Annotated in this window: 54 protein-coding genes and 1 pseudogene (2 of these 55 cut by a window edge); 20 read left to right on the top strand and 35 right to left on the bottom strand. The window is 69.8% G+C overall.

All coding sequences use genetic code 11. From position 1 onward, the window contains the following. The 3 genes in view from ABGB18_RS24480 to ABGB18_RS24470 are tightly spaced (each overlapping or abutting the next) and all read left to right on the top strand, a layout consistent with a single transcriptional unit that may run on beyond the window. A protein-coding gene (locus ABGB18_RS24480) for an ABC transporter substrate-binding protein (RefSeq protein WP_347697905.1) crosses the window boundary here: on the top strand, positions 1-639 show its 3' portion. 342 nt of this gene lie to the left of the window's left edge; only the last 639 of its 981 coding nucleotides appear in the window; its start codon lies beyond the left edge, outside the window; the stop codon is at positions 637-639. Further along, a complete protein-coding gene (locus tag ABGB18_RS24475) occupies positions 636-1,412 on the top strand; it encodes an ABC transporter permease (RefSeq protein WP_347697904.1) in 777 nt (258 codons plus the stop codon). The genes ABGB18_RS24480 and ABGB18_RS24475 overlap by 4 nt, the downstream gene beginning before the upstream one ends. Further along, positions 1,409-2,275 carry an ABC transporter permease gene (locus tag ABGB18_RS24470; protein ID WP_347697903.1) on the top strand — a complete coding sequence of 289 codons (867 nt, stop codon included), beginning with the start codon at positions 1,409-1,411 and terminating at the stop codon, positions 2,273-2,275. Before ABGB18_RS24475 ends, ABGB18_RS24470 begins: the two co-directional genes overlap by 4 nt. 68 nt (positions 2,276-2,343) lie before the next feature. Here the strand turns inward: ABGB18_RS24470 and ABGB18_RS24465 are convergent, their stop codons facing one another. The 5 genes from ABGB18_RS24465 to ABGB18_RS24445 all read right to left on the bottom strand — a co-directional run bounded on the left by ABGB18_RS24465 (position 2,344) and on the right by ABGB18_RS24445 (position 8,018). Further along, positions 2,344-3,711: an aldehyde dehydrogenase family protein gene (locus ABGB18_RS24465; RefSeq protein ID WP_347697902.1), complete on the bottom strand. Its 1,368-nt coding sequence runs from the start codon at positions 3,709-3,711 to the stop codon at positions 2,344-2,346. A 147-nt stretch (positions 3,712-3,858) separates the two neighbouring features. Next, positions 3,859-4,446, bottom strand: coding sequence for an ATP/GTP-binding protein (locus ABGB18_RS24460; protein WP_347697901.1), 588 nt, complete (start codon positions 4,444-4,446; stop codon positions 3,859-3,861). Then, complete coding sequence (locus tag ABGB18_RS24455; RefSeq protein ID WP_111179488.1) at positions 4,427-4,774, bottom strand: DUF742 domain-containing protein; 348 nt, start codon at positions 4,772-4,774, stop codon at positions 4,427-4,429. The genes ABGB18_RS24460 and ABGB18_RS24455 overlap by 20 nt, the downstream gene beginning before the upstream one ends. A 71-nt stretch (positions 4,775-4,845) precedes the next feature. After that, positions 4,846-5,268: a roadblock/LC7 domain-containing protein gene (locus ABGB18_RS24450; protein WP_347697900.1), complete on the bottom strand. Its 423-nt coding sequence runs from the start codon at positions 5,266-5,268 to the stop codon at positions 4,846-4,848. Continuing rightward, on the bottom strand, positions 5,265-8,018 hold the full coding sequence (locus ABGB18_RS24445; RefSeq protein ID WP_347697899.1) for a nitrate- and nitrite sensing domain-containing protein: 2,754 nt from the start codon (positions 8,016-8,018) through the stop codon (positions 5,265-5,267). The genes ABGB18_RS24450 and ABGB18_RS24445 overlap by 4 nt, the downstream gene beginning before the upstream one ends. Positions 8,019-8,642: 624 nt before the next feature. On the opposite strand from ABGB18_RS24445, the gene ABGB18_RS24440 reads away from it, so the two are divergent. The 4 genes from ABGB18_RS24440 to ABGB18_RS24425 all read left to right on the top strand — a co-directional run bounded on the left by ABGB18_RS24440 (position 8,643) and on the right by ABGB18_RS24425 (position 12,224). Further along, positions 8,643-9,641, top strand: a complete 999-nt coding sequence (locus ABGB18_RS24440) for an ABC transporter substrate-binding protein (RefSeq protein WP_347697898.1) — start codon at positions 8,643-8,645, stop codon at positions 9,639-9,641. Continuing rightward, positions 9,638-10,453 carry an ABC transporter permease gene (locus ABGB18_RS24435; RefSeq protein WP_347697897.1) on the top strand — a complete coding sequence of 272 codons (816 nt, stop codon included), beginning with the start codon at positions 9,638-9,640 and terminating at the stop codon, positions 10,451-10,453. Before ABGB18_RS24440 ends, ABGB18_RS24435 begins: the two co-directional genes overlap by 4 nt. A gap of 46 nt (positions 10,454-10,499) precedes the next feature. Next, on the top strand, positions 10,500-11,288 hold the full coding sequence (locus ABGB18_RS24430; RefSeq protein ID WP_347697896.1) for an ABC transporter permease: 789 nt from the start codon (positions 10,500-10,502) through the stop codon (positions 11,286-11,288). Positions 11,289-11,453: 165 nt separating this feature from the next. Beyond that, positions 11,454-12,224, top strand: a complete 771-nt coding sequence (locus ABGB18_RS24425; protein WP_347697895.1) for an ABC transporter ATP-binding protein — start codon at positions 11,454-11,456, stop codon at positions 12,222-12,224. Between the two features lie 326 nt (positions 12,225-12,550). On the opposite strand, the gene ABGB18_RS24420 is transcribed toward ABGB18_RS24425, so the two are convergent. The 6 genes from ABGB18_RS24420 to ABGB18_RS24395 all read right to left on the bottom strand — a co-directional run bounded on the left by ABGB18_RS24420 (position 12,551) and on the right by ABGB18_RS24395 (position 20,150). Then, positions 12,551-13,081: an ATP/GTP-binding protein gene (locus ABGB18_RS24420; RefSeq protein ID WP_347697894.1), complete on the bottom strand. Its 531-nt coding sequence runs from the start codon at positions 13,079-13,081 to the stop codon at positions 12,551-12,553. A gap of 28 nt (positions 13,082-13,109) precedes the next feature. Next, positions 13,110-13,514 (bottom strand): DUF742 domain-containing protein, encoded by a 405-nt coding sequence (locus tag ABGB18_RS24415; RefSeq protein ID WP_245765260.1) that lies wholly within the window; start codon positions 13,512-13,514, stop codon positions 13,110-13,112. Between the two features lie 19 nt (positions 13,515-13,533). Beyond that, positions 13,534-13,947, bottom strand: coding sequence for a roadblock/LC7 domain-containing protein (locus ABGB18_RS24410; protein WP_205304681.1), 414 nt, complete (start codon positions 13,945-13,947; stop codon positions 13,534-13,536). A 5-nt stretch (positions 13,948-13,952) separates the two neighbouring features. Beyond that, on the bottom strand, positions 13,953-17,177 hold the full coding sequence (locus ABGB18_RS24405; protein ID WP_347697893.1) for a nitrate- and nitrite sensing domain-containing protein: 3,225 nt from the start codon (positions 17,175-17,177) through the stop codon (positions 13,953-13,955). A gap of 252 nt (positions 17,178-17,429) precedes the next feature. Beyond that, the gene (locus ABGB18_RS24400; RefSeq protein WP_347697892.1) at positions 17,430-18,827 is read right to left on the bottom strand and encodes an aminobutyraldehyde dehydrogenase; all 1,398 of its coding nucleotides are present in this window, start codon (positions 18,825-18,827) and stop codon (positions 17,430-17,432) included. Positions 18,828-18,875: 48 nt separating this feature from the next. Continuing rightward, positions 18,876-20,150 carry a glycosyltransferase gene (locus ABGB18_RS24395; RefSeq protein ID WP_347697891.1) on the bottom strand — a complete coding sequence of 425 codons (1,275 nt, stop codon included), beginning with the start codon at positions 20,148-20,150 and terminating at the stop codon, positions 18,876-18,878. 125 nt (positions 20,151-20,275) lie between these two features. Between ABGB18_RS24395 and ABGB18_RS24390 the strand changes: the two genes are divergently transcribed. Further along, a complete protein-coding gene (locus ABGB18_RS24390; RefSeq protein ID WP_347697890.1) occupies positions 20,276-20,881 on the top strand; it encodes a TetR family transcriptional regulator in 606 nt (201 codons plus the stop codon). A 149-nt stretch (positions 20,882-21,030) separates the two neighbouring features. Here the strand turns inward: ABGB18_RS24390 and ABGB18_RS24385 are convergent, their stop codons facing one another. Genes ABGB18_RS24385 through ABGB18_RS24370 form a run of 4 tightly spaced genes read right to left on the bottom strand, consistent with a single transcriptional unit; the run spans position 21,031 to position 24,981 of the window. Then, complete coding sequence (locus ABGB18_RS24385; protein WP_347697889.1) at positions 21,031-22,143, bottom strand: ABC transporter ATP-binding protein; 1,113 nt, start codon at positions 22,141-22,143, stop codon at positions 21,031-21,033. Continuing rightward, positions 22,130-22,990 carry an ABC transporter permease gene (locus tag ABGB18_RS24380; RefSeq protein ID WP_347697888.1) on the bottom strand — a complete coding sequence of 287 codons (861 nt, stop codon included), beginning with the start codon at positions 22,988-22,990 and terminating at the stop codon, positions 22,130-22,132. Before ABGB18_RS24380 ends, ABGB18_RS24385 begins: the two co-directional genes overlap by 14 nt. Continuing rightward, positions 22,983-23,822 (bottom strand): ABC transporter permease, encoded by an 840-nt coding sequence (locus tag ABGB18_RS24375; protein WP_347697887.1) that lies wholly within the window; start codon positions 23,820-23,822, stop codon positions 22,983-22,985. Before ABGB18_RS24375 ends, ABGB18_RS24380 begins: the two co-directional genes overlap by 8 nt. 37 nt (positions 23,823-23,859) lie before the next feature. Further along, on the bottom strand, positions 23,860-24,981 hold the full coding sequence (locus ABGB18_RS24370) for a spermidine/putrescine ABC transporter substrate-binding protein (protein ID WP_347697886.1): 1,122 nt from the start codon (positions 24,979-24,981) through the stop codon (positions 23,860-23,862). A 170-nt stretch (positions 24,982-25,151) separates the two neighbouring features. On the opposite strand from ABGB18_RS24370, the gene ABGB18_RS24365 reads away from it, so the two are divergent. Together ABGB18_RS24365 and ABGB18_RS24360 are read left to right on the top strand one after the other, a co-directional pair. Next, a complete protein-coding gene (locus ABGB18_RS24365) occupies positions 25,152-26,270 on the top strand; it encodes a hypothetical protein (RefSeq protein ID WP_347697885.1) in 1,119 nt (372 codons plus the stop codon). Continuing rightward, the gene (locus tag ABGB18_RS24360; RefSeq protein WP_347697884.1) at positions 26,267-27,226 is read left to right on the top strand and encodes an SIS domain-containing protein; all 960 of its coding nucleotides are present in this window, start codon (positions 26,267-26,269) and stop codon (positions 27,224-27,226) included. The genes ABGB18_RS24365 and ABGB18_RS24360 overlap by 4 nt, the downstream gene beginning before the upstream one ends. 61 nt (positions 27,227-27,287) lie before the next feature. Here the strand turns inward: ABGB18_RS24360 and ABGB18_RS24355 are convergent, their stop codons facing one another. The 4 genes from ABGB18_RS24355 to ABGB18_RS24340 all read right to left on the bottom strand — a co-directional run bounded on the left by ABGB18_RS24355 (position 27,288) and on the right by ABGB18_RS24340 (position 31,391). Beyond that, on the bottom strand, positions 27,288-27,854 hold the full coding sequence (locus ABGB18_RS24355; RefSeq protein WP_347697883.1) for an ATP/GTP-binding protein: 567 nt from the start codon (positions 27,852-27,854) through the stop codon (positions 27,288-27,290). After that, positions 27,835-28,149 carry a DUF742 domain-containing protein gene (locus tag ABGB18_RS24350; protein WP_347697882.1) on the bottom strand — a complete coding sequence of 105 codons (315 nt, stop codon included), beginning with the start codon at positions 28,147-28,149 and terminating at the stop codon, positions 27,835-27,837. The genes ABGB18_RS24355 and ABGB18_RS24350 overlap by 20 nt, the downstream gene beginning before the upstream one ends. A 75-nt stretch (positions 28,150-28,224) precedes the next feature. Continuing rightward, on the bottom strand, positions 28,225-28,671 hold the full coding sequence (locus ABGB18_RS24345; RefSeq protein WP_347697881.1) for a roadblock/LC7 domain-containing protein: 447 nt from the start codon (positions 28,669-28,671) through the stop codon (positions 28,225-28,227). Continuing rightward, positions 28,668-31,391, bottom strand: a complete 2,724-nt coding sequence (locus tag ABGB18_RS24340) for a nitrate- and nitrite sensing domain-containing protein (protein WP_347697880.1) — start codon at positions 31,389-31,391, stop codon at positions 28,668-28,670. The genes ABGB18_RS24345 and ABGB18_RS24340 overlap by 4 nt, the downstream gene beginning before the upstream one ends. A gap of 346 nt (positions 31,392-31,737) precedes the next feature. Between ABGB18_RS24340 and ABGB18_RS24335 the strand changes: the two genes are divergently transcribed. The 6 genes from ABGB18_RS24335 to ABGB18_RS24310 are packed head-to-tail and all read left to right on the top strand — an operon-like array spanning position 31,738 to position 38,893. Continuing rightward, entirely contained in the window at positions 31,738-32,835 is a 1,098-nt protein-coding gene (locus ABGB18_RS24335; protein WP_347697879.1) for a glycine betaine/L-proline ABC transporter ATP-binding protein, read from the top strand. Continuing rightward, positions 32,832-34,856 carry an ABC transporter permease subunit gene (locus ABGB18_RS24330; protein WP_347697878.1) on the top strand — a complete coding sequence of 675 codons (2,025 nt, stop codon included), beginning with the start codon at positions 32,832-32,834 and terminating at the stop codon, positions 34,854-34,856. The genes ABGB18_RS24335 and ABGB18_RS24330 overlap by 4 nt, the downstream gene beginning before the upstream one ends. Beyond that, positions 34,853-35,824, top strand: coding sequence for an ABC transporter substrate-binding protein (locus tag ABGB18_RS24325; RefSeq protein WP_347697877.1), 972 nt, complete (start codon positions 34,853-34,855; stop codon positions 35,822-35,824). The genes ABGB18_RS24330 and ABGB18_RS24325 overlap by 4 nt, the downstream gene beginning before the upstream one ends. A 47-nt stretch (positions 35,825-35,871) precedes the next feature. After that, the gene (locus tag ABGB18_RS24320; RefSeq protein ID WP_347697876.1) at positions 35,872-36,813 is read left to right on the top strand and encodes an ABC transporter substrate-binding protein; all 942 of its coding nucleotides are present in this window, start codon (positions 35,872-35,874) and stop codon (positions 36,811-36,813) included. Then, the gene (gene betA / locus ABGB18_RS24315; protein ID WP_347697875.1) at positions 36,789-38,453 is read left to right on the top strand and encodes a choline dehydrogenase; all 1,665 of its coding nucleotides are present in this window, start codon (positions 36,789-36,791) and stop codon (positions 38,451-38,453) included. Before ABGB18_RS24320 ends, betA begins: the two co-directional genes overlap by 25 nt. 11 nt (positions 38,454-38,464) lie before the next feature. Further along, positions 38,465-38,893, top strand: a complete 429-nt coding sequence (locus ABGB18_RS24310; protein WP_347697874.1) for a helix-turn-helix domain-containing protein — start codon at positions 38,465-38,467, stop codon at positions 38,891-38,893. 303 nt (positions 38,894-39,196) lie between these two features. On the opposite strand, the gene ABGB18_RS24305 is transcribed toward ABGB18_RS24310, so the two are convergent. Further along, positions 39,197-39,499: a helix-turn-helix transcriptional regulator gene (locus tag ABGB18_RS24305; RefSeq protein ID WP_347697873.1), complete on the bottom strand. Its 303-nt coding sequence runs from the start codon at positions 39,497-39,499 to the stop codon at positions 39,197-39,199. Between the two features lie 210 nt (positions 39,500-39,709). Between ABGB18_RS24305 and ABGB18_RS24300 the strand changes: the two genes are divergently transcribed. Continuing rightward, complete coding sequence (locus ABGB18_RS24300; protein ID WP_347697872.1) at positions 39,710-40,480, top strand: TetR/AcrR family transcriptional regulator; 771 nt, start codon at positions 39,710-39,712, stop codon at positions 40,478-40,480. An 87-nt stretch (positions 40,481-40,567) separates the two neighbouring features. Here ABGB18_RS24300 and ABGB18_RS24295 read toward each other — a convergent pair whose 3' ends face one another. Further along, entirely contained in the window at positions 40,568-41,017 is a 450-nt protein-coding gene (locus tag ABGB18_RS24295; protein ID WP_347697871.1) for a MarR family winged helix-turn-helix transcriptional regulator, read from the bottom strand. Positions 41,018-41,090: 73 nt separating this feature from the next. Between ABGB18_RS24295 and ABGB18_RS24290 the strand changes: the two genes are divergently transcribed. Further along, a complete protein-coding gene (locus ABGB18_RS24290; protein WP_347697870.1) occupies positions 41,091-41,882 on the top strand; it encodes a nitroreductase/quinone reductase family protein in 792 nt (263 codons plus the stop codon). On the opposite strand, the gene ABGB18_RS24285 is transcribed toward ABGB18_RS24290, so the two are convergent. The 7 genes from ABGB18_RS24285 to ABGB18_RS24255 all read right to left on the bottom strand — a co-directional run bounded on the left by ABGB18_RS24285 (position 41,879) and on the right by ABGB18_RS24255 (position 50,351). Next, positions 41,879-42,457 carry an ATP/GTP-binding protein gene (locus ABGB18_RS24285; RefSeq protein WP_347697869.1) on the bottom strand — a complete coding sequence of 193 codons (579 nt, stop codon included), beginning with the start codon at positions 42,455-42,457 and terminating at the stop codon, positions 41,879-41,881. The two genes, ABGB18_RS24290 and ABGB18_RS24285, sit on opposite strands and share 4 nt — an antisense overlap. Next, positions 42,438-42,800 (bottom strand): DUF742 domain-containing protein, encoded by a 363-nt coding sequence (locus tag ABGB18_RS24280; RefSeq protein WP_347697868.1) that lies wholly within the window; start codon positions 42,798-42,800, stop codon positions 42,438-42,440. The genes ABGB18_RS24285 and ABGB18_RS24280 overlap by 20 nt, the downstream gene beginning before the upstream one ends. A 26-nt stretch (positions 42,801-42,826) precedes the next feature. Further along, entirely contained in the window at positions 42,827-43,249 is a 423-nt protein-coding gene (locus ABGB18_RS24275) for a roadblock/LC7 domain-containing protein (protein ID WP_347697867.1), read from the bottom strand. Between the two features lie 25 nt (positions 43,250-43,274). Then, positions 43,275-46,211 carry a nitrate- and nitrite sensing domain-containing protein gene (locus ABGB18_RS24270; RefSeq protein WP_347697866.1) on the bottom strand — a complete coding sequence of 979 codons (2,937 nt, stop codon included), beginning with the start codon at positions 46,209-46,211 and terminating at the stop codon, positions 43,275-43,277. A gap of 224 nt (positions 46,212-46,435) precedes the next feature. Further along, the gene (locus ABGB18_RS24265) at positions 46,436-48,661 is read right to left on the bottom strand and encodes a [protein-PII] uridylyltransferase (protein ID WP_347697865.1); all 2,226 of its coding nucleotides are present in this window, start codon (positions 48,659-48,661) and stop codon (positions 46,436-46,438) included. 20 nt (positions 48,662-48,681) lie between these two features. Continuing rightward, positions 48,682-49,020 (bottom strand): P-II family nitrogen regulator, encoded by a 339-nt coding sequence (locus ABGB18_RS24260; protein ID WP_347697864.1) that lies wholly within the window; start codon positions 49,018-49,020, stop codon positions 48,682-48,684. Next, positions 49,017-50,351: an ammonium transporter gene (locus tag ABGB18_RS24255; RefSeq protein ID WP_347697863.1), complete on the bottom strand. Its 1,335-nt coding sequence runs from the start codon at positions 50,349-50,351 to the stop codon at positions 49,017-49,019. Before ABGB18_RS24255 ends, ABGB18_RS24260 begins: the two co-directional genes overlap by 4 nt. A 205-nt stretch (positions 50,352-50,556) precedes the next feature. Between ABGB18_RS24255 and ABGB18_RS24250 the strand changes: the two genes are divergently transcribed. Continuing rightward, positions 50,557-51,483, top strand: a complete 927-nt coding sequence (locus tag ABGB18_RS24250) for an iron-siderophore ABC transporter substrate-binding protein (protein ID WP_347697862.1) — start codon at positions 50,557-50,559, stop codon at positions 51,481-51,483. 36 nt (positions 51,484-51,519) lie between these two features. Here the strand turns inward: ABGB18_RS24250 and ABGB18_RS24245 are convergent, their stop codons facing one another. The 4 genes and pseudogenes from ABGB18_RS24245 to ABGB18_RS24230 form a co-directional block, all read right to left on the bottom strand. After that, positions 51,520-51,741, bottom strand: a complete 222-nt coding sequence (locus ABGB18_RS24245; RefSeq protein WP_347697861.1) for a hypothetical protein — start codon at positions 51,739-51,741, stop codon at positions 51,520-51,522. 62 nt (positions 51,742-51,803) lie between these two features. Beyond that, positions 51,804-52,745 (bottom strand): sigma-70 family RNA polymerase sigma factor, encoded by a 942-nt coding sequence (locus ABGB18_RS24240; RefSeq protein WP_347697860.1) that lies wholly within the window; start codon positions 52,743-52,745, stop codon positions 51,804-51,806. A gap of 228 nt (positions 52,746-52,973) precedes the next feature. After that, positions 52,974-53,384 (bottom strand): annotated as a pseudogene (locus ABGB18_RS24235) (amidohydrolase family protein); the annotation flags it as partial. A 76-nt stretch (positions 53,385-53,460) separates the two neighbouring features. Beyond that, positions 53,461-54,147 carry an SDR family oxidoreductase gene (locus ABGB18_RS24230; RefSeq protein ID WP_347697859.1) on the bottom strand — a complete coding sequence of 229 codons (687 nt, stop codon included), beginning with the start codon at positions 54,145-54,147 and terminating at the stop codon, positions 53,461-53,463. A 56-nt stretch (positions 54,148-54,203) separates the two neighbouring features. Between ABGB18_RS24230 and ABGB18_RS24225 the strand changes: the two genes are divergently transcribed. After that, a complete protein-coding gene (locus ABGB18_RS24225; RefSeq protein ID WP_347697858.1) occupies positions 54,204-54,734 on the top strand; it encodes a PadR family transcriptional regulator in 531 nt (176 codons plus the stop codon). A 220-nt stretch (positions 54,735-54,954) separates the two neighbouring features. On the opposite strand, the gene ABGB18_RS24220 is transcribed toward ABGB18_RS24225, so the two are convergent. From ABGB18_RS24220 to ABGB18_RS24210, 3 genes are all read right to left on the bottom strand, one after another. Beyond that, a complete protein-coding gene (locus ABGB18_RS24220; RefSeq protein WP_347697857.1) occupies positions 54,955-55,113 on the bottom strand; it encodes a hypothetical protein in 159 nt (52 codons plus the stop codon). A gap of 126 nt (positions 55,114-55,239) precedes the next feature. Beyond that, positions 55,240-56,076 (bottom strand): MurR/RpiR family transcriptional regulator, encoded by an 837-nt coding sequence (locus ABGB18_RS24215; protein ID WP_347697856.1) that lies wholly within the window; start codon positions 56,074-56,076, stop codon positions 55,240-55,242. A 187-nt stretch (positions 56,077-56,263) separates the two neighbouring features. After that, on the bottom strand, positions 56,264-56,937 hold the end of the coding sequence (locus ABGB18_RS24210) for an ABC transporter ATP-binding protein (protein ID WP_347697855.1). Its footprint extends 1,051 nt past the window's final position; 674 of the gene's 1,725 nt are visible here — the last part of the coding sequence; its start codon lies beyond the right edge, outside the window; the stop codon is at positions 56,264-56,266.

Below are 56,937 nucleotides of genomic sequence, written 5' to 3'. Positions count from 1 at the left end.
CTGTTCCAGCACAGTCAGGAGGCCGCCCCGAACGTCGCCGGCGTCGTGGTGGCCAAGGGCTCGCCGATCAGGACGGCGGCCGACCTCAAGGGCAGGACGATCGCGGTCAACGTGCTCAAGGCGCTCGGTCAGACGCTGACCAACGCCCACCTGCAGGAGGCCGGGCTCAAGCCGGAGGACGTCAAATACGTGCCGGTGCAGTTCGCCGACCAGCTCGGCGCGCTCTCCTCGGGCACGGTGGACGCGGCCTGGCTGGTGGAGCCGTTCCTGACCGCGGCCAAGAAGAGCGGCGCCACCCAGGTGATCGACACGACCGACGGCGTGACGGCCGGGGTGCCGATCGACGGGTGGGGCGTCACCGAGAAGTGGATCGACGACAACCCGAAGACGGCCGCCGCCTTCCACCGCGCGCTGGCCAAGGCCCAGCAGATCGCCGGGAAGGATCGGAAGGCCATCGACGAGGTCGTGCCCACGTACACGCAGATCCCGGCGGACGCGGCGGCGGCGATGACGCTCGGGAAGTTCTCGATGGAGGCCGACAAGGCGAGCGTGCAGAAGCTCGCCGACCTGCTGACCGGCTACGGCTATCTCAAGGCCAAGGTGGACGTGGCTCAGCTCTTCGCGCCGCCGCTGGGATGACGCGGTTCGAGCGGGGGATCCTCGGCGCGCTCGGGGTGCTGGGGTTCCTCGCAATTGTCGAGGTGGCCGGGCGGACCGGGCTCATCCCCGCCGCGGTGCTGCCGCCCGTCTCGCAGGTGCTGGCCGTGGCGGCGGTGCTGCCCCTGGAGGAGCAGTTCAGGTCCGACGTGCTGGCCACACTGGAGGCGTGCCTGAGCGGGCTGGTCATCGCCGCGCTGGTCGCCGTGCCCGCGGGGCTGCTGCTCGGCACCGTGCCGTTCCTTGAGCGGTCGGTACGGCCGCTGGTGGAGTTCCTGCGGCCGATCCCGTCGGTGTCGCTGATCCCGCTGGCCATGTTCCTTTTCCCGGCCAGCCAGGACGCCAAGACCGCGCTGGTCGTCTACACCTGCTCATGGCCGCTGCTGATCAACACCCTGTACGGCCTGAGCGACGTCGACCCCCTCGCCAAGGACACGTTGCGGAGCTTCGGGTTCGGCCCGCTGGCGGTGGTGTGGCGGGTGAGCCTGCCGAGCGCGGCGCCGTTCATCGCCACCGGGGCGCGCATCTCCGTGTCGGTCACCCTGATCGTGGCCGTGAGCGTGGAGCTGCTGGCGCCGGGGGACGGCGGGATCGGCGCGTTCCAGTCGCTCGCGGGGAGCGCCGCCCGGATCGACCGCATGCTGGCGGCGACCGTGTGGGCCGGGCTGATCGGCCTGGCCGCCAACCTGCTGTTCACCGCCGCCGAACGCCGCCTGTTCCGCTGGCACCGGGAGAGCGCGGGGGTGACCTCGTGAGCACCGGCGCGGCGCGGGGCGACCATGCGGGCATCAGATCCACGCCGGGTGGCGGGGCGGGCCGTGCCGTCGTGGTGCGAGGTTCGTTCGCCCGGCGGCTGGGGTGGTACTGGCTGCTGCCCGTGGCCGTGCTCGCCTGGGAGCTGGCCGCCCGCTCGGCGGAGGCCGCCTACTTCCCGCCACCCTCGCGGATCGTGGCCAGGATGCACGAGATGTGGTTCGCCGGGCCGGTGACGCGGGCGTTCCTGACCGACGAGGCCGTGGCCGACCTGCTGCCGAGCCTGGCCAGGCTGTTCGCCGGGTGGGCGATGGCCTGCGCGGCCGGAGTGCTGGCCGGGGTCGCGCTCGGCCGCTCGCACCGGTTGTCGGCCCTTGTGGAGCCGCTGCTGCACTTCGCCCGTTCGGTGCCGCCCGCCGCGCTGGTCCCGGTGTTCCTGGCGCTGTTCAAGATCGGCACGCCCATGGAGCTGGCCGCCATCGTGTACGGCGTCGTCTGGCCGGTGCTGATCAACTCCATGGACGGCGCCCGCCATGTCGACCGGCAGTACATCGAGACCTCCACGGTCTACCGGCTCGGCCGCCTCCAGCGGCTCATCCGGATCATCCTGCCCGCCGCCGCCCCGAAGATCTTCGCCGGGCTGCGGCTGAGCGTTTCGGTGGCGCTGATCATGATGATCATCTCGGAGCTGGTGGGCAGCAGCGAGGGCATCGGGCACCGCATGCTGGAGGCGCAGAGCCAGTTCGACATCCCGGCGATGTGGGCCGGGATCGTGCTGCTCGGGCTGCTCGGCATCGTGCTCAACACCGCGTTCCTGGGCGTCGAGCGGACGGTGCTGTCCTGGCACCGGGGCGCCCGTAGCTGAGTCCCCGCGACCGTGGCCGCCCGCACTCGCGGCGCGGGGTGCCTGAGCGTGGGGTGCCTGAGCGCGGGCTACGCCGGGTGCCACCACGGGTCGGCGGCCGGGGAGCGGTTGACCAGGAAGGCCCGGCGGCGCAGGAAACGGGCGATCGAGGCGGCACCCATGCGGGAGCCGCCGAGCCCGGACAGGCGGAAGGAGTGCTTCTCCCCCTCGTGCACGAGCGCGGTCAGCGCGGCGTCGTTGACGCTGATCGCCCCGGCGCGCAGCCGGGCCGCGACCGCCATCGCCTCGGCCTCCGAGCCGGCGAAGACCGCGGCCGACAGCCCGTAGTCCGAGTCGTTGGCCAGCGCGACCGCCTCGTCCGGCCCGTCCACCGCCATGACCGGCAGCACCGGCCCGAACGTCTCCTCCGTCATCACCAGCATGGCGTGGTCGACCCCGGACAACACGGTCGGGCGGCACCAGTGGCCGCCGCCGTGCCGCTCGATCGTGCCGCCGGTGTGCACGGTGGCGCCCCTGGCCACGGCGTCGGCGATGTGCGCGGCGATCACGTCCTCCTGCCCGGGCCCGATGATCGGCCCGATCGGGCCGCCCTCACAGGTCAGGCCGACCCTGGCGGCCCTGTCCACCAGCAGCGCGAGGAACTCGTCGTGCGCCTCGCGGGCCACGTAGACGCGTTCGATGGACTGGCACGACTGCCCGGCGTTGGCGGTACCGCCCCACAGGACGGCCGCGGCCGCCCGGTCGAGGTCGGCCCCGGCCAGCACGATCGCCGGGTCCTTGCCGCCGAGCTCCAGGAACGCGGGCACGAACGCACGCGCCGCCGCCTGCGCCACCTGCCGCCCGGTCGCCAAGCTGCCGGTGAACACCACGGCGTCCACCAGGCCGACCAGCGCCGCGCCCGTCTCGCCGCCGCCCTCGACGACGGCCAGCGGCAGGTCGGCGGGGACCAGCCGCATCAGCGGCTCGATGAACCTGGGCGTCACCTCGCTCGGCTTGACCAGCACCGCGCAGCCGGCGGCCAGCGCGGGCACGGCGTCGATGAGGGCCAGCAGCAGCGGGAAGTTCCACGGGCTGATCACCCCGACGAGCTCGTACGGCACCGCGTCGCCGGCCACGTGGATCCCGGGCAGGGAGGCGGGGCGCTCGGCCGGGGGTGCGAGAAGTGCGGGCGCCTGGCGTACCCAGCGGTCGATGAGGGCGGCGGTGAGCTGCCGTTCCAGCACCGACTCCGCCACCCTGCCGGTGTCGGCCACCAGCGCGGCGAGCAGGTCGTCATCGGCGGCGAGCGCGGCCCCGAACCGGGTCAGGACCTCGCCGCGGTCGGCGGCCGGCCAGGCGGGGGCGCGCTCGCGGAGCCCCGCCGCGACGGCGGCCAGCCGGTCGGGCGGGACGGGGGCAAGTGGCCGGTCGGTCTGACCGGTGATCGGATTTCGCACGTTCATGAGGCGCGGCCACGGGACATGGTGCTCCTGCGGTGCTCGTCTGGACCGCGGCCATTGTGATCAGGTGATGGGCAGGGCTGTCAACGCACCCGCCGGAACGAAGCGGCCCGGGGTGGTCTCAGCCCCCGGTGACGGGCGGTGTCAGCCGCCCCACCCCGGCACGGCCATCCGGACCGTGAGGGCGTGCTCGACCAGGTTGATCAGCGCGCTCTTCACCGAGTCCTTGGAGCGCGCGTCGAGCCGCACCAGCGGGATGTGCGGCGCCAGGGTCAGCGCGTCACGCACCTCGACGTCACTGTGCGGATATTGCCCGTCCCAGCCGTTGACCCCCACGACGAACGGCAACTGGGCTTCCTCGAAGTAGTCGATCGCCGGGAAGCTGTCGGCAAGACGGCGCGTGTCCACCAGCACCACCGCGCCGATGGCACCCCGGACCAGGTCGTCCCACATGAACCAGAACCGGTGCTGCCCGGGAGTGCCGAACAGGTAAAGGATCAGGTCGCGATCGAGGGACACCCGGCCGAAGTCCATGGCCACGGTCGTGGTCGATTTCAGCGGCGTCATGCCCAGATCGTCGATCCCCGCGGAGGCGTCGGTCATCACGGCCTCCGTCGTCAACGGCATGATCTCCGACACCGCGCCGACGAAAGTCGTCTTGCCCACTCCAAAGCCGCCGGCCACGACGATCTTCGTCGAAGTGAGGCCGGGGCTAGAGTCTGCGAAGTCCACTGAGCACCCTTTCGAGCAGATTTACGTCCGGCCTGCCGGCGTCCAGTTGGGGCTGATGCACGCGGACCAGACCTTCGGCAGCCATGTCAGCGATCAGCACCCGCACGACTCCGAGCGGGATTCGCAGCAGGGCCGACACCTCGGCCACCGACCGCACCTGCCGGCACAGTTGGCTGATCGCCTGGTACTCCGGCGTGATATGGGAGAACTCCCGCTGCTCGGCCGTCGCCGAGGACACCAGGGCCTCCATCGCCAGCTTGACCCGCGGCGCCGTCCGTCCACCTGTCACCGCGTACGGGCGGACGGGCGATGCGGGGTCGGGATTCAGCTGCGGCTGGGACTGGGGCTGGGGCGGAGGAGCCCAACCGCCGCTGTTCCATCTGGGGTCTGTCACCTACATCACCTGGTCTGGCTGGCACGCAACTCGGCACGCACCGCCGGGGTCAGCACCTGACCGGCGCGATCGACCATCAGCGTCATCTGGTAGGCCACCAACCCCATGTCACAATCCGGAGCCGCCAGCACCGCCAGACACGAACCATCACTGATCGACATGATCAGCATCAGCCCACGCTGCATCTCCACGATCGTCTGATTGACCGCACCACCCTCGAACACCCTGGCCGCACCCTGCGTCAAAGACACCAACCCCGACGCGATCGCAGCCAACTGATCAGCCCGGTCAGCCGGAAAACCCGACGAAGCCGCCAACGGCAACCCATCGGATGAGACGACCACCGCGTGCGCGACGCCGGGGACCGTGCCGACGAAGTCAGTGATCAACCAGTCGACTCCACGCGCTGCGTGACTGAGGTCGTTCATACGCCCTCCTCCCTACTTTCACTCCTGGGGCCAGAGGGGAACGCCCTGCCCTCGGTGATGTCGTCCCGTGCCGCCCGGAAGCCCTGCTGGAAGCTGGACAGCCGGTTGCGTATCCGGTCGGGTGAGACCGACGGCATCGGCATGACGCCCTTCGGCGACGCCGACGTGTCGGCCGAGCCGGGGACCAGGTTGGCCTTCGGCACGCGCTTGGGTAGCCCGGCCGCCGTCGCGCCGTCGCGTACCGGCTCCACCACGGCCTCCGCCGCGCTCCACCCCGCGTCCGCCTTGCTCGAACCCCAGCTCGCGCCGTTGTCACGGCCGAACCAGGCGGACTCCACGGCGGCGAAGATCGGCAGGTAGTCGTCTCCCGCCGAGGCGGGCGGGACCGCCGGGATGGGTCCCGTGGAGCCCGACTCGGTCTCGGGGAAGTCGAACCCCGGCCGCTGCGGCGGATTGGTGTTTTGGCTCCAGCCGCCCGGCGGCGGCTCCAGCACGGGCCGCCGGGGCAGGCCGCGGTCGCCGTTCCAGGCCGGACCGCGGGGCGGCGTCCACACGTCGGAGTTGTCGCGCGGCTCGGCGGGCCAGCCGCCGGGCTCGGGCTGCCAGTGGGGTTCACGCGGCGGCCAGTTGGCGCCCGTCTCCGGGTTCGACGGGAACGACGGGTGGCCGGGGCCCATCTGGAACGTGGGCTGCGGCCAGTCCTGGGCCGGCGGAGCGGGCTGCGGCCAGTCGGTGGCGGGCGGGGCGGCCTGTGGCCAGTCCGTGGCCGGCGGTGCGGGATGCGGCCCGGTGTACGGCTCGCCGCCACCCGGCGCGCCCGCGAAGACGGGAGGCTGGTTGCCGGAGAACGACGGCGTTCCGGCGAAGGTCGGGGCCTGGGAACCGAGCATGTTCTCCGGGATGAGCACCATGGCGGTCAGACCGCCGGTGCTGTGCGGGCGGAGCTGCACCCGGATGCCGTGCCGGTGCGCCAGCCTGGCCACCACGAACAGGCCCATGCGCCGCGACACCGACACGTCCACCGAGGGCGCGTCGGTCAGGCGCTCGTTGGCCTGGGTCAGCTCCTCGCTGGTCATGCCGATGCCGGAGTCGCTGATGGACAGCATCACGCCGCCACCGTCGATCCTGCTGCCGGACACCGTCACCCTGGTCTCGCGCGGCGAGAACGACAGGGCGTTCTCGACCAGCTCGGCGATCAGGTGGATCACGTCGTTGACGGCCTGCCCGGCCACCGAGACTCCGTCGGGAACCTGGAGCACCACCCGCTCGTAGTTCTCGACCTCGGACAGCGACGCACGGGCGACGTCCACCAGCTTGACCGGCTGGCTCCACCGGCGCGGCGGGTCCTGGCCGGCGAGGACCAGCAGGTTCTCGCTGTTACGCCGCATGCGGGTGGCCAGGTGGTCCAGCTTGAACAGGTTGCCGAGCCGCTGCTCGTCCTGCTCACCCTGCTCCAGCCCGTCGATCAGGGTGATCTGCCGCTCCACCAGCGTCTGACTACGCCGGGACAGGTTCACGAACATCGCGTTGACGTTGCTGCGCAACCGCGACTCCTCGCCCGCCAGCCGCACCGCCTCACGGTGCACCTCATCGAACGCCCGCGCGACCTCGCCGATCTCGTCGTGCGTGTCCACACCGATCGGGACCACCGGGCCGACCGAGCCCTCGCCTCCCTCGCGCAGCTGCTGCACGGTCTCCGGCAGGCGGTGGCCGGCGATGTCGAGGGCCTCGCCGCGCAGCTTGCGCAGCGGCCTGATGAGCGAGCGGGCGATGAGCGAGATGATCGCGATCACCACGATCAGCAGCAGCAGGATGAGGCCGCCGGAGATCATCGCCGAGCGGTTGGCGCCCTCCTCCAGGGCCCGGGCGCGCAGGATGACGGAGGAGGCCAGGTCTCTCTCCACGCTCCGCAGCGCGTCGATCTTGCCGGTGCTGACGTCGAACCACGTGGCCACGTCCCTGTTCGGCCGCGCGCCGATGCTGAGCTCCCTGCCCTCGGCGGACTGGGCCATGGCCCTCAACCGGAACAGGTCGGTCTGGTCGACGTCCTGGCCCACGACCGTGTTGCGGTAGAGCTCGAGCTGGTCGAGGTTGGCCAGCGTGGCGAACAGCGTCTCCTCGCTCTCCTCGCGCGACTTGGCGTCGGTGAGCGCGGCGAGCTCGCCGCTGTCGAAGCCCTTCTTGTCCAGCGCGCTGGCCAGGATGCCACGCTGTTTGGAGGCCTGCTCCTTGGCCCGCGCGATAGCGGCCGCCGAGCCGGCGGTGTGCGCCACCTGGTCGTCCACGGCGACCTGGCCGACCTGGTCGTGGAACTGCAGCAGGGTCGCGATGATCTGCGAGTACTTCTGGATCATCGGCAGGGGCTGGATCTTGCCGTTGACGGCGGTCTCACGCAGGGTCGGGATCTCCTCCAGACGCCGCAACACCGGCCGGATCGGCTCGGGATGGGTGTCCGTGAGCGCCTGCGACTGCTGCTTGGCCTCGTCGATGAGGCGGTTCACCCCGCTGTGGGTGGTCCGTAGCTGGGCCTCGCGCTCCTTGGGCCGGCCCTGGGCGATGTAGAGGGCGGTCTCGTCACGTTCGAAGGACAGCTCGTGCGTGACGGCGCCGAGTTGCTGGCTGAACTCGGCGACCTCTCGGAGGGTCTGATAGGTGTTGGCGTCACTGAGCGAGGTGATCACGTTCAGTCCGCCCAGACCCACGGCCACGGCCGTGGGGACGACGATCAGCGCGACAAGGCGTGACCGCACGTGCCAGTTGCCCAGCCCGAACCTCTTTGAGGCTGGTTTGGGCAGCCGTTGCCTCTGATGCCCGTGCGGCTCGCGGTCAGCGGAAGCTTCAGCGCTCTGCGTTCTCACTTGCCTTCGCAACCTCTCGCCCCTGAGGGGAATTCTCGGTGACCATGCAGGTAAATGCACGTGGGGCAATTTGTACATCGAGATAAGCGCCATTTGAGCACAGGGGTTGCCCAGGGCCAACCACTACTAGTGCCCCATTGAGGTGTTTATCCCCGATTGTCCAGAAAATTCGACAGAATCAGTAGAGCGCCTCCTATCTGCCGAAACCGGCAATAGAAGACCGCCCCACGAGCCCACTCCTGACTCGCAGAAAGGATCGAACAACAAGCCCCACGAGTAACAGAAACCCCGCCTATCACCTCCTCCCACGAACCGGACAAACATTGCTATTTCTCGCCGAGCTCTAGAAATTCACGATATAGCCACAAACAGACATTGCAACCACAAGTGTTGTCTTCGCCATAATGGCCACCCATTTGGTGCTACGGTCGAGCCCTGCTGTGCGTCAGGCACACAGCCCCCGGGAGCACAAGCCACCCGGTCCCCCCCTGGCTCCATCTGAAGGGAGTCCCTGACATGAGGTTTGGCCGTTCCGCCAGGGCCGCCGTCATCGGGTTAGCTTTGACACTGGGAGCCGTCGCGTGCAGCACGGGCGGCTCCACGACTGCCAGCGCGCCGCCGTCCTCCTCCGCCGGCGGCCTGGAGAAGACGAAGCTCAAGATCGCCACCCTGCCCGCCATCGACAGCGCCGCCATCTACGTCGCGATCGACCAGAAGCTCTTCGAGCAGGAGGGCCTGGAGGTCACCCCGCAGGTCGTGCAGGCCGCGCCCGAGGCCATCCCCATGATGCTGAACGGCGAGATCGACGCCATGTTCGGCAACTACGTATCGATGTTCCAGGCCCACGACAAGGGCTCGCTGAAGTTGCGGATCCTGGCCGAGGGCTCGCGTGCCGCCCCGGACTCGCTGAGCATCATGGCGCTGCCCAACTCGCCCATCAAGACCCCCAAGGACCTCGAAGGCAAGACGATCAACGTGAACGTCCTGCACAACTTCCAGGAACTGGCTCTCGCGCAGGTACTCAAGGCCAACAACGTCGATCCCGCGACGATCAAATATGTCCAGGTGACGTTCCAGAACATCATGCCCTCGTGGCAGGGCGGCCAGATCGACGCGGCCTACCTGGGTGAGCCCCTCGTCACGGCCGCCACGTCGTCGATGGGCGCCCGCAAGATCCTCGACCCGGCCTCCGGCCCGGCCGCCGAGTTCCCGATTTCGGGCTATGTCGGCACGCAGGAGTGGTACGACCAGAATCCCAAGACCGCTGCGGCATTCCAGCGGGCCATCCACAACGCGGCCAAGCTGATGGAGAACAACCGCGAGGTGGTGGCCAAGGTGCTGCCCAACTTCACCCAGATCGACGCGGCGACGGCGGCCACCGTCACCTTCCCGTACTTCTCCAGCAACGACAACCCGGTCCGGCTCCAGCGGGTGGCCGACTGGATGCTGGAGGCCAGGTGGCTCAACAAGGGGATCGACGTCAAGACGCTGATGTCGGCCACCACCTCCGGGTGAGCACTCAGACCCTGGCGGCCCGGGCCCGCCCGGCCGCGGCCACTCGCTGGTCGCGCCGGGCGGCCGGGGCCCTGGCCTTCGCCGCCCTGATCGAGCTGGCCGCCAGGACCGGCCTGGCCGATCCGAAGTTCCTGCCGCCGGCCACGGAGATCGTCGGGCGAGCCGTCACGCTGGCCTTCGACCCGGCGTTCGGCGCGCACGCGCTGACGAGCCTGCTCGCGTGGGCGATCGGGCTCGGGCTGGCGACGCTGATCGCGGTGCCACTCGGCCTGCTGCTGGGCAGCGTGCCGATCGTGGACGCCGCCACCCGCTCGGTCGTGGAGTTCCTGCGGCCGATCCCGTCGGTGGCGCTGATCCCGCTGGTGGCGCTCGTGATCGGGACGGGGCTCCAGCTCCGCGTCACGCTCGTGGTCTACGCCTCGCTCTGGCCCATCCTCTACAACACGATGTACGGCCTGCGCGGCGTGGACCCGCTGGCCAAGGAGTCGCTCAGGTCATACGGCTTCGGGCCCCTGGCGGTGCTGTTGCGGGTGTCCCTGCCGTCGTCGGCGCCCTTCATCGCCACCGGGATCCGGCTGGCGGCGGGAGTGGCGCTGATCCTGACCGTCAGCACCGAGATCGTGGCCGGGCGGGGCGAGGGCATCGGGGTGTTCATCTTCTTCGCCGGGATCGCCGTGCCCGCGCGCATGACCGACATCCTGGCCGGGGTGTTCTGGGTCGGGCTGTTCGGGGTGCTGGTGAACGCGCTGCTGGTCGCGGCCGAACGGCGCGCCTTCCGGTGGCACCACGTGCGGTTGGGAGGACGGGCATGAGGACCCGCGACATGCCATCGGGAGAGCGCTCATGAGGACCCGCGGCATGCGGACCACCGTGTTCCGCGCCCTCGTGCTGGCCGTGCTCGTGATCGCCTGGGAGGGGGGCACGAGGGCGGCCGGCAGCGCGTTCTTCCCGCCGCCGAGCACGATCCTGGGGCGGATGCACGCCATGTGGTTCTCCGGGCCGGCCGGCACGCTGTTCCTGACCGACGCGGCCGTCGGGAACATCCTGCCGAGTCTCGGCCGGATGTTCGCCGGGTTCGCCGGCGGGGCGCTGGCCGGGGTGGCGCTCGGGCTGGCGCTGGGATTGTCGGCCAGGGCCTACGACTATCTCGACGGGGTGCTGCAGTTCCTGCGGGCGATCCCGCCGCCGGCGCTGGTGACGGTCTTCCTGGTGCTGTTCGGGTTCGGGCTGCGGATGCAACTGGCGTTCATCGTGTTCAGCATCGTGTGGCCGGTGCTGCTGAACACGGCCGACGGCGCCCGCTCGGTCGAGCCGCTGCACCTGGAGACGTGCCAGGCGTTCCGGCTCTCGCGGGCCGAGCGGCTCTTCCGGGTGGTCCTGCCGTCGGCGCTGCCCAAGATGTTCGCTGGACTGCGGCTGGCGCTGTCGCTGTCGCTGATCGTCATGGTGTTCTCGGAGTTGCTCCCCGGCACCACGAACGGCATCGGCTTCCAGATCACCGACGCGTACTCGACGTTCGACCTGCCCGCCATGTGGGCCGGGATCGTGCTGCTCGGGGTGCTGGGCTACCTGTTCAACGAACTGTTCCTGGTCGCCGAGCGGCGGGTGCTGACCTGGCACCAGGCCGCGCAGGGGCCACCCGGTTAGCGCCGGGCACTGCTCCTGGAAGGTGATCACCTCGTGAGAGTAAGATCGCGCGTTGAATGGGGTCACATGACAGCGATGTCCGCCAATTCCCCGCTCCGATAGAGTGTTTCGAGGCTCCGCAAAGAGCCGCCGTGTTGTCCATGGTCTCGCCCCCGAGGAAATCCATTGCTCGAGATAGACAACCTCTCCCACGTTTACGGCGGCGGCAGCCCCAATGCGCACCACGCCATTGAGGGCCTCAACCTGAGCGTTGCCGAAGGCGAGTTGCTGTGCATCGTCGGCCCGTCCGGGGCCGGCAAGTCCACGCTCCTGCGTTCGATCGCCGGCCTGATCACCCCGACCGGCGGCGAGATCAGGATCGAGGGCAACGTGGTGCGCCAGACTCCTGACAATCTCGCCGTGGTCTTCCAGGACTACAGCCGCTCGCTGTTCCCCTGGATGTCGGTGGTGGACAACGTGGCGTTGCCGCTGCGCCGCAAGAACATGGACAAGCGCCAGCGCCGCGAGGCCGCCCACGAGGCCCTGGAGTCGGTGGGGCTGTCGGGCGCGGAGCGCAAATATCCCTTCCAGCTCTCCGGCGGCATGCAGCAGCGGGTGGCCATCGCGAGGGCGCTGGCGTACCGGCCGGCGCTGATGCTCATGGACGAGCCGTTCGGGTCGGTGGACGCGCAGACCCGGGAGGACCTCGAGGACCTCGTGCTGAAGGTCCGCGGGCACCACCAGATGACGATCGTGCTCATCACGCACGACATCGACGAGAGCGTCTACGTGGGCGACCGGGTGGTGGTGCTGTCCAAGGCGCCGGCGCACGTGGTGGGGGATCTGAAGGTGGATCTGCCTGCCCCGCGCGACCAGATCTCCACGCGCGAACACTCCGACTTCGTCCACCTCCGCGCCGAGGTGGGTCGTCTCGTCCGCGGCCACGCGACGGTTTAAACTCATTCATTCGTTACGGCGGGGCCAAGTGGGCCGCCACTCGCCGTTCGGGGCGGAGGGCCTCCAGGAGACGGCCGCTGACCCGCACAGGGTCGGACGCCGTTACGGCGCTCGCTTGGCCGGTTTCGTGGTTCGAATCTGGGCTCGGGGTCTCTTCGTGCTTCAGGGCTGACCTGTGGCGGGTTTCGTGCGGGGGCCTCCACATACGGTCCGCTTCGTTGCCTGCCCTGGCCAAGGACGGCTTCGTTCTCCCTGAGGACTGCGCACAGACGAGCGGCCCGTCACCTCCTGAGGTGGCGGGCCGCTTGTTTTGCGTCTTTCCCCGGTTACACCGGGGTGTGCATGTGGCGGGTCAGGGCGTGTTCCACCAAGGTGATCAAGGTGGTTTTGACCGACTCGCGTTGCCGGGCGTCCAGGCGCACGATCGGGATGTGATCGCCGATCGACAGCGCCTCCCGGATCTCCTCCTCCGCGTGGCCGAAACGTCCGTCCCAGCCGTTGATGCCGATCACGAAGGGCAGTTTGGCCTCTTCGAAATAGTCGATGGCGGGAAAACTATCCGCCAGGCGGCGTGTGTCCACCAGCACCACCGCGCCGATGGCACCCCGGACCAGGTCGTCCCACATGAACCAGAACCGGTGCTGCCCGGGAGTGCCGAACAGGTAAAGGATCAGGTCACGGTCGAGGGAGACCCGGCCGAAATCCATGGCCACGGTCGTGGTCGTCTTGTTGGGCGTGAGGGAGACGTCGTCGACGTGCGCCGAGGCGTCCGTCATGACCGCTTCAGTGGTGAGCGGAAGAATCTCCGAGACCGCTCCCACGAATGTCGTCTTCCCCACGCCGAAGCCCCCGGCCACGACGATCTTCGTCGAGGTTAGGCCGGGGCTAGAGCCTGCGAAGTCCACTGAGCACCCTTTCGAGCAAGTTGAGGTCCGGCTTTCCCGCGTCCAGCGCAGGCTGGTGCACGCGAATCAGGCCCTCCGACGCCATGTCGGCAATCAGCACCCGGACCACACCAAGCGGCTGACGTAAAAGGGCGGAGATCTCGGCAACCGACCGGACGTTCCGGGTCAGCTGGATGATCGTCTGATACTCCGGACTAAGTAGGGAAATGTCTTGGTATTCCGACGTCACGGAGGACACCAACGCCTCCATGGCGAACTTCATCCGCGGCGCGGTGCGCCCCCCGGTCACGGCATAGGGCCGTACCAAGGAGCTCGGCTTTTGCGGACGGGGAGCCGCCGGGTGCGGCGGAGTGCTATCACCAGCCCAACCCTGACCTGACACCATGTTCTCCTGTCACCCCCTGCTAGCGGGGGCGTGCCGCTTGCAGCTCAGCGCGTACGGCCGGAGTCAGCACCTGGCCGGCCCGTTCGACCAGCAGGGTCATCTGGTAGGCCACCAGACCCATGTCGCAGTCGGGGGCCGCCAGGACGGCCAAGCAGGACCCATCGCTGATCGACATGATCATCAAGAGCCCCCGCTGCATCTCGATAACGGTCTGCGACACCATACCGCCCTCGAAAACCCGCGCGGCGCCCTGGGTCAAGCTGATCACACCCGAGGCCACCGCGGCGAGCTGGTCGGCCCGGTCCTTGGGGAACCCCTCGGAGAAGGCCAGTGGCAAGCCATCAGACGACACCACGACCGTGTGAGCGACGCCTGGCACGTTGTTCACGAAGTCCGTGATCAGCCAGCTGATACCGCGCGCTCCCTGGCTCATCTCTCTCATTTGTCCTCCTCATTCTCTTCTCCGCGGGTGAACGCCCGGCCTTGCCGGACACCCTGCTGGAAGCTGGAGAGCCGACTGCGCAGCCGCTCGGGTGAGATTTGCGGCGCCGGTGACGTAGCTTGCGGCTCGGCGAGGCTCGCCGTACCGGGCACGAGGTTGGCCTTGGGGACGCGGCGGGGCAGACCCGAGGGCGTCGTGCCGCCCTGCGCGGGCTCCGCCGCCGCCTGCGCGGCCTGGAAGCCGGAGTCCGCGGGCGAGGACCAGGACGCGCCCACGCCGGACTGCCCCGGCCGGCGCCGCGGCAGCCCGCTGGGCGTCGAGTCCGGAAGAGCAGCCGCCGGCGGCGCGACCGGGGGCTGGTCCGCGGACACCGCAGGGTGCACGGCAGTGATCTCGTGCTCGTGCTCGGGCTCCAGCGGCACCTGATCCGGCTCCGGACGCCGGAACCAGTCCGAGCCGACCGACGAGAAGATCGGCAGGTACTCCTCGCCCTGCTCCTCCATGGGCGAGTTGCGCACCACGGGCAGCGGGCCGGTCAGGTCCTGCGAGGAGTAGTCACCGGGGCCGAACGGGCCGTAGTTGGAGTGCCCGTTCTGCTCGAACTGTTCGAGGGGCTTGGGCTCATCGGCGAACGGCGAACGGTAAGCCTCGTCGAACTGCGGCCGCGGCCGATCCTCCGACTCGAACAACGACCTGCGCGGCATCGGGTCGGCGAACGACGACCAGCGCGGCTGCTCCTCCGGGGCCGGCGGCGGCGGCTCGGTGGCGAACGACGGCCAGCGCGGCTCGTCGTCCTGCGCGGGTGGCGGCGGCTCGGCGAACGACGGCCAGCGGTTCTCCGCGAACGGGCGCGAGGCCGGCGGCTGCTCCTCCGCGAACGACGGCCAGCGCGACTCCCCGAAGGGCTGCGGCTCACCGAAAGGCTGCTGCTGCGGCTCGCCGAAGGGCTGCGGTTCGGGGAACGGTTGCTGGGCCGGTGGAAGCTGGACGGGCGGCTGCTGGGCCGTGGGCGGTTCCTCGGCGAAGGACGGCCAACGGTGCTCGTCCTGCGCGCCCTGCGACTGCTCGGCGAAGGGCGGCCGGTCGCCGAACGACGGCTCGCCGAAGCCGGCGGGCTGCTGCTCGCCGAACGCGGGCTGCTCGATCGACGGCCAGTTCCCGGTCCCGGGAGCGGGCAGCGAGCCCGGCCACTGCGTGTCCAGCACCTGGTCGGGCAGCTCGGCGGCCGGCGTCGAGGGCCCCGACCCGTTCTGTGACGGCGCCATGCCGAAGGTGCTCGGATCGAACGACGTGAACGCCTCGTACTGCCCGCCCGGACGCGCGGACCCCGGGCCGCCGCTGATGAGCATGTCCGGCATCATGACCAGCGCGCTCAGCCCGCCCGCCTCCCGCATGCTGAGCTGCACGCGGATACCGTGCCGCAGGGCCAGGCGGCCGACCACGAACAGGCCCATGCGCCGGGAGACCGACACGTCCACCACGGGCGGGTTGGCCAGGCGCCAGTTGGCCTCGGCCAGCTCGTCCTGGCTCATGCCGATGCCCAGGTCGTTGATCGACACGAGCACGCCGCCCTCGGCGGGCGTGCTCGTGACCTGGACCTTGCTCTCGCGGGGGGAGAACGAGATGGCGTTCTCGATCAGCTCGGCGAGCAGGTGGACGGCGTCGGTGACGGCGGGGCCGACGATCAGCGTGCCGGACGGGATCTGGATCTGGACCCGCTCGTAGTTCTCGACCTCGGACAGCGAGGCGCGGGCGATGTCGACCAGCGGCACCGGCTCGCTCCACTTGCGGGCGGCCTCCTGGCCGGCGAGGACCAGCAGGTTCTCGCTGTTGCGGCGCATGCGGGTGGCCAGGTGGTCCAGGCGGAACAGGTTGGCCAGTCGCTGCTCGTCCTCCTCGCCCTGCTCCAGGCCCTCGATGAGCTGGAGCTGGCGTTCGACGAGCGTCTGGCTGCGGCGGGAGAGGTTGACGAACATCGCGTTGACGTTCGTACGGAGTTTGGCCTCGTCACCGGCCAGTCGCAGCGCCTCACGGTGGACCTCGTCGAACGCCCGGGCCACTTCACCGATCTCGTCACGGGAGTTGACGCCGACCGACGGCACCTCGGGCACCTGCGCGCCGTCGCCGGACTCGCGCAGCAGGCGGACGGTCTCGGGCAGCCGGGTCGTGGCGACCTGGAGCGCCTCGGCACGCAGCCGGCGCAGCGGGCGGACCAGCGAGCCGGCCACGCGGGTGGTGATGACCAGGACGAGCAGCAGCAGGACGAGGATCAGCGCGCCGGAGATGATGGCGTTGCGCTGCTCGGTGTCGCTCAGGTCCCGGGTCCGGGTCACGATCTTGGTGGCCAGGCCGTCCTCGATCTTGCGCATGGCGTTGCCGGTGACGGTGGTGGCGTCGTACCAGGGGTTGAGGTCGCGGCCGGGGACGGTGACGTCGAGGTCCCTGATCCGGTCGTTCTGGCGGACCTGGGCCAGGGCGCGCTGCCGCATGGCGTCGGCGAGGTCGACCTGCGGCCCCCTGACGCCCTTCTGGTAGGCGGAAAGGTCCCGGGGGTCGGCCACCTGCTCGAAGGCGGCCAGCTCGGTCTGCTGCTTGTCCCAGGAGCCGAGGAAGTCGGTCCAGTCGTCCTTGTCCAGCCGGCGCTGGAGGAGCTGGACGATGAGGATGATCTGCTGGCGCGAGATCTCCTCCTTGACCCGCTGGAGTGAGCCGAGCGCGGCCACGTCGCCCTGGAGGGCGTCGTCGCTGACGCCGTCACCGAGAGCGTCCTCGATGGCGGAGAAGATGCCGATCATGGTCGTGTACGTGCTGATGGACGCGCGCGGGGGCACGTTCTCGACCATGGAGTCGCGCAGGCTGTCCAGACCTTCGAGCCACCTGTGCATGTCCTCGACGCCCTCGCGGACGCGGGCCGAGTAGGTGGCGTCGATGCCGGTCGCCGCGGCGAGCACCTCGTCCTTGGCCTTGTCCGTCGCCTGCCGCTGGGTCTTGAGCTGGACGAAGCGCCCGGCCCTGTTGCGGTCGGCGACGTACCAGGCGGTGAGCGTGCGCTCCTTGCCGAGCTCGTGGTTGAGGGCCCCGATCCGCTGGACCAGCTCGGCGAGCTCGGTGAGCCGCCGGTATTCGGCGCTGGTGCCGATGGCGTTGGCAAGCTGGACACCGGCGAGCAGCACGCCGACGATCGTGGGGATGAGGATCAGCGCGACCAGCCTTGAGCGCACACGCCAGTTCCCCAGCCGGAAGCGTCCGCCTGTGTACTCCCCTGACCTCATGTGTCTGGGGTTTTCCGTCCTCACTGACTCTCGCAACCTCTCGCCGGTACGTGCTCGAAAAAAATCAGACACGCGTGTGGCGCATGGGATTCTGTCCGGCTGGGTAATTGGAACACAACCCGTACCAGATCGGCCAACCGAACATATCCCATCAAACGGTCCCAAAGAGGCACTTTGGGGCACATTTCGCCGTACACGTTTTCAGGCGGGCCGGAACGAATCCCGCTCGGCCGGTGGCGCGTGCTTCACCATCAGGTGTCGCGTCACCGAATATTCCTGCACTGCCTCCTGGCTCATGTCCTTGCCGAAGCCGCTGCCCTTCACCCCGCCATGCGGTGCCTCGCTGGCGATGGGCAGGTGGTCGTTGACCCAGGTCACGCCCGCATCGAGCCGGTGCGAGACGCGCATCGCCCGGGCGACGTCACGCGACCACACCGACGACGCCAGCCCGTATCGGGTGTCGTTGGCCAGCCTGACCGCCTCGTCCTCACCATCGAACGGCAGGACGACCAGCACCGGGCCGAAAAGCTCACCCTGTACGATCTCGCTCTCCTGTGCGACCTCGCCGACAAGCGTAGGGGGGTAGTAGAAGCCCTGTCCGGCGATCGGCGAGCCTCCTCGCAACACGCGCCCGCCGGCCCTGGTCACGAACCCGTGCACCCGGTCCCGGTGCGCCGCCGAGATCAACGGTCCGATGTCGGTGGCCGGATCCCAGGGGTCTCCGACGGAGATCTCGGCAAGAGTTGCCAGGAGCGCCTCCACCGCGTCGTCGTACACCTCGCGGGCGACGTAGACGCGGGTGGCGGCCGTACAGTCCTGTCCGGTGTTGTACGTGGCCCCCATGGCCACGCCGCGGGACATCTCCGCCAGGTCGGCGTCCTCGAACACCAGGGCCGGGGCCTTGCCCCCGAGCTCCAGGTGCACCCGCTTGAGCGTGGCGGCGGCCCCGGACATCACGGCCCGGCCCGTCTCCGTGGAGCCGGTGACGCTCACCATGTCCACTCCGGGATCGGCGACCAGCGCCTGGCCCACCTCCGCGTCGCCCGTGACGGCCTGGACGAGCCCTTTGGGCCCGCCCGCCGCGGCGAACAGCTCGGCCAGCCGGAGCGTCGTGCGCGGCGTCTGCGGCGCCGGCTTGATCACCACCGCGTTGCCCGCGGCCACCGCCGGGCCGATCTTCCAGACAGCCATGACGAACGGGAAGTTCCAGGGCGCGATCGACCCCACCACCCCGACCGGGCGGCGCAGCAGGACCGAGGTGTAGCCGGGGCTGAACACCCCGGCCCCCGAGCCCTCCAGCGAGCGGGCGGCCCCGGCGAAGAAGCGCAGGTTGTCCACCGCGAAGGGCAGCTCGCCGTCCCGGAACACCGTCGCCGGCTTGCCCGTCTCCTCCACCTCCAGCCTGGTCAGCTCGTCGGCCTCGGCCTCCACCAGATCGGCCACCCGCAGCAGCAGCCGGGCCCGCTCGGCAGGGGTGGCCTGTGACCACTCCTGGAAGGCCGAGCGGGCCGTCCGCACGGCCGCCGCCACACTCTCGACCGGCGTATCCGGAATTTCGGCGCACGGGAGTCCGGTGGCGGGGTTGATCAGTTCACGCATCGGGGGACTTCATTTCCTCAGGGTCGTGCTGCTGACCGAACGGGTCGATCAGGACTGGCCGAGCTGCTCGATCAGATCGGCGGCCTTGCGCAGGCCGTCGCGGCGCCTGATCTCCTCGCCCGCGGCGGCGGCCCGCGCCCGCGACTCGGTGTCCCCGAGCAGGCGCGTGACCGCCCCCAAGAGTTCTTCATCCGTGAAGGTGTAGGTCGAGAGCCTGACACCATAGCCCAGCTCATCCACCCGCTGGGCGTTGTCGTACTGGTCCCAGAAGAGCGGCAGCAGGATCATCGGCTTGCCGAAGTGCAGCGCCTCCGTGGTGGTGTTGTTGCCCCCGTGGGTGATGACGAGGTCACACAACGGCACGATCTTAGTCTGTGGGAGGAACTCCGCGCCCCACATGTTGGCGGGAAGCTTGATCTCCTCGTGCAGCGGGCCCTTGGAGACGATGTACTGGTGCGGCGTGGCCGCCAGCACGTCGATCACCCGCTGCATCAACTCCACGTCGGAGGAGCCTAGCGAGCCGAGCGAGAAGTAGATCAGCGAGCCCTCGTTGCGCTGGAAGGGGAGCTCGAAGTCCCCGTCGGTCTCGCGTACGGAGGAGTCGAGGCGGTGCCAGGTGGGGCCGAGCGGGCGGGCGTCGACGTAGTCAAGGACCTCGGGGTAGACGTAGAGGTTGAGGTCGCCCGAGTGGATGAAGTCCAGGTCGGGCAGCGGCTCGGCGCCCTGCGCGACCGACCACTCGTTGAAGGCGGTCCAGATCTCGCGGTGGGTGCGGTCGTACTCGGCGCGGAAGGCGTCCCACTCGCCGCGGTCGTCGGCGGGCAGGCCGGAGAAGACCGGCGCGATGTTCTCCCCCCGCACCTCCAGCGGGTTGCACGAGACGATGCGGACGAACTTCTTGCCGGCCGTGAGCAGCGCCGGGAACGTGATCACGTTGTCCTCGACGATCACGTCCGGGTTCACCCGCTCGATGATGGCCTTGAGCTGCGGCTCGCAGTATTTCACCCCGTCGATCAGGGAGTCCCAGATCGGCTTGGTGACGGTCTCCAGCTGCTCCAGCGTGCTCTTGCGGTATTCGGGCGCGGTCTCGCGGATGAAGTCCTTCCAGAACTGCCCCGGGTCCTGCTCCTCGGCCTCCTCGGCCGGAGGCGCGAGGTCGACGAGGTCCTCCTCGAAACCGAGGGCTTCGAGCTTGCCCTTCCATGACGCCTCGGCGGCGAAGACGACACGGTGACCCCGGCGGCGGAGGATGTCGCCGATGCCGATGCAGTTGTTGGTGGGACCGTAGGCGCTTTCAGGCATGAACAGGACGGTGAGAGGCATCGAGACTCCGGGGGACTCAATCAATTTGAAGGTGAATTCAAATAAGCATCTGGCGTGAAGTTAAAGTTACCGGCACTATGGTCACGGCTAACTGAACAGTAGCCAAACGAGTGAAGGTGGTGGGGGTGGCTCAGCGTAAGAGCCGCAGTGACCGGCGCATCGACTTGATCGAGGCCGCTCGCAGGGCCATCATCCGCCACGGCATCGACGGTGTACAGCTCTCGCACGTGGCCGAGGAAGCCGGTCTGACCTCCGGCGCCGTGCTCTACCACTACCCCGACCTCAGCGAGCTGCTGGTCGAGGCGCAGCACGCGGGCATGGAACGCTTCTACGAGCAGCGCCTGCGGCAACTGTCCGCGCTCACCGATCCGGTCGAGAAGCTGGTCGTGACGATCAGGTCGGGGCTGCCCACCGGACCGCTCGACCCCGACGTACGCCTGCTCAACGAGCTGGGTGGGGCCGCGGGCCGCAACCGGGTCTACGGCGTGCTGCTCACCTCGCTCTACGACCGGCAGGTGTCGATGTACCAGGCGATCCTGGACACCGGGGCGGCCCTCGGGGTGTTCCGGCTGAGCGCGGACTCCTTGACGATCGCGCGCAACCTGGTGGCCCTCGAGGACGCCTACGGCTACCGCATCACGGCCAGGCACCCGGTGATCGGCCCGGCGGAGGCGGCCGGGCTGATCCTGTCGTACGCCCGCGCGGCCACGGGCAACGACCTGTCCTACTGACGGGCGCGCGGACCGCCGTCCCGGGGCGCTCACGCGTCCCCGGCCGCCACGTCCCGGGGCGCTCACGTGTCCGCGGTCGGGATCACCGCGCCCTGAGAGTCCGCGGTGCCCTGAGAGTGCGCGGTCGGGGTCGCCGCGTCCTGAGGCGCTCATGCGTCGGCCGCCATGATGACCGCGTCCGAGGCGTTCCAGCGCACCCCGACCTTGGCTCCGGCCGACACCGCGCCGGCGCCCTGGACGGCCACCAGGACGGGCTTGGCCCGGCCCGGCAGCTCCACGGAGATGTGCGAGACGCCGCCGTAGAAGCTGACATCCAGCACGCTGCCCCGCAGGCTCCCGGCGGTCTCCTCCGGCACCAGCTCGACGTTCTCCGGCCGCACCGCCAGCAGCACCTTGGCACCCGCCGCCAGCTCCGCCAGCGGCGTGCCGGGCAACGGGCCGAAGGCGTCGCTCTCGACCGCCCCAAGACCGCTCTCGCCCACGCCGGGACCGCTTTCGACCGCGCCGGAGCCGCGTTCCCCCGCGCCGGAGCCGCTGACCGTGCCGGGGAAGAGGTTGTTGGCGCCGACGAAGTCGGCCACGAACGGCGAGCGGGGCCGCTCGTACAGCTCCACCGGCCGGTCCACCTGGCACACCCGGCCGCCGTCGAGGACCGCGATACGGTCGGCCAGCGACATGGCCTCCTCCTGGTCGTGCGTGACGACCACGAACGTGATGCCGACCTCGTGCTGCAGCCGCTTCAGCTCCAGCTGCATGTCGGCGCGGACCTTCTTGTCCAGGGCCGACAGCGGCTCGTCGAGCAGCAGCAGCCGGGGCCGCTTGACGATGGAACGGGCCAGCGCCACCCGCTGCCGCTGCCCGCCGGAGAGCTGGGCGGGCTTGCGCGCGGCCTGCGCCGTCAGCCCGACGGTCTCCAGCACCTCGCCCACCCGCTGCTTGACCTCCTGGCGGGGCAGCCGCTCGCGCTCCAGCCCGTAGGCGACGTTCTTGGCCACGGTCATGTGCGGGAACAGCGCGTACGACTGGAACATGAGGCTGATCGGCCGCCGGTTCGGCTGCCTGGCCAGCAGGTCCTGGCCGTCGAGCGTGACCGTGCCGGCGTCCGGCGCCTCGAACCCGGCGATGATGCGCAACAACGTGGTCTTGCCGCAGCCGGAGGGCCCGAGCAGCGCGAAGAACTCGCCCTGCCCGATCTCCAGCGACACCGCGTCGAGCGCGGTGACGTCCCCGAACCTGCGGGTGACCCCGTCAATCCTGAGCACGGGACTCCATCCTTATGGTCGAGTCCGCCGCACCTTGCACCCTGGTGTCCACGCGTGGTTCTCCAGGTGTCCGGTTCGGCTCCCTCTCCCCAATTCTCGTCAGGCGCTGCCCGGCGATCACCGCCGTGAAGCTCACCAGCAGCAGGATCGCGGCCAGCGCGTTGATCTTCGGGGTCACCCCGAAACGGATCATTGAGTAGATGACGATCGGCAGCGTCTGCTCGCTGTTGCCGATCGTGAAGTAGGCGATCACGAACTCGTCCAGCGACAGCGTGAACGCCAGCAGTGCCCCCGCGACGATCCCCGGCGCGAGCTGCGGCAGCGTGATCCGCACGAACGTCGCCACCGGCCCCGCCCCGAGGTCCCGTGAGGCCTCCTCCAGGGAGGTGTCCGCCCCGGACAGCCGCGTGCGCACCACCGCCGCCACGAACGCCATCGAGAACAGCCCGTGCGCCAGCACCACCGAGTACAGCCCGAGGGTGAGCTGGATCACGCCGTAGAAGACCAGCAGCCCGATCGCCAGCACCAGGTCAGGCAGCACGGCCGGCATCAGGGCGATCGCGTCGAGCGCCTTCGACCTGGTGTGCCGGGCCAGCCCGACCGCCAGCAGGGTGCCGAGCACGGTGGCGATCACGGTCGATCCCGCGGCCACGATCAGGGTGTTGACCAGGCCGTCCCTGACCCGCTCGTCCCCGGCCAGCTCGCCATACCACTTGAGGCTGAAGCCGTCGAACGTGTACGCCGAGTCGCCGGAGTTGAACGACATGACGACGAGCACGACGATCGGCAGGTAGAGGAACACATACGTGGCCCAGAACGGTACGTACAGCAGCCTGCCCCTACGCACGACGCGCCGCCCGGGCCTGCACGATGAGCAGCACCACCAACACCGCGATGAGCGCCAGCGCGAGCGTCGAGCCGAACGGCCAGTCGCGCGCCTTCAGGAACTGGTTGCGGATCAGGTTGCCCACCATGATCGACTTACTGCCCCCGAGCATCTCGGGGATGACGAAGTTGCCGAAGCTGGGCACGAACACGAACAGGCTCCCGGTCAGCACCCCGGGCACCGTGAGCGGCAGCGTGACCTTCCTGAACGTGGTGAACGCCGAGGCCCCCAGGTTGGCCGACGCCTCGCGGAGCTGTGGGTCCAGCCGCTCGATCGCGGCGTAGAGCGGCAGCACCATGAGCGGCAGGTACGAGTACAGCAGCCCGACGACGACGGCCCCCTCGTTGTACAGCAGCTCGTACGGCCCGAGCCCGAACACCTTCAGCCCGCTGTTGACCAGCCCGGGACCGTTGAGCAGCATGATCCAGGCGTAGATCCGGATGATGAAGTTCGTCCAGAACGGCAGCACGATGGCGACCAGCGCGGCGGTCTTCCACTTCCGCGGCAGCCGGGCGATCACATAGGCCGTCGGGTAGCCGATCAGCAGCGCGAGCAACGTGGTCAGGGCCGCGATCCGCAGTGAGTCGCCGACCACGCCGAGGTAGAGCGGATCGATCAGGCGGCCGAAGTTCTCCGTGGTGAACTCGTAGACCACGCCGCCGAATCGCCCGCGTTGGAAGAAGCTGGTGCCCAGCACCAGCGCCAGCGGCACCAGGAGCAGCACCAGCAGGTACGTCAGCCCAGGGGCCAGGAACACGAACGCGCCCAGCCGGCGTCCCCGCGATTGGGACACCGACCGGGCCTTGACCTCAGTTTTCACCGCAATGCGACTATCCGGCCGTGACTTCTTCCGACAGGCGCGAGTACTTGGTGGACGCCGCGCCGAGGTCGATGATCGACTCACCATCGAGCAGGTCGGCGGGCTTGACACCGAGCAGCGAGCCCTTGGCGATCTGCACCCGGTCCATGGCCGCCTTGTTGGGCACCTTGTAGTTGATGTTCTCGGCGGCCCAGCTGTGGATCTCGGGGTCGAGGATGTAGTTGATCAGGGCGTGCGCCGCCTCCTTGTTCTTGGAGGACTTCATGATCACCATGGTGTCCACCCAGAGGTCGCTGCCCTCCTTCGGCACCTTGAACGCGATGTTGCCCTTCTTCTCCGTGGTCGGGCACCAGCCGTCCCACGCCTCGGCCATGACGGACTCGCCGGACTTCAGCCGGTCGCCGAACGTGGTGTCGTCATAGGTGAGCAGGTGCGGCTTCTGAGCCGTGAGCAGCTCCTTGGCCTTGGCGATCTCGTCGTCCTTGTCGGTGTTGACCGAGTAGCCGAGCGCCTTGAGCGCGGGCAGGGCCAGCCAGCGCTCGGTGGTCATCATGGTGACCTTCTTGTCGGCCCAGGCCGGGGGCTTGAGAATATCGTTCCAGCTCGTCGGCGGGGCCTTCACCAGGTCGGTGCGGTAGCAGATGCCGGTGGTGCCCCAGGTGTAGGGCACCGAATACCTGTTGCCCTTGTCGTAGGAGAGCTGGGTGGCCTCCGGGTAGAGGTTGGCCAGGTTGGGGATCAGCTCGGGGTGGATCGGCTCCAGCAGGCCCATCTCGTTGAGCGCCTGGGCGTACTGGCCGGACACGAACGCCACGTCGATGCCGCTGTCACCAGGCGCGGTGAGCTTGGTCATCGCGGTCTCGTTGGTGTCGTGCAGGGCGACCTTCATGTCCTTGACCTTGAGCTTCGTCTTCACCATCTGAGGAAGCTCCTCGGGGATGTAGCCCTCCCACACCGTCACCTGGAGCGTCTGCTGCGACAGGTCCGCGTTTGGCTTGAGCTCGTCGGCCGCGGCCGGATTCGCGCCTGCTGCACTGGTCGACGACTCACCGCCGCACGCCGCGACGGCAAGCGCGAGGCCGGCCGCCGTTACGGCGACCGGAAGACGACGGGTGAACCGGATACGGGACACGGCCGCTACTCCTTCTGAAATTGAGCTTTACAGGGGTCGCGCGACCTTACCGGACACAGCAGACCAAGGCAGGAGTGTTGCAGCACGAATCAACATGAGCAAGACTTTTTATAACATTGCTACCAGGAAGTTTGGTTCGCCTGTTGAATTGGGATTCAATTCGCCGCCGGGTGATCTCTCTCGGTGAGAGCCCCCTCACCGCGCGGGATCGCGGTCTCACCGGCGCTGTCCTGACGCTGATGGCGGGTGAGGTGCCCGCGCCCTTCGCCGTGCGCCGGTTTCGCCCGTTGCCCACCTTCTCGCACGCCCCCGGAGATCTCCACACTGGGGCCCCAGCTGAGCGGGACTTCGGTCCGCACGTTGACCAGACCCACTATTCGGTGGTCGTGGACGAGCGGGTCGTGGTCAAGTGGCTCAGCCCGCCGGCGCCCCTCCCCCATCCCACCCCGGAGATCCTCGCCCATCTCGTTGAGGCGGGCTTCAACGACACGGCGCCGCCCTATGCGACACTGACGTGCGAGTTCGACGGGGTGGCCCACCTGGTGGCGCTGGTGACGGGCTACCTGCCGGAGGCACGTGACGGCTGGGAGTGGTGCGTGGACGAGGCCGTGGCGGGCACGACCGCGTTCGCCCGCGACCTCGGCCACCTGGCCGCCGACCTGCACCTCGCCCTGTCCACCTTGCCCGCCCGCCCCCAGGACGTCGTACCGCCGGTCAGGGCGTCCATGGTGATGAGGGCGGAGTCGGCGCTGCGGGAGGCGCTCGCGCTGACCGGCGGCGAAGCAGGCGCGTGGCTGGCGAGCCGGGCCGAGGCCCTCAGAGACGAGCTGGCCCCGTTGCGCGCCCCCGTGACCGGCCCGCTCATCAGGATCCACGGCGACCTCCACGTCGGCCAGATCCTCAGATGGCGCGACGGGTACGCGGTGATCGACTTCGACGGCAACCCCACGGTCGCCGACGCGGACCCGTACCAGCCGGCCGCCAGGGACGTGGCCCAGCTCGCCACCAGCCTGGAGCACGTCGCCCAGGTGGCGATCCGGCGCCGGGCCACCCCGCCGGCCCGGGCGGCGGACTGGGCGGCCGCGGCCCGCGCCACCATGCTCGCCGCCTACCGGGCCCGCCTGGCGGCCCGGGGCCGGGCCGAGCTCCTGGACCCGGCACTGATCCGCCCGTTCGAGGTGGAGCAGGAGTGCCGCGAGCTCATCTACGCCGCCCGCCACCTCCCCCGCTGGCGCTATGCCCCCATGGGCGTGCTGCGCACCTGGTACCCCGAGGAGAACATCACGTGAATTCCGAGCTCTTCCTGGCAGATCTGGAGTCCAAGCCGGCGGCCCTGACGGGCCTGGCCGACGCCCTCCGCACGGCGGACCCCTTCGCAGGGCTGCCGCGGGACATCGGCCGGGTGCTGTTCCTGGGAATGGGCAGCTCGCGGTACGCCGCCGGAGCGGCCGCCCTGCGCCTGCGGGCCGCGGGCGTCGACGCCCACGCCGACTACGCCTCCGCCGCGGCCACGTACCCGGCCGCCGGAGGCACCCTGGTCGTCCCGATCTCGGCCACCGGCACCAGCCGGGAGACCCTGGACGCCGTGGCCCGCTATGCGGGCGGCCCGGCCTTCGTGGCCGCCCTCACCAACGCCCCGGACTCACCGCTCGCCGCGGCGGCCGACCTGGTGGTTCCCATGCACGCGGGCGAGGAGCTCGGCGGCGTGGCCTGCCGTACGTTCCAGCACACCCTGGCCCTGCTGCTGGCCCTGGAGGCCCGGCTCACCGGCCGGGACCGCGACATGACCGCCCTGATCGGGCGGGTGGCCGAGGCCACGCGGGACCTCCTGGACCGCAGGGACGAGTGGCTGCCCCTGACGCTGGAGCTGCTCGACGGCCCGCACGGCGTCTACGCCATCGCCCCCGCCGAACGCCTCTCCTCGGCCGAGCAGTCGGCCCTGATGCTGCGCGAGGGCCCGCGCCGCCCCGCCGACGCCTGCGAGACGGGCGACTGGTCGCACGTGGACGTCTACCTCACCAAGACCCTCGACTACCGCGCCCTGCTCTTCCCCGGCTCCCGCTACGACGCCCAGGCCATGGACTGGGTACGCGAGCGCGACTCGATGGTGATCACCGTGGGCGGGGAGCTGAAGGACGCCACGGCCGCCATCCGCTACGTGCACGACGACGACCCCGACGTGGCCCTGCTCACGGAGACGCTGGTCGCCGAGCTGGTCGCCGCCTACTGGTGGTCGGCCCGATAGAGCCGGCCCGCCGAACCCGGGCCCACCTGACCACGCCGGGTTCGGCGGGCCGGCGGAGGTTTCAGCGCGCGCGCACCGTCAGGGCGTGTTCGACGAGCGTGATGAGCGTGTTCTTGACCGCCTCCCGCGCCCGGGCGTCCGTGCGGACGATGGGCACATGCGGCGAGAGGGTGAGCGCCTCCCGCACCTCGCTCTCGATGTGCGGGAACTCCCCGTTCCAGCCGTTCAGCCCGATCACGAAGGGCAGACCGGAATTCTCGAAGTAGTCCACGGCGGGAAAGCTGTCGGCCAGCCGCCGCGAGTCCACCAGCACCACGGCCCCGATCGCGCCGCGAACGAGGTCGTCCCACATGAACCAGAACCGGTGCTGCCCCGGCGTGCCGAACAGGTAGAGGATCAGGTCCTGGTCCAGCGAGAGCCGCCCGAAGTCCATGGCCACGGTGGTGGTCGTCTTGCCGGGCGTGAGGTGGATGTCGTCGATGCCCTCCGAGGCGTCCGTCATAACCGCCTCGGTGGTCAGGGGCATGATTTCCGACACCGAGCCCACGAACGTGGTCTTCCCCACGCCGAACCCGCCCGCCACGACGATCTTGGTGGAGGTGAGCCGGCTAGAGCCTGCGAAGTCCACTCAGCACCCTTTCAAGCAGGCTTCTGTCGGGCAGGCCTGCCTCAAGCTGCGGCTGGTACACCCTGACCAGCCCGTCCGCTTCCATATCGGCGATCAGCACCCGCGCTACTCCGAGGGGGACGCTCAGCAGTGCCGAGATCTCCGCCACGGAGCGGACCTGCCGGCACATCTCGCTGATCGCGCGGTATTCCCGGGTGTAGGTAGTACCGAGTTGTGCCGACGTGGCCGACGATACCAGCGCTTCCATGGCAAGGGCTGTACGCGGTGTCGTCCGGCCGCCGGTGACGGCGTACATCCGGACGAGCGAGCTTCGCTCGGGCTCCGGTTCCCCGTTGTGCCACGATGCCAACGTCTGCTCCCATCAGCCCGTCTACCGGGCCCAGCTACGCTGCGGATCGATCATCGGGCGTGCCGACAGCTCGGCCCGTACGGCGGGCGTGAGCACCTGTCCGGCCCGCTCGACCAGGATCGTCATCTGGTAGGCGACCAGGCCCATGTCACAGTCGGGTGCGGCCAGCACGGCCAGACAGGACCCGTCGCTGATCGACATCACCAGCAGCAGGCCGCGCTGCATCTCTATGAGGGTCTGGGTGACCCCACCGCCCTCGAACACCCGCGCGGATCCCTGCGTGAGGCTGACCAGCCCCGCCGCGATGGCGGCGAGCTGGTCGGCGCGGTCCTGCGGAAAGCCCCGGGAGACGGCCATGGGCAGGCCGTCGGCGCTGACGACCACGGCGTGCGCCACGCCCGGGACCTCCTCGACGAAGCCGCTGACCAGCCAGTTGACGTCCCTGGCGGCCTGGCTCAGCTCCTTCATGAGTCCTCCTCCAACTCGGCGCGGCCCTTGCGCACACCCTGCTGGTAGCTGGCCAGCCTGTCGCGCAGCCGATCAGGGGACGGCAGAGGGGTTTGGACGGGCTGCGGCTTCGGGCTCGCGGTGCCCGGTACCAGATTCGCCCGCGGCGTGCGCTTGGGCAAGCCGGAGGTCGTGGTGCCGTTCTGCGCCGGCTCCGAGGTCGCCCCGGCGGCCTGCCAGCCCTGGTCGGCGGGGGATGACCAGGGCTTTTCGCGGTGGTCGGGGGTGGGCGCGGACTTGCTGAACCAACTGCTCTCCTCGACCGCGGCGAAGATGGGCAGGAACTCCTCCTTGGACTGCGCCGGGCCGGGCGTCGCGAAGGAGGCGTAGGACGACTCGCCCGGTGCGGCCGAGGAGGGGTAGGACGGCTCACCCGGTGCGGCCGAGGAGGGGTAGGACGGCTCACCCGGTGTGGCGAACGAGGGATATGACTCGCCCAGCACGGGCAGGTCCAGCGCCGACTGCTCGACCGAGTGACTGTGCGTCGACTGGAACCAGGACGACGGCTCCGGAGCGGAGGGCGCGCCGTCGAACGAGGGATGTCCGGCGGGCAGCGACGACGACTCCTGCCCGAAGGCCGGCATCCCAGCGGGCAGCGACGGCGACTCGGGCCCGAACGCCGGGATCCCGGCGGGGGCCCCCGGCGGCGACCCGAAGGAGGGTGCCTGCGGGCCGGCCTGCCTGGGCACCTTGATCCGCTGCGACTGCCCGGGGATCGGGCCCGGCACGGCGGTGAGCAGCATGGACGGGACCAGCACCATGGCGGTCAGCCCGCCGATGTCCTGCAGCCGCAGTTGCACCCTGATGTTGTGCCGCAGCGCCAGCCGCCCGACCACGAACAGCCCCATCCGCCGTGACACGGACACGTCCACGACGGGCGGGTTGGCCAGCCGCCAGTTGGCCTCGGCCAGCTCCTCGGGGCTCATGCCGATCCCGTGGTCGGTGACCGACAGCATCATCGCGCCGCCGTCGATGTGGCTGCTGGAGATGATGACCTTGGTGTCCCGCGAGGAGAACGAGACGGCGTTCTCGACCAGCTCGGCCAGCAGGTGCACGACGTCGGTGACGGCCTGGCCGGCGATGGCGACGTCCGACTGCACCTGGATGCTGACCCGGTCGTAGCTCTCGACCTCGCCGAGCGCGGCCCGCACGATGTCCATCAGCTCGACCGGCTCGCTCCACTTGCGGGCCGCCTCCTGGCCGGCCAGGACGAGCAGGTTCTCGGAGTTGCGGCGCATGCGGGTGGCCAGGTGGTCGAGCTTGAACAGGTCGCCCAGCCGGGCGTCGTCACGCTCACCGCGCTCCAGCCGCTCGATCAGCGTGAGCTGCCGCTCGACCAGCGTCTGGCTGCGCCGGGACAGGTTGACGAACATGGCGTTGACGTTCGAGCGCAGCCGCGCCTCGTCGCCCGCCAGCCGGACCGCCTCGCGGTGCACCTCGTCGAAGGCTCGGGCGACCTCGCCGACCTCGTCCCTGGTGAAGATGCCGATGGGCGGGACCTCGGCGTCGACCCCGCCGTCGCGCGCCTCCCGCAGGTGCTGCACGAAGTCGGGCAGCCGCCGGCCGGCGATCTCCAGCGCCTCGCCGCGCAGCTTGCGCAGCGGGCGCACGAGCGATCTGGCCACCCCGGTGGTGATCAGCAGGACGGCTACGAGCAGCGCCAGCACGGCCCCGGCGGTGATGATCGCCCGCTGCCGCTCGTCGGCGCTGAGCGCCTCGCTGCGGTTCACGATGTTCTGTGCCTGGCGCTCCTCGATCCCGCGGATGGAGTCGACGACCACGGCGGCCCCGTCGAACCATTCCTTGGCGTCATCCCTCCTGGCCAGGTCGAGGCCGCGCAGCGGCAGCCCGTTCGTGGCCCGGATCAGCACCAGCTCGCGCAGGAACAGCATGCGGTCGGCGGACCTGCCGTTGACGGCCTCGTCGAAGACCCGGCGCTCCTCGGCGGTGGCCTCGGCGGCGAAGCCTCTGCGCTCGTTGGCCTCCCTGGACTGCTCGCCGAGGAAGCGCTTGAGCTGGTCCTGGTCGAACGCTCCCTCGACCAGGACGACGGTGACCAGCGCCTGCTGGTAGGAGACGCTCTCCTTGACCCGGGTCAGCGCGTCGAGCATGCGGGTCTGGCGGAACAGCTCGTCGTCCGTGCTGCCCACGACCAGCTCGTTGTGCACGGACATCAGGTCGCCGATGACCGTGGTGTAGAGCTCGACCGCGGGTGCCGGCAGCAGGCTCGCCCGCAGCGCCTGCTCGCGCAGGCCGGTCAGGTCGTTCAGGCGGCTCAGCAGGTTCTCGATCTGGTCCTCGGTACGGCCCGAGACCTCGGCCAGCAGCGGCCGCGCGATGTCGCGTACCCGGTCGGCGGCAGCGTCCACCTGTTCCATCTGGGCCTGCACCTCGCCCAGCCCGTTCGCCGGGCGGCCGCGCGCGATGTACCACGCGGTCAGGGCCCGCTCGCCGGACACCAGGTGGGTGAGCTCGCCCACCTCCGCGGAGAGCCGCGCGAACTGGTTGGTGCGCGCGTAGTCGCCCGCGGCGGACGTGGAGGAGAGCACCTGGATGCCGCCCAGCAGCACGGCGGCGGCCGTCGGGACCAGGATGAGGGCGATGAGCCGCGCCCGGACGCGCCAATTGCGCAGGCGCCAGTTGCCCTCACTGGCCTGTCTCTCGGCCAACTCTGTACTCACCGAACACACCTCGCCCGAATCGGCGTATATGAGGGAGGGGGTTGTGACTCCTTGGAGAAATCAGCAAGTGCGGGTAATTGGAACACATCACATGGCGAGGAGGCTACCCGAACATAACGCGACAGAATTTGCGCCGAGTGACTCCTGGGAAGAGAACCTGGGGCTCCATCATGGGGCACATCCGGCCGGAAATAAACCCCCAACGCGATACATGTCCGCGTATGAGCGATTAGCGCGTTCCAACCGAAGTAACGCGAGAGGCGCACCCCGGTCTCCGGAGGGTCACAGCGTTGAGATTTCCCGGATTGCCGACATATGTTGAGCGACGTCAATCGAGGAGGCGAGTGTGCGGGATTCTCCCGACAGCGCGGCAATCGCTGTTGCGGGCCTTTGGAAGATCTTCGGATCTCGGGCGCAAAAGGTCCTGGGCAGCGACGACAGGCATCTCGACCCCGCCGCACTGAGGGAGAAGACCGGCTGCACCGCCGCCGTCCGGGACGTGAGCTTCGAGGTGCGCCCCGGCGAGGTCTTCGTGGTCATGGGCCTGTCGGGCAGCGGCAAGTCCACCCTGGTGCGCTGCCTCACCCGGCTCGTCGAGCCCACGGCGGGCGAGATCAGGATCGGCGGCGAGGACATCGCCGCCGCCTCCCCCGCCCGCCTGCGCGAGATCCGGCGCCACCGGGTCAGCATGGTCTTCCAGCACTTCGGCCTGCTGCCACACCGCAAGGTGATCGACAACGTGGCCTACGGCCTGGAGATCCAGGGCACCGCCAGGGCCGCCAGGCACGCGCGGGCCGCCGAGATCCTCTCCCTCGTCGGTCTCGACGGCTACGCCGAGGCCTACCCCGACCAGCTCTCCGGCGGCATGCAGCAGCGCGTGGGCCTGGCCCGGGCGCTGGCGGTGGAGCCGCAGGTGATGCTGTTCGACGAGCCGTTCAGCGCGCTCGACCCGCTGATCAGGCGCGACATGCAGGCCGAGGTCATCCGGCTGCACCGCGAGGTCGGCAAGACGATGGTGTTCATCACGCACGACCTGTCCGAGGCGCTCAAGCTGGGCGAGCGGATCGCGATCATGCGGGCCGGCGCGATCGTGCAGCTCGGCACCGCGGAGGAACTGGTGGGCGCGCCGGCCGACGACTACGTGGCCGACTTCGTCCGCGACGTGCCGCGGAGCCATGTGCTGACCCTGCGCTGGATCTGCCGCGACCCCGAGCCCGGCGAGCCGCTGGACGGCCCGGCGCTGCCGGTCACCACCGTCATCAAGGACGCCGTCGGCGTCGCCTCCGCCTCCTCCCGGCCGATCCGGGTCATGGCCGGGAACGACCTGGTGGGCGTGGTGGACCGGGTGGACCTGCTGACCTTCCTGTCCGGCGCGGACACCGAGGCGGGGGCGGACCGTGGCGAGCGGACCGCGCTCGCGCGGGCGCCGCGGGCGGGCGCATGAGCACGACGGCCGTCAGCACGTCCGCCGGGTTCCGGTTGCCGAAGTGGACGGCCCCGGCCGGGGTGGCGGCCCTGTTCGTGGTGGCGTACCTGGTCTTCCGCGGCACCGGGACGCTGCCGCACGACAAGGAGGCGCCGCCGTTCCTGGCCGTCACCGAGCTGCGCGAGTGGATCGACGACCACCGCAACGACAATCCGCTCTTCCTGTACTTCCTCAACTACATCCGGCTCTTCGTCGGCGGCCTCTACGACCTGTTCCAGACCGTCCTGTACGCGCTCGGCTGGCCCGGCATCACCGGCGTCATGGGCGCGCTGGCCTGGCTGGCGGGCGGCTGGCGCACCGGCACGCTGGCGCTCGCCGGCGTGAGCTCGTTCGGGGTGCTGGGGCTGTGGGAGTCGAGCGTCGACACGCTGGCCCTGGTCGCGGTCGCGGTGCTGCTGTCGCTGGCGATCGGGATCCCGCTGGGCGTCTGGGCCGGGCTGTCGGGCCGCGCGCGCCGGGCGATCACGCCGGTCCTGGATGTCATGCAGATCATGCCGACGCTCGCGTACCTGGCGCCGCTCGCGCTGTTCTTCCACATCGGCGCGCCCGCCGGGGCCATCGCGACGATGATCTACTCGATCCCGCCCGCTATCCGCATCACCGCGCTGGCCATCTCACAGGTCTCGCCCACGGCGGTCGAGGCGTCGGCCTCGCTGGGCGCGACCCGCCGCCAGACGTTGTTCAAGGTGCACCTGCCGCTGGCCAGGCCCACGATGGCGCTGGCGGTCAACCAGACCATCATGATGGCCCTGTCCATGGTCGTCATCGCCAACCTGATCTCGGCCCCCGGCCTGGGCGGCGACATCATCCGCGGCCTGTCGCGGGCGCAGGTCGGCATCATGCTCCCGGCCGGCGTGGCCATCGTGATCATGGCCGTCGTGCTGGATCGCACACTCACCGCACCACGAGGGAGCGCCGCTGCCTGGAGGAGCGGCGGGAGCGAAGCGACCAGAGGCGGGGAAGGCGGCGGCATCAGAGGCGACCGAGCCGCCTCACGAGGTGAGGCCGTGAACACGGCCCACAGGAAATCGCCTGCGAAGGTCGAGCGTGGCGATCTCGTCGCGGCGGGGGTACTGGTGGTGGCCGGGCTCGCGCTCATCCCCGTACTCCCCCGGACCTGGCCGGAGAACCTCACGGTCAACTTCGTGGCCGAGGTGAACGACGCCGTCCACTGGGCCGAGACCAACTGGTACGCGGTGACGACGTTCATCAAGGACCTCACCTCCCACGCCCTGCTGAACCCCCTGGAGAGCCTGCTCACCTCGGCCCCCTGGTGGCTGGTCGCGCTGGCGGTGCTGACCGTGGCCTGGCGGGTGAGCGGCGTGCGCCCGGCGCTGACGGCGCTCGGCTGCCTGCTGGCGATCGCGCTGCTCGGCACCTGGGAGCACACCATGCAGACGATGACCACGGTCGCCGTCGCGGTGCTGGTCACCCTGCTCATCGGCCTGCTGCTGGGGGTGGCCGCGGCCCGCTCGCCGCGCTACTCGGCGGTGCAGCGGCCCATCCTGGACGCCGCCCAGACCATGCCGGCCTTCGTCTACCTGCTGCCGGCGCTGGCACTGTTCGGGACCACCCGCTTCACCGCGATCTTCGCCTCGATCATCTACGCCGTGCCGCCCGTGGTGCGCCTGGTCGAGGACGGCATCAAGGCCGTGCCGGCCACCGTCGTCGAGGCCGCGACCGCGGCCGGCTCCACCCCCGGCCAGTTGCTGTGGAAGGTGCAACTCCCGATGGCCAGGAGGGCGATCCTGCTCGCGGCCAACCAGGGCATCGTCATGACCCTGGCCATGGTCGTCGTCGGCGGGCTGGTGGGGGCCGGCGCGCTCGGCTACGACGTCGTCGTCGGGTTCTCCCAGCGGACGGACTTCGGCCTGGGCCTCATCGCGGGCATCGCGACCGTGCTCCTCGGCGTCATGCTCGACCGCATCACGCAGGGCGCCGACAGGCGCCCTTCCCCCCGAAAAAGGAAGTTCACATGAAGATTCGCCTGCTCGCAGGCCTGCTCGTCCTTGGGCTCGCCGCCGTGGGCTGCGGCGGAGCCACGGTCGACACCACCCCCTCCAGCTCCGCGCCACCGCAGGCCGGCGCAAGCAGCGCCGCCGCCGGCACCGTGAAGATCGCGATCAACCCCTGGGTGGGGTACGAGGCCAGCGCCAACGTCGTCGCCTACCTGCTGAAGAACGAGCTCGGCTACACGGTGGAGATGCCCGAGATCAAGGAGCAACTGGCCTGGGAGGGCTTCGAGACCGGCGACGTCGACGTCATCATCGAGAACTGGGGTCACCCGGACCTGAAGAAGCAGTTCATCGAGGAGAAGAAGGTCGCCGTCGAGGCGGGCTCCACCGGCAACAAGGGCGTCATCGGCTGGTACATCCCCAAGTGGATGGCCGACGAGCACCCCGACATCACCGACTACAAGAACCTCAACAAGTACGCCGACCTGTTCAAGACCTCGGAGTCGGGCGACAAGGGCCAGTTGCTGTTCGGCGACCCGTCGTACGTCAGCAACGAGGAAGCCCTGATCAAGAACCTCAAGCTGAACTACAAGGTCGTCGTCGGCGGCAGCGAGGCGGCCCTGATCAAGAGCGCCCAGCAGGCGCAGGAGCAGAAGAAGGCGCTGCTGTTCTACTTCTGGGACCCGCACTGGCTGTTCAGCGACATCGACCTCGTCCGGGTCAGCCTGCCCCCCTACACCGAGGGTTGCGACGCCGACCCGAAGAAGGTCGCCTGCGACTACCCGGAGATGGACCTCGACAAGATCGTGAGCAAGAAGTTCGCCGATGGCGGCGGCAAGGCGTACGAGCTGGTCAGGAACTTCAGCTGGACCAACGAGGACCAGAACGCCGTGTCCGACGACATGACCAACAACGGCATGACCGGCGAGCAGGCCGCCAAGAAGTGGGTGGAGGCCAACACCGCCAAGTGGCAGGCCTGGATTCCCAAGTGACCCCGTCTCGGCCGCGGGCCTGCGGGCCCGCGGCCGCGGAGACCATCATGTTCCGACCGAAGACGCTCGTCGGGCCGCTGGTCGCGGCCCTGTTGCTGGCCTCCTGCTCCAGCGGGGAGCCCGCCACCACCACCGCCCGCGCCAAGGGCACCGTCAACATCGACATCCACGCCTGGGTGGGCTACGAGGCCCAGGCGGCCGTACTGGCCTATCTGCTCAAGCACGAGCTCGGCTACGAGGTGAAGACCCGGCCCATGAAGGAGGCGGACTCCTGGAAGGATTTCGAGTCCGGAAAGGTCGATGTGATCGTGGAAAGCTGGGGTCACAACGACTTGAAGCAGGAGTACATCGAGAAGCGGAAGGTGGCGTTGTCGGCCGGGCTCACCGGGAACAAGGGAGTGATCGGCTGGTACGTCCCCGAGTGGATGGTCAAAAAGTACCCCGACATTACGGACTACCGAAACCTGAATAAGTACGCCCGCCTCTTCCGGACCGAAAAATCCGGAAATGCCGGACAGGTCCTGGACGGCGATCCGACATTCGTCACCAACGACGAGGCTCTCGTCAAGAACCTGGGGCTCAATTACCGGGTCGTCTACTCCGGTAGCGAGGACGCGTTGATCAAGGCCGCCGAGGCCGCGACGAAGAACCGCAGGCCGCTGCTCATGTATTTCTACGAGCCGCAATGGCTGTTCACCAAGGTCAGATTGGTGAAGATCGCGCTGCCCGCCTACGCCGTGGGCTGCGACGACGACGCGGTCAAGGTCGCCTGCGACTACCCGCCCTACCTGCTGGACAAGATCGTCAGCCGGCGGTTCGCGGAGACCGGCGGGCCGGCGTACGAGCTGGTGCGCAACTTCAACTGGACCAACGACGACCAGAACACCGTCGCCAGTGACATGATCAACGAGAAGCTGCCCGCCGAGGAGGCCGCGAGGCGCTGGGTCGAGGAGAACGAGATCGTGTGGAAGGACTGGATCCCGCGTTGAGGTTCGACTACGTGATCGTCGGCGGCGGCTCGGCCGGTTGCGCACTGGCCAACCGGCTGAGCGCCGACCCGTCGGCCTCGGTCCTGGTGCTGGAGGCGGGCCGGCCGGACTACTGGTGGGACGTCTTCGTCCACATGCCGGCCGCGCTGATGTTCCCGATCGGCAACCGCCTCTACGACTGGAAGTACGAGTCCGAGCCGGAGCCGTTCATGGCGGACCGGCGGATCTACCACGCCCGCGGCAAGGTGCTGGGCGGCTCCAGCAGCATCAACGGCATGATCTTCCAGCGCGGCAACCCACTGGACTACGAGCGCTGGGCCGCCGACCCCGGCATGGAGAGCTGGGACTACGCGCACTGCCTGCCCTACTTCAAGCGCATGGAAAACTGCCTGGCGGACCCCGGCACGGACTTCCGCGGCGGCGCGGGACCGCTGAAGCTCGAACGCGGCCCGGCCCGCGGCCCCCTCTTCGAGGCCTTCTTCGCGGCGGTCCAGCAGGCCGGCCACCCGCTGACCGACGACGTGAACGGCTACCGCCAGGAGGGCTTCGCCGCCTTCGACCGCACCATCCACCGCGGCCGCCGGCTCAGCGCGGCCCGCGCCTACCTCCATCCGGTGCGCCGCCGCCGCAACCTGCGGGTCAGGACCCGGGCGCTCGTCGAGCGGATCCTCTTCGAGGGGACCAGGGCCGTGGGCGTGCTCTGCCGGGGAGAGCGGATCGAGGCGGGCGAGGTCATCCTGTGCGGCGGCGCGATCAACACCCCCCAGCTCCTCCAGCTCTCCGGCGTCGGCCCGCGGGCGCTGCTGGAGCCGCTGGGCATCGAGGTCGTGCACGACCTGCCGGGCGTCGGCGAGAACCTCCAGGACCACCTGGAGGTCTACGTGCAGCACGCCTGCAAGCAGCCGGTCTCGCAGCAACCGTCGCTGGCGAAATGGCGCCGCCCCTTCATCGGCGCCGACTGGCTGTTCTTCCGGCACGGCCCCGGGGCCACGAACCACTTCGAGGCGGGCGGCTTCATCCGCTCGAACGACGCCGTGGCCTACCCGAACCTGATGTTCCACTTCCTGCCCATCGCGGTCCGCTACGACGGCTCGGCCCCGGCGGGCGGCCACGGCTACCAGGTGCACATCGGCCCGATGTACTCCGACGCCCGTGGCTCGGTCCGGGTCAGGTCCGACGACCCGCGCCAGAAGCCCGCGCTCCGCTTCAACTACCTGTCCACCGACCAGGACCGCCGGGAGTGGGTGGAGGCCGTCAGGCACGCCAGGGAGATCCTCGCCCAGCCGGCCTGGGCCGGCCTGGACGCCGGCGAGCTGTCACCGGGGCCGCAGGTGCGGACGGACGAGGAGATCCTGGAGTGGGTGGCCCGCGACGGCGAGACCGCCCTGCATCCCTCGTGCACCTGCCGAATGGGCGTGGACGAGATGTCCGTCGTCGATCCCGGCACCATGCGCGTGCACGGGCTCGACGGCCTGCGCGTCGTGGACGCCTCGGCGATGCCGTACGTCACGAACGGCAACATCTACGCCCCCGTCATGATGCTCGCCGAGAAGGCCGCCGACCTCATCAGGGGCGACACCCCGCTGCCCGCGGAGCCCGTGGCGTTCCACCGGCACCAGCGGCCGGTCGTTCCGGACTAAAATCCAAGCTCATGGCTCCTGAAGTGCTCGACTGGGTCGAGCGGGTGGCGGCGTTCTGCGGCGAGGCCTGGGGCCTGGCTCCGATCACCGGCCGCATCCTGGGCTGGCTGCTCGTCTGCACCCCGGCCGAGCAGTCCGCCGGCCAGATCGCCGACGCCATCGGGGCCAGCCGGGCGTCCATGACGTCCAACATGCGCCTGCTGACCTCCATCGGCCTGGTCCGCCGCCGGACCCGGCCGGGCGAGCGCACCGCGTACTACCGGATCGAGGACGACGCCTTCGAGAAGGTCGTCAGGCAGCGGCTGGCGGCGTTCGCCGCGTTCGGGGCCATCGCGGAGGAAGGGCTGGCGCTGGGCGGCGCGGACGAGGACCGCACCCGCCGCATCCGCTCGGCCCAGCGCTCCATCGCCCTGCTCACCGACCCCGCCCAGGGCCGCTGAGCGCTATCGGTCCCACAGCGCACTGATCGGCACTGCCGGGAGGCGGTCACCGAAGCCGAGTGACCGCCGCCCGACTGCTTCGCCCACTCACCCCATGACGGCATCCCCTACCTGCGGAAACGATATTCCACAGGCAGTTGAACCGACATTTCACGGGCTTGGAACCGACATTTCACGGATGCCGGACCGACATTTGACGGGCCTCCGAACCGACATTCCAGAGCGCCCGGCCACCACGCGGATGCACAGACAGCCCTCCAGAGCCGGTGGAGTTCTACCGACACCGAATGAGCCTTCCGCGACTCAGGCCACAGTGAGGTGGAGATCATCGATATCGATGGAGACATCCAGACTCCCGCCCAGAGCCTCGGCGTAGGCGGCCAGTGTCGAAACCTTGATGTTAGGCAGTGTCGCCGACTCGATCGCAGAGACGCGCTTCTGGCTCACCCCCATGCGCTCGGCGACGATCTGCTGCGTCAGGCCCATCCGCTTGCGGATCTCCCCCAAGCGCAGCCCCGCGATCCGCCTCGCCGCCCGCCGGCGGATCTCCTCCATCTCACCGGGCTCGTCGAAGATCTCAGCCAGCGCGCTGTCGTCGTGCTTCACTTGCTCTCCTCCTTGCCGCCGAGCCACTGATCTCCAGCTTCCACACCGCACAGCCTCCTTGATGTGCACTATAGAAGTATTCTATTCAGAATAAATCCATAGTAGGTGCTGCATGGAGATCTAGCGATCGGGCCGCTGGTAAAGCCGTACCGACAGGGCGAAGAACTCCACCGCCGTCAGGCTCGCGACCGTACGTTGTACCGTACAGACGTGGCAGTCGAGTACTCAGGGAAGGGCGACCCCGCACGCAGCCTCGCGCTGCTCTGGCGGACCAGCGAGCGGACCAGCCGCAAGGGCAAGCCGGGGCTGAGCGTGGCCCGCATCGTGCGCGCCGCCATCGAGGTGGCCGACGCCGAGGGGTTGCAGACGCTGTCCATGCGCCGGGTGGCCGAGCGGCTGGGCGTGGGGACGATGTCGCTCTACACGTACGTGCCGGGCAAGCCGGAGCTGTTCGACGTCATGCTCGACCAGGTCTACGGCGAGACCGCCAGGCCGGAGCACGTGCCCGGCGGCTGGCGGGGCAGGCTGGAGCAGATCGCCAGAGAGAACTGGGCCCTCTACCTGCGCCACCCGTGGCTGCTGCAGGTGGCCGCGAGCCGGCCGGTGCTCGGCCCGAACTTCACCGCCAAGTACGACTACGAGCTGCGCGCCGTGGACGGCATCGGCCTGTCCGACCTGGAGATGGACTCGGTGATCACCCTGGTCACCGGCTTCGTGCACGGGGCGGCCAGGGGCGCGGTGGAGGCCGCGCAGGTGGAGAGCCTGACAGGGCTGAGCGACGAGCAGTGGTGGGCCGCGCACGCGCCCTTCCTCAACCGCATCGCCGACTCCGACCGCTATCCCGTCGCCTCCCGGGTGGGGCAGGCCGCGGGTGAGGCGCTCAACGCGGCCTACAGTCCCGAGCACGCCTTCGAGTTCGGACTGCAGCGCGTGCTCGACGGCATCGCGGCCCTGATCGGCCAGCGCGATCCCGCGGCCTGACCGCCTCGCCCAGCGGCACGCATGCGGCCTGACCGCCCCGCCCAGCGATGCGCGTGCGGCCTGACCGCGCGCCCACGGTGCGCGCGATCAGCCTGACAGTGCGCGCTCGTAGGCGAGCAGCGTGTCCACGAACATCCGCCGCTGCTCGGGCGTGAGCGGTTGCAGAGCCTGCCGCCAGGCCCCGGCGCCGTGGCCGAGCCATTCGTGGATCGAATCCCGGTGCCCGTCCGCGATGCTCACGATCGTGCGCCGCCGGTCCGCCTCGTCCTCGCGCCGCTCCAGCACGCCCTTCCGGCTCAGGTCCCCCACCATCAGGCTCACCGTCGCGGGCGCCACCTCCAGCCGCCCGGCCAGTTCGTTGACCGTCATCGAGCCGTCGAACAGCAGGTAGGCCAGCAGCGACAGGTGCCGGGGCGCCAGCGAGAGAGACCGCAGCTCCGCGGGCACGCCCAGCCGCTTGGCCCGCCCCACCATGCGCGGCATCAGCAGCAGCAACGTCCTGATCCCGTCGTCCACGCTCAAGCCGTCTGTTGACATCCCCAATACCTTGCTGTCTAAATTAGCTTTGTTTGCAAAGCAAATCGAATCTGCCTGACACCAAAGGATAGACATGACGGGCTTCAACCAGCAGGTCATCGACGAGTTCCGGGCGAACGGCGGCAAGGTGGGCGGCATGTTCGAGGGCGCCCCGCTGCTCCTGCTCACCACCACGGGCGCCAGGAGCGGGCGGCGCCACACCAACCCGGCGGTCTACCTGAGAGACGGCGAGCGGGTCCTGGTGTTCGCCTCCAACGCCGGCGGCGAACACCATCCGGCCTGGTATCACAACGTGCTGGCCAACCCCAGGGTCGTCGTCGAGCTCGGCGAGGAGCGGTTCGCGGCCCGGGCGGTGCCGCTGGAGGGCGAGGAACGCGACCGCCTGTATGCCCGGCAGGCCGCCATCGACCCGGCGTTCGCCGCGTACCAGGAGCGGACGGACCGCGTGATCCCGGTCATCGCGCTCTACCCGGAGGCCGAGCGGCTGGCGGCGTTCGGGGACGAACTGGTCCGGATCCACGCCCACCTCCGGGGCGAGCTGGCCCGGTTGCGCGCGGGCGAGGCGTCCGCCGGCGATCTGCGTACCCACTGCCTGGCCTTCTGCGACGCGGTGGGCTTCCACCACGCAGGTGAGGGCCGGGTGGCGTTCCCGCATCTGGAGCGGCTGTTCCCGGAGCTGAAGCAGTCCCTCGACCGGCTGCGCGACGAGCACGCGGTGATCGCCGGGCTGGTCGCGGAGCTACGCGAGGACGCCGGGCCGGAGACGCTCGACCGGATCGCGGGCGAGTTGGAGGCGCACTTCGCCTACGAGGAGGAGCGACTGGTCCCGGTGCTCAACTCGCTGACCGAAGCGCCCTGGGCCTAGCGCACCGGGGCGGCGCGCAGGCGTACGACGTGCTCGACCAGCGAGATCAGCGTCGACTTGACCGACTCGCGGTTGCGGGCGTCGGTGTGCACGATCGGCACGTACGGCGACAGCGCCAGCGCCTCCCTGACCTCCTGGTCGGAGTGCGGGAACTGCCCGTCCCAGCCGTTGATGCCGATGACGAACGGCAGCTTGGCCTCTTCGAAGTAGTCGATGGCGGGAAAGCTGTCGGCCAGCCGCCGGGTGTCGAGCAGCACCACCGCGCCGATGGCGCCGCGCACCAGGTCGTCCCACATGAACCAGAACCGGTGCTGCCCGGGCGTGCCGAACAGATAGAGGATCAGGTCACGGTCGAGCGACAGCCGGCCGAAGTCCATGGCCACGGTGGTGGTCTGCTTGGTCGGTGTCATGGCGAGGTCGTCGATGCCCGCGGACGCGTCGGTCATCACCGCTTCCGTGGTGAGCGGGAGGATCTCGGACACCGCCCCCACGAACGTCGTCTTGCCGACGCCGAAGCCGCCCGCCACGACGATCTTCGTCGAGGTGAGCCCGGGGCTAGAGCCTGCGTAGTCCACTGAGCACCCTTTCGAGCATGTTGATGTCTGGCTGTCCCTCGCTGAGGCGTGGCTGGTGCAGGCGGACGAGCCCCTCGTCTGACATGTCCGCCACGAGCACCCTGGCCACGCCCAGCGGGACGCGGAGCAGGGCCGAGATCTCGGCTACCGATCGGAACGACCTGCAGAGCTGCATGATGGACTCCTGCTCGGGGGTGAGCATGGCCATCTCGTCGTCCGGGATCGACATCGATGAGATCAACGTCTCCATCGCGAGGTGATAGCGCGGCTCGGCACGGCCGCCTGTCACCGCGTAAGGGCGGAACAGGGGCTCGTCGTCCCCTGTCCCGTCAGTGCCGTACACGGCCCGCTCCCATCAGCTCCATCACATCACCGGGTCCTGGCCGCCTGCAGTTCGGCGCGCAAGGCCGGCGTCAGCGCCTGTCCCGCCCTGTCCACCAGCAAGGTCATCTGGTAGGCCACCAGCCCCATGTCACAGTCCGGGCCCGCCAGCACCGTGAGCACGGAGCCGTCGCTGATGGCCATGACCAGGAGCAGCCCGCGCTCCATCTCGACGACGGTCTGCGTCACCGAACCGCCCTCGAACACCCTGGACGCACCCACGGTCAGGCTCAACAGGCCCGCCGACACCGCGGCGAGCTGGTCCGCCCGGTCCGGCGGGAACCCCTCCGAGGCGGCCAGGCAGAGGCCGTCGGCCGACACCACGACGGCATGCGCGACTCCGGGCGTGTGACGTACGAAGTCGGTGATCAGCCAGTCGAACCTGTGTGCCTCATGGCTAAGGGTTGTCACGCATCCTCCCCGGCGGGACGCTCACTCACTCTTGTTCCTCCTGTCCACGAACTTCCTGGCGGCCCCGTCTCACACCCTGCTGGTAACTGGCCATCCGGCTGCGCACCCGGTCCGCTGAGACCGGGGGCACCGGCGACTGCCGTTGCGCCTGCTGTTGCTGCTGCGCGGGCTGGCTCGCCGTACCGGGGACCAGGTTCGCCCTGGGGGTGCGCTTGGGGAGCCCGGCGGCGGTGACGCCGCCGAGGCTCGGCTCGCTGGCCGCGGCCGCCGCGCGCCAACCGGCGTCGGCGGCCGTCCGCCACGTTTCCTCCCCCGAGGGTACGGCCTGCGCGGGCCGCCCCTCACCCCCATGGCGCGGCTGTGCCGGCTCCTGGGGTGGTCCAGTGATCGAGCCGGCGGCCGGCTCCGCGGGCGGCCTGCGGAACCAGGCCGACTCCACGGCGGCGAAGATCGGCAGGAACTCCTCCTGCTCCGGCTCCATCGGCGACACCTCGACCGAGGGCGGCGGCTCCGGCGCGCGCATGTCATTGGTGCTGTACGCGGACGGCGTCTGGAACGCGCCATTTCCCGATGGGAAGGAGCCCGTGCTCGGGTACGAGGGGTAGGAGCCGTTGTCGTAGGAGGGCTGCTGCCCGCGGTAGGAGCCGCCGTCGGTGTCGGCGGTGAACCCCTGCACCCCCGACCGCCCCGGGTCGGAGTTGAACGCGCCGAACACCGGCCCGGGCGTGCCGTCGGGGGCGTCCCGCTGGCGCGTGCCCGGCATGCTGTCGAAAGCGCCCCGCTGGGGCGTTTCCGGCGGGCTGTCGAAGACGCTCCGCTGGGGCGCGTCCGGCATGCTGTCGAAGGCACCGGGCCGGGACATGCCCTGCGTGCTGTCGAAGCTGTCCGGCCCCTGCTGCCGGCCGCCTGGGACCTCGAAGGACCGCGGCGGGACGATCCCGGGCCGGGGCCGGCCGCCGTCGAAGGAGTCGAAACTGCCGAACGACCGGAACGAACCGTTCTGCACCGCTGCGCCCGCCTGGCTGGGCACGGTCCCGCCACCGAAGGCCGGCCGCTGCGGCAGCGGCTGCTGCGTGCCGTCGCTGATCAGCGTGGGCGGCAACAGCACCATGGCGATCAGCCCGGCTTCCTCGCCCTTCCTGAGCTGCACCCTGATGCCGTGGCGCAGCGCCAGCCGGCCGACCACGAACAGGCCCATGCGCCGGGAAACCGACACGTCCACGACGGGCGGCTCGGCCAGGCGGCGGTTGGCCTCGGCCAGCTCCTCCTCGGTCATGCTGATGCCGGTGTCGCTGACCGACAGCAACGCGCCGCCGCCCTCGACGAGGCTGCTGGTGACGTTGACGTGGGAGTTGCTCGGGGAGAACTGGATGGCGTTCTCGACCAGCTCGGCTACCAGGTGGACCAGGTCGTTCGCGGTGCTGCCCAGCACGGAGGTGCCGCGGTGCACCCTGACCTGGACGCGCTCGTAACCCTCGACCTCCGACAGCGCGGCGCGTACGACGTCGACCAGTTTGGCCGGCTGGCTGCGCCGGCGGGTGGCCTCGTGGCCGGCCAGGACCAGCAGGTTCTCGGAGTTGCGGCGCATGCGGGTGGCCAGGTGGTCGAGCTTGAACAGGTCGCCCAGCCGGCCTCCGTCCTGCTCGCCCTTCTCCAGTCCGTCGATCAGTGAGATCTGCCGCTCGACCAGCGTCTGGGTGCGGCGCGAGAGGTTGACGAACATCGAGCTGATGTTGCTGCGCAGCTCGGCCTCCTCGCCCGCCAGCCGCACCGCCTGGCGGTGCACCTGGTCGAAGGCCCTGGCCACCTCGCCGATCTCGTCGTTGCCCTTGACCTCGATCGGGGCCACCTCGCCCGCGCCCGCGTCGCCGCTGACCCGGAGGTGGCGCACCACGTCGGGCAGCCGGAAACCGGCGATCTCCAGCGCCTCTGTGCGCAGCCGCCGCAGCGGGCCCACCATGGAGCGGGCGATGGCCACAGTGAGCAGCAGCACGACCAGCAGCAGGGCCAGGATCAGGCCACCGATGATGAGCGCGCTCTGGATCTCGGACTGGCGCAGCTCCTGGCTGCGCAGGTCCACCTTGCCGGCCAGGTCCCGCTCAAGGCTGTGCAGCGCGTCGATGGTGGCGGTGTTGTCCTCGAACCACTGCTCGCGGCTGCCGTTGGCGGAGATCAGGTTGTCGTTGATCCTGGCGCCCGGCGCCCGGCCGCTGGCCAGCGTGATCGCGCGGGACTTGGTGAGCTGGACGCGGATGTACTCCTGCTTGGAGGTGAGCAGCTTGGACAGCGCCGTGCCCGCCTCGACGCCGGCCTCCGCGCCGACGGTGGCGATGTCGCTCTGCTGGCGGGCGTTGGAGGCGATGAAGAGCTCGACCTCCTTGGCATCCACCCGGTTCGGATTGTAGGAGGCCTGGATGAGCTGGACACGCTGCCGGGAGATCTCCTCCTTGGCCGCCGCGAGCGCGCTCAGGGCGCGGAACTGACCGACGATCTCGGAGTCGTCGGACAGCAGGCTCAGCTCGTCGTGCAGCTTGAGCAGGCTGTCGGCGAGGAGGTCGTAGCGGCTGGTGTCCGTCTGGCCCTCGGTCCTGATCTTGGCCAGCCGGCTCAGGTCGTACCGGGCCTGCCCGACGGCTCTGACGACGCGCGGGCCGAAGGAGCCGTCCAGCCCGTCCAGGTCGGAGTTCACGGCCTTGACCAGGGTGTCGACCGCGGCCTTGCGCTCCTCGAGCGGACCGGAGAGCGACTTGCGGACGGTGCGCGAGGCGCCGATCCAGCCGCTCGTGTCACGCTCCAGCCCGAGCGCCTGCACGAGGTCGCGGATCCGGCCCGCCACCTCGGCCGCGGTGGCCGTCCGGTCGTAGGCGTTGATGCTGTCGACCGAGGCCACCACGCGCGCTCCCCCGAGCACGACGCCGGCGATGGTCGGCACCAGGATCAGCGCGGTGAGCCGCCACCTCACACGCCAGTTTCGCAGGCTCAGTCGAGGCAGCGACCGCTTCTCGCGATCCCGTCTGGCGGCTTTGCCGCTGTCGGAGTTCCCCGTAGTCACTGCTTCCGCTACCCCTCACTCGTCCCGTCCCGCAACGGGCTCTCAAGCCGTCCACAAGGTATCCGGAGCTCCCGACTTAACCGGCATTTCGGACAAAATCGTTACAAATGCGACCGGTAGTCGTGTGCTGCTGGTTATCGCAGTGCGGCAAGCACCTGATCGCGGACTTGAGCCCTCTGCACGGCATCGCTGAGGGGGCGACCGGCGCGATCCACAACGTAGAAGACGTCCACCGCCTCCGCGCCGAGAGTCTCTACGCGAGCGGCTCTCACGTCAAGACCACACTCACCGAACGCCCGTCCAATCCGCCACAGGAGCCCCGGCCTGTCATGGGCCCTGACTTCCACCACGGTGGCGGTCGCGGAGGCGTCGTCGACCAGTGTTACGCGAGGTGGAGCCACAGGCACCCGGGGAGGCCGCAAAGATCGTGTACGACGGGCCAGTCTCTGCTCGATGTCAAGGCGGCCAGCAAGGACGAGGCGCAGATCGGACTCCAGCGTGGCGGGGTCGGGCGGGGACCCGTACTCGGGGACGACGGAGAACTCGATCACCGACGTGGACCCCGCCGAAGCGGCCGAGGCCGAGCGGACGACCATCCGGTGGGCGGCGAGCACCCCGGCGGCGCTCCACAGCAGCCCCACCCGGTCGGGGGCGACGACCGTGACCGCCCCGCCGTTGACCCGGACGGCACCTCCGCCGTGCCGGGCCAGCGCCGTCTGCGCGGGCGACAGGGTGGGCGGCTTGGGCGGCGGCGAACCGGCCAGCACGGACCTGACCCGGCGTACGAGGTCGGTCACCAGCCCGGCCTTCCAACTGTTCCAGGCGGCCGGGCCGGTCGCGTGGCCGTCGGCCACCGCCAGCGCGGCCAGCAGGTCGAGCACCTCCCGCGAGCCGACGGTCCCGGCGACCTTCTCGATCGTGACCGGGTCGTCCAGGTCCCGCCTGGTGGCGGTCTCGGGCAGCAGCAGGTGGTGGCGTACAACGGTGGCCAGGGTCTCCACGTCCGGCGCGGGCAGGCCGATCCGGGTGGCGATGTCACGGACCACGATCTCGCCGGTGGTGGAGTGGTCGCCGGGCCAGCCCTTGCCGATGTCGTGCAGGAGCGCCGAGATCAGCAGCAGGTCGGGACGGGAGACCTCGCGGGTGTGGCTGGCGGCGTTCGCGGCCGCCTCGATCAGGTGGCGGTCGACCGTGAACCGGTGGATCGGGTTGCGCTGGGGACGATGGCGTACGCGCTCCCAGTCAGGGAGCAACTTGACAAGGACGCCCGCCTGGTCGAGCTCCTCCCACACGGGCACGGCGGCACGGCCCGCACCGAGGATCGACACCAGCGCGTCACGCGCCTCCTCGGGCCAGGGCACCGGCATCGGCGGCGACTGAGCGGCCAGGACCGACACCGTGGCAGGGGACAGCGGCAGCCCCGCGTCGGCCGCCGCGGCGGCGGCGCGCAGCACCAGGACGGGGTCCTTGCGGGGGTTGACGCCCCGGGCGAGCACCACCTCACCACCATGCTCGACCACGCCGTCCGCCAGCGGGCGGCGGCCCCGGGGAGCCGGGCCTGACAGGAGTCTGTCAACGGTGCGCCAGGTGGCGTCGAAGGCGTGCGAGATCGTGCGGCCGGCCTCGGCCAGCCGCCGCATCAGCGCCTCGGCGTCGAGGAGGCCGAGCAGCCCGGCCACGGCGTCCTGCTCCTGCAGCACCAGCCGGTCGGTGCCGCGGGCGGTGACGACGTGCAGCGCGTGCCGCACGTCGAGAATGAGCTCGTACGCCTCGCGCGCCCGGGGCCCCGGCGCCGAGGCCACCCAGGCCGCCGCCACTGCCTGCATGGCCTGGACGTCGCGGAGCCCGCCGCGTCCGTCCTTCAGGTCGGGTTCGAGGAGGAATGCCAGCTCGCCGCTGGACTGGGCACGCCTGTCTGCCGCGTCACGCAGCTCCCCCAGCCGGCGCCGGGAGTCGGCCCGCCACTCGGCCAGCACCCCCTCCCTGACCCTCCTGGTCAGCTCGGGGTCGCCGGCCACGTGCCGGGCCTGGATGAGGCCGAGCACGGCCTTCAGGTCGTGCCTGGCGACGGCCACCGCCTCCTCCACCGTACGCACCGAGTGGTCGAGGCCGACGGCCGAGTCCCAGATCGGATACCAGATCCGGTCGGCGATCCTGGCCACGTCGGCCCGGCTGTTGTGCAGCAGGACCAGGTCGAGATCGCTGCCCGGGGCCAGCTCGCCCCGGCCCAGGCTGCCGACGGCGACCAGTGAGACGTGGTCGCCGTCGCTCGCCGTCCGGAAGAGATCCTTCAGCCAGCGGTCGGTGTCGGCGGCCCGCTCCTTGCGCGCCGCCGCGTACGAGCGGGCCTCTCCCCTCACCGCTATGCCCCTTGCCTCCGTCACAGGGCGTCCGGACCTCGCTCTCCCGTGCGTACCCGGATGACGGTGTCCACCGGGACGGACCAGACCTTGCCGTCGCCGATCTTGCCGGTGTGCGCGGCCTTGACGATGACGTCGATCACGTCCTCGGCGTCGTCCTCCTCCGCGAGCACCTCCAGCCTGACCTTCGGCACCAGGTCGACCTGGTATTCCGCGCCCCGGTAGACCTCGGTGTGGCCGCGCTGGCGACCGTAGCCGCTCGCCTCGCTGACCGTCATTCCCTTGATGCCGAACTGTTCCAGCGCGGCCTTCACGTCATCGAGCTTGAAGGGCTTGATGATCGCGGTGATGAGTCTCATGCGTCCACCTTCTTCTCCGCCGGCTGGGCCGGCTTCTTCTGGACCGGGGCGGCGGGACCGTTGGCGGAGGCCACGCCGGAGGCGTATACGGTGCCGAGGTCGTAGCCGGTCTCGGCGTGCGTCGTGACGTCGATGCCGGCGACCTCGTCCTCGGTGGACACCCGGAAGCCCATCGTCCTGTCGATGATCTTCCCCAGGATCCAGGTGACGGCGAAGGAGTAACCGCCGACCGCGACCGGGCCGAGCACCTGCAGACCGAGCTGGCCGAAGCCGCCGCCGTAGAACAGGCCCTCGCTCTGCTGCTCCAGGAAGGGGTAGGCGGCCAGGAAGCCGAGCGAGACGGCACCGATGACGCCGCCCACGAGGTGCACGCCGACCACGTCGAGGGAGTCGTCGTAGCCCAGCCGGTATTTCAGGCCCACGGCGTAGGCGCAGATCGACCCGGCCAGCAGGCCGATGACCAGTGCTGCCCACGGGTCCACGAAACCACAGGCCGGGGTGATCGCGACCAGCCCGGCGACCGCGCCGGAGGCCACGCCGAGGCTGGTGGCGTGGCCGTCGCGCAGCTTCTCCACGACGAGCCAGGCGCCGGCCGCCATCGCGGTGGCGATCTGCGTGTTCATGAACGCCAGCCCGGCCGTGGCGTCAACGGCCAGCTCGGAGCCGGCGTTGAAGCCGAACCAGCCGAACCACAGCAGGCCCGCGCCGAGCAGCACCAGCGTGAGGTTGTGCGGCCGCATCGGCTCCTTGCGCCAGCCGTGGCGTCTGCCCAGGACGAGGGCCAGGGCCAGGGCCGCGGCGCCGGCGTTGATGTGCACCACCGTGCCGCCCGCGAAGTCCTCGATGCCCATGGTGTTGAGCCAGCCGGTGCCCCACACCCAGTGCGCGACCGGGAAGTAGACGATCGTCGCCCAGATGACGCTGAACACCATCCAGGCCCCGAACTTGGCCCGGTCGGCGATGGCGCCGCTGATCAGGGCGACGGTGATGATGGCGAACGTCAGTTGGAAGGCCGAGAAGACCAGGCTCGGCATGCCGGTGCCGTCGTCCTTGGTAGCGGTGTCCACCAGGCTCTGCAGGCCCAGGGCGTCGAATCCGCCGACAAAGTTGTTGATCGCCGAGCTGGGATTGTCGGTGAACGCGAGCGAGTGCCCGAACAGCACCCAGGCGATGGTCACTGTGATGATGGCGCCGAACGACATCATCATCATGTTCAGGACGCTCTTGGCCCTGGTCATACCCCCGTAGAAGAACGCGAGGCCCGGAGTCATCAACAGCACCAGTGCGGTGGCCGCGAGCATCCAGGCTGTAGTGCCGCTGTCGATCTTCACGACGCGACCCTCCCTTACGTGTGACGTGTGGCCACAGCGTGTTCGCCCGGGGTTTCGTGGCTCGACCAGGCGTGTTTCGCATTCGTGAACTCGCCGTACCGGTGTTTCCGTGGAGTTTCGGAACCATCACACGCCCGATTTCGGCCGCGCTGGAAAGGGCATGCGATACTTAGGCTTGCCTAACCTAGGAAATCAAGGAATGCCCATGCGCCTTCGCCTGGCCCTCACCGCCATGCTCCCGTTGCTGTCCCTGGCCGCCTGCGGCACCTCCGCCGCCTCCCAGGAGGCCGGTCCCACCAGGACCGTCAAGCACGCCATGGGCGAGACGAAGGTGCCGATGACCCCCAGGCGGGTCGTGGTCCTCGACTCGGACAAGCTCGACAGCATGGTGTCGCTCGGCCTCGCCCCCGTCGGCGCGGTCCAGGCGAGCGACAACCAGACCTGGCCCGAATATCTCGGCTCGGCGCTGTCCGGCCTCAAGAGCGTGGGCACCATCGCCCAGCCCAATCTTGAGGCCATCTCGGCGCTCAAGCCGGATCTCATCCTCGGCTCGAAGTTCCGCCAGGCGGCGTACTACGACAAGCTCAGCAAGATCGCCCCCACCGTGTTCACCGAGCGGGTCGGCATCACCTGGAAGGAGAACTTCCTGCTCGACGCCGAGGCCCTGGGCAAGAAGGACCAGGGCCGGCAGTTGCTGACCGCGTACGAGACGCGGGCCAAGCAGGTGGGCGCCAAGTTCGCCAAGCTCAAGGTGAGCATCGTACGGTTCAGGCCGACCGAGATCCGCATCTACGGCCCCGACGGCTTCTCCGGGATCGTGCTGGGCGACGCGGGCATCCCCCGGCCCCAGGCCCAGCTCCTGGAGGGCAAGGACGACCGCCGCTTCGCCAAGCTGAGCCAGGAGAACCTCTCCGACGCCGACGGTGACGCCCTCTTCTACAGCGCGTTCGGCGACGAGGCCGCCAAGTCGCAGGCCGAGGTGACCGCCGGGCCGCTGTGGCAGAACCTGGACGCCGTCAAGGCGGGGCACGCCTTCAAGGTGGACGACGAGATCTGGATGACCGGAATCGGGGTCACCGCCGCCGGCAAGATCCTCGACGACCTGGACAAATACCTCACCCCGCTGGTGTGACCCATTCCCGCCACGGCGTGTGCCCGGGCGGCGGGTTCACTCCCCGGCCCAGAAGCGCCGCAGGTGTGGCACGAGCTCGGCGGCGCGCTCCTCCGGGAAGAACAGCCGACCGCCCTCGATCTCGACGAGCCCCCTGACGCCGGGGATCTTGTCCTGTAGCCGGCGGGCCCAGCTCACGTCGAAGAACACGTGCGAGCGGTGGCGGGAGATCGAGGAGCGCTGTTCGTTCGGCATGCTGAAGTCGGCCCTGGAGGCCACGGGGGCGGTGGACGCCCATGAGCCCGGCCGCGATTCGCGGTCCGGGCTCGGTGCCGCCTGGGTCAGGCGGCGGCCATGGCCATCTTGCGCAGGCGGGCCAGGGCGTCGCGCTCGATCCTGCGGGCGCGGTCACGCCCGATGCCGTAGCGCTCGCCCACCTCCGTGAGCGTGTGCTCGCGGCCGTCCACCAGCCCGTAGCGCCACCGCAGCATCTCGCGGGTGTCGCCCTCCAGCCCGGTCAGCCACTGGTCCAGCCGCTCCCGCTCCAGGATGTCGATGGCCTGCTGCTCGGGATCGGCCCACGTCTCGTCGGCGATCATGTCGCCGAGCTCGGTCTCGTCCTCGTCACCCACTCCGAGCTGCAGTGACACCGGGTCGGAGGCCCACCGCCGCAGCTCCCGCACCCGCTCGATCGGCAGGTCCAGGATCTCGGCGAGGTCGTCGTCGGTGGGCTCGGCGTCGAACTCGGCCAGTATGTCCCGGCGCACCCGCATCAACCGGGTCATCTGCTCGCCCGCGTGGGTGGGCAGCCGCACCGGCCGGGCCTGCTCGTGAATGGCCCGCCCCACCGACTGCCGGATCCACCACGTGGCATACGTGGAGAACTTGTATCCCCGCTGGTAGTCGAACTTCTCCACGGCTCTGACCAGCCCCAGGTTCCCCTCCTGGACCAAGTCGATCAGTGGCATCCCCCGCCCCGAGTATTTCCGTGCCACCGCCACCACCAGGCGCAGGTTGGCCTGGATGAACTCGTCCTTCGCCCGCTGGCCCGAGATGGCCAGCCGCTCCAGCTCCTCGTCGGCCACGTCCCCGATACGCGGCTCCGAGCCCCCGCTGTCGAGCAGCTGCTCGGCGAAGAGTCCCGCCTCTATCCGCTTGGCGAGCTCAACCTCTTCCTCCGCTGTGAGCAGCGGGACCCGGCCGATTTCGGCCAGATAGGTCCCCAGCAGATCGCGATCGGCGACGTGCTGCTCCTGCGTGCGACTCCCCGTAGGCCTTGCCATCCCCAGGCACCTCGTTCCGCAGCTACCTTCTATACCCGGCCAACGTCCGGCCAGAAGCAAAGATTCCCTAAACAACTACGACCGAGGGAGGGTTCTGGATGTCCTCCTCAAGGAGGAGAGTGCCGTGAAACACCTGGTGAAGGCGGGGTGCGCGGGCCGGAAGGCCAGATGATCACCTGGTGCCCGGCCGGCTCAGAGGCTCCCACACTCTACGTCCGGATGCCGCCGTCAGTGCGACTCCGCGATCGCCGCGGCCAGCTCGCACCCGGTGTCGCCCAGCCGGTGCCGCCCCTCTGTGACCACGCGGCGCCCGCCCGAGATCACCGAGTGCACGTCCGCCGCCGTGGCCGCGAACACGACGGCCTCCACCCCTTCGGCACCCGCCGTCCGTACGGAGTCCAGCCGGACGGACACCAGGTCGGCCCAGGCGCCGGGCATGAGCTGGCCCGCGTCGGGGAAGCCGAGCGAGCTGTGGCCCGCCCCGGTGGCGGCGGCGAGCAACTCGGCGGCGCGCCAGTGGCCGCGCCTGCGGCTGGCCAGCCGCTCGTTCAGCTCCACCGCCCTGGCCTCCTCGAACAGGTCGATCACGGCGTGGCTGTCCGAGCCGAGCGTGATCGGCGCGCCCGACTCCCGCCTCGCAGTTTGCCTGCTGGGCGGGCTCGCCGGGGGTACGGGACACGCCGAAATGACCCTGCCGTGAATGGCGCCATTCAGCTCAGGTGACGCGACCGCCTCGGGGCCGGACGGTCAGCTCGGTGAGGTGGGCGTCGGGGCCGGCGTTGACGGCGGCCAGCACCGCCCGCGCCACGGTCTCCGGCTTGAGGTATTCGTCGGGCTCGTACGCCCCGCCCTCGTAATCCCGCACGGAGCGCTGCATGTCGGTGTCCGTCCGCCCCGGGTAGACGGTCGTGACCCGCAGCTCCGGCTCCTCCAGCCGCAACGCGTCCGCGAACGCCTTCAACGCGAACTTGCTGGCCCCGTAGGAGCCCCATTCGGCGTTGGCCCGCTGCCCCGAGCCCGAGTTGACGCACACCACGTGGCCGCCGGCGCGGCGCAGCGCGGGCAGGAGCAGCCTGGTCAGCTCGGCGACGGCGATCACGTTGACCTCCATCGTCCGGCGCCACACGTCGGCCGGCTGGTCGGCGATCCTGCCCAGCGTGCCGATCCCGGCACTGTGCACGAGCACGTCGAGCCGCTCCACGCCCGCCACGTCGGCCTGTGTGATCTCCGTCAGCTCCACCGGCCAGGGGCGCGCGTCGGGCAGGCCGGCCGCCATCTCGGCGAGCGCGTCCCTGTCGCGGCCGCCGAGGATGACGTGGTGCGTCGGGGCCAGGGCCCGCGCGACGGCCGCGCCCACGCCCCGGGAGGCGCCGGTGACCAGCGCAGTCGGTCGTTCGTTCATGGAGGTCAGCCTATTGAGCTTGACGACTATTCAAATTTGACTACAAACTTGAGCACATGTCCTCGACCCGGATCCTGATCCTCGGCGCTCTCCTCGACGGCCCCCTGAACGGTTACGGCGTCCGCCGGCGACTGGAGCAGATGGGCACCGACCAATGGGCGAGCGTGGCCTTCGGGTCGATCTACCACGGGCTGAGCAAGATGGCCGAGGAGGGCCTGCTGGAGGTGGTCGAGGCCGGCAAGGGCGGCAAGGTCGTCTACGAGATCACCGAGCACGGGCGGACCGAGTTCCAGCGGCTGCTGGTGCACGCCTGGCACGAGATCAACCCGATCATCGACCCGTTCCAGGTGGCCCTCACGTTCATGGACCGGCTCGGCAAGCAGGAGATCCTCGAAGCCCTGCGCAACAGGAAGCTGCGGCTCAGGACGTTCGTCGAGACCTTCGAGCACATGCTCGGCGCCAAGCAGCGCTATGGCGCGCCGCCGCACATCGACGAGAACCTCCGCCTGACCAGAGCCATGTTCCAGGTCCAGCTCGACTGGGTGGAGCACGCGATCGGTGAGGTCGAGGCGGACAAGTTGCCCTGAAGGAGCCAAAATGATCATCCAGGGCCAGGGCAGCGCAAGACGTTCACCACCAGAAGCCGCAAGGAGCCCGCCGCCGTCCGCCGAAAGCTCGGTCACATCAGCCAGTCCGGGGGCGTGGAGGACACCATGAGCCCGCGGCCATGATGGTGATCGCGGTCTTCGGCTCGCTGTTCTCCGGCTTCGGCATGCTCGCCGAGCTGCGCAACGGCTCACTCGAACGCTACGCCGTCAGCCCCGTCTGGCGGCCGGCCATCGTGCTCGGGCGAGTGGCCAGGGACATGGTCGTGCTGGTCTGCCAGGCCATCCTGGTGCTGCTGGCCGGGATGTTGGTGCCGATCTCGTTCGCGCCCGACTGGATGAGCTTCCTCGCGCCGGCCAACCCGCTCTATCACGCGCTGGAGGCGGGGCGGGCGCTGTTCGACGGCAGGCTGACGGACCCTCGATCCCGATCGCGTTCGCCTTCTTCATCGTGCTGGCGGTGCTCACCACGATCTGGTCGATGCGGTCACTTCGCCGGATCGCCGGTTAGAAAAGTGCCGGTCTCGTCGGTCATCCGCTCATACTCCTCCAGGCGCGCCCGCGTACGCAGGGGCATCGCGTCGGCCATGGCCTCGACCAGGGCCATGGCCAGGGCGAGCGGGGCCGCGTGCGAATCGAACACCAGCCGGTCCCCGACGGGCGCGTCCAGCACCACCTCGGCTGGGAAATCCGACTTGTCGGTGATGGCCGCCACCTTGAGCCCCAACTTCGCGGCGTACTCCAGCGCGTGCACGGCCTCGGCGGGATAGCGCGGCAGCATCACGGCCACCAGCCACTCGGCCCCCGCCCGCCGCGCCGCGTGCAGCCCGTCGACCAGCTCGGACCCGCCGTGGACGAGCAGCCGCACGTCGGGGTGGATGCGCCGGGCGTAGTAGGCGAAGGTGGTGGCCAGCCCGCAGGAGACCCGCAGCCCGACCACGGGCAACGGCTCGGTGGCGGCCAGGTGCTCGCCCAGCTCCTTCAGTGGGAACGCCGACAGGCGCTCCCGGACCAGCGCGAGGTTGCGGATCTCACCGTCGATGGCCCCGCGCAGCAGGCTCTCCTGGGACACCCCGACCCCCGGCCCCATCACCAGCGGCCGCAGCGCCTGGCGCAGGTCCGGATATCCGGCGAACCCCAGCACCACGGCGAACCTGGTCACCGAGGGCTGGCTGACCCCGGCCCGCTCGGCCAGCTCCACGCTGGACAGGAAGATCGCCTCTTCGAGGTGATCACCGAGGTAGTCAGCGATCCTCCGCTGCGCAGGCGACAACTTCCGGCCATCCAGCAGCACACCCAGCCCACCGTGATATCCGTCCGCCACGCCACCTCCAACGCTGTCCACACGGCATTCTCATCCCGCGCGGCCGCACCACGCTCTCATTTGTGCGGCCGCGACAGGACCGTCAGGACTCGCGCCGGGATGTGCCCCACCGGCGGACCCGCGGGCGTCACCGCTCGTCGTGCCCTCTGAATGAGAACATTCAGAGGGCACCCGCAGGGTACAACGGCTAGCTCACCAGGAACTGGGTGGCGGCCAGCTCCCGGTAGAGCTCGTCCTCGCCGACCAGCGAGGCGTGCGTGCCCACGGCCCGCACGCCGCCCCCTTCCATGACCACGATCCGGTCGGCGTTGGTGACGGTGGACAGCCGGTGCGCGATGACCAGCACGGTCGTCTCGCTCGCGACCTCGGAGATGACCTCGCGCAGCCGCAGCTCGTTGACCGCGTCGAGCTGCGAGGTGGCCTCGTCGAGCAGCAGCAGCCTGGGCTTGCGCAGCAGCGCCCTCGCGATGGCCACACGCTGCCGCTCGCCGCCCGACAGCAGCACGCCGCGGTGCCCGACCGCCGTCTCCAGCCCCTCGGGCAGCCGCTCCACCAGGTCGTCCAGCCTGGTACGCGCGACGGCGCGGCGCAGCTCCTCCTCCGTGACGTCCGGGGCGGCGAAGAGCAGGTTCTCCCGCAGCGTCCCGGCCAGTACGGGGGCGTCCTGCTCGACGTAGCCGAGGGCGGCCCGCAGCTCGCCCAGCGGCCAGTCGCGGATGTCCCGGCCGCCGACCACGATCCGCCCGCCCTGGTGCTCGTAGAAGCGTTCGAGCAGGGCGAACACCGTGGACTTGCCCGCCCCCGACGGGCCCACCAGCGCGGTCAGCCCGCCGGGCGGCACCTCGAAGCTGACCCCGTGGT

The sequence above is a fragment of the Nonomuraea sp. B12E4 genome, from assembly GCF_039871825.1.
GTDB lineage: Bacteria > Actinomycetota > Actinomycetes > Streptosporangiales > Streptosporangiaceae > Nonomuraea.
Note: the sequence above shows the minus strand (reverse complement) of the source record. Positions and strands in the feature narration are given on the sequence as shown.

Coding starts and splice junctions, on each gene's coding strand:
- ABGB18_RS24475 (WP_347697904.1), top strand. CDS start 636: ATGACGCGGTTCGAGCGGGGGATCCTCGGCGCGCTCGGGGTGCTGGGG.
- ABGB18_RS24450 (WP_347697900.1), bottom strand. CDS start 5,268: ATGAACGACCTCAGTCACGCAGCGCGTGGAGTCGACTGGTTGATCACT.
- ABGB18_RS24440 (WP_347697898.1), top strand. CDS start 8,643: ATGAGGTTTGGCCGTTCCGCCAGGGCCGCCGTCATCGGGTTAGCTTTG.
- ABGB18_RS24430 (WP_347697896.1), top strand. CDS start 10,500: ATGCGGACCACCGTGTTCCGCGCCCTCGTGCTGGCCGTGCTCGTGATC.
- ABGB18_RS24415 (WP_245765260.1), bottom strand. CDS start 13,514: ATGGTGTCAGGTCAGGGTTGGGCTGGTGATAGCACTCCGCCGCACCCG.
- ABGB18_RS24410 (WP_205304681.1), bottom strand. CDS start 13,947: ATGAGCCAGGGAGCGCGCGGTATCAGCTGGCTGATCACGGACTTCGTG.
- ABGB18_RS24400 (WP_347697892.1), bottom strand. CDS start 18,827: ATGCGTGAACTGATCAACCCCGCCACCGGACTCCCGTGCGCCGAAATT.
- ABGB18_RS24395 (WP_347697891.1), bottom strand. CDS start 20,150: ATGCCTCTCACCGTCCTGTTCATGCCTGAAAGCGCCTACGGTCCCACC.
- ABGB18_RS24350 (WP_347697882.1), bottom strand. CDS start 28,149: ATGTACGCCGTCACCGGCGGCCGGACGACACCGCGTACAGCCCTTGCC.
- ABGB18_RS24345 (WP_347697881.1), bottom strand. CDS start 28,671: ATGAAGGAGCTGAGCCAGGCCGCCAGGGACGTCAACTGGCTGGTCAGC.
- ABGB18_RS24330 (WP_347697878.1), top strand. CDS start 32,832: ATGAGCACGACGGCCGTCAGCACGTCCGCCGGGTTCCGGTTGCCGAAG.
- ABGB18_RS24325 (WP_347697877.1), top strand. CDS start 34,853: ATGAAGATTCGCCTGCTCGCAGGCCTGCTCGTCCTTGGGCTCGCCGCC.
- ABGB18_RS24320 (WP_347697876.1), top strand. CDS start 35,872: ATGTTCCGACCGAAGACGCTCGTCGGGCCGCTGGTCGCGGCCCTGTTG.
- ABGB18_RS24310 (WP_347697874.1), top strand. CDS start 38,465: ATGGCTCCTGAAGTGCTCGACTGGGTCGAGCGGGTGGCGGCGTTCTGC.
- ABGB18_RS24295 (WP_347697871.1), bottom strand. CDS start 41,017: ATGTCAACAGACGGCTTGAGCGTGGACGACGGGATCAGGACGTTGCTG.
- ABGB18_RS24290 (WP_347697870.1), top strand. CDS start 41,091: ATGACGGGCTTCAACCAGCAGGTCATCGACGAGTTCCGGGCGAACGGC.
- ABGB18_RS24260 (WP_347697864.1), bottom strand. CDS start 49,020: ATGAGACTCATCACCGCGATCATCAAGCCCTTCAAGCTCGATGACGTG.
- ABGB18_RS24250 (WP_347697862.1), top strand. CDS start 50,557: ATGCGCCTTCGCCTGGCCCTCACCGCCATGCTCCCGTTGCTGTCCCTG.
- ABGB18_RS24240 (WP_347697860.1), bottom strand. CDS start 52,745: ATGGCAAGGCCTACGGGGAGTCGCACGCAGGAGCAGCACGTCGCCGAT.
- ABGB18_RS24230 (WP_347697859.1), bottom strand. CDS start 54,147: ATGAACGAACGACCGACTGCGCTGGTCACCGGCGCCTCCCGGGGCGTG.
- ABGB18_RS24225 (WP_347697858.1), top strand. CDS start 54,204: ATGTCCTCGACCCGGATCCTGATCCTCGGCGCTCTCCTCGACGGCCCC.